This window comes from Microbacterium sp. 67-17 (genome assembly GCF_001898325.1).
Classification (GTDB): Bacteria; Actinomycetota; Actinomycetes; order Actinomycetales; family Microbacteriaceae; genus Microbacterium; species Microbacterium schleiferi.
Genome location: NZ_MKTR01000012.1, coordinates 146891 through 202627, shown reverse-complemented (window position 1 = coordinate 202627; position 55737 = coordinate 146891). Strand labels below are relative to the sequence as shown.

56 protein-coding genes, 2 tRNA genes and 1 pseudogene (2 of these 59 only partly in view) are annotated in these 55737 nt (G+C 67.1%); 31 read left to right on the top strand and 28 right to left on the bottom strand.

Features of this window, described 5'->3' with window-relative positions; translation table 11 throughout:
- The 3 genes from BGO47_RS05035 to BGO47_RS05025 all read right to left on the bottom strand — a co-directional run.
- Window positions 1–111, bottom strand: partial view of an amidohydrolase family protein gene (locus BGO47_RS05035; RefSeq protein ID WP_292709148.1) — the start only. It extends 1320 nt beyond the left edge of the window; 111 of the gene's 1431 nt are visible here — the first part of the coding sequence; its start codon is at window positions 109–111; its stop codon lies off the left edge, out of view.
- 72 nt (window positions 112–183) lie between these two features.
- On the bottom strand, window positions 184–1077 hold the full coding sequence (locus BGO47_RS05030; protein ID WP_292709146.1) for an NAD(P)-dependent oxidoreductase: 894 nt from the start codon (window positions 1075–1077) through the stop codon (window positions 184–186).
- Window positions 1074–2456 (bottom strand): Xaa-Pro peptidase family protein, encoded by a 1383-nt coding sequence (locus BGO47_RS05025; protein ID WP_292709144.1) that lies wholly within the window; start codon window positions 2454–2456, stop codon window positions 1074–1076. Before BGO47_RS05025 ends, BGO47_RS05030 begins: the two co-directional genes overlap by 4 nt.
- A gap of 126 nt (window positions 2457–2582) precedes the next feature.
- Between BGO47_RS05025 and BGO47_RS05020 the strand changes: the two genes are divergently transcribed.
- Both BGO47_RS05020 and BGO47_RS05015 read left to right on the top strand, forming a co-directional pair.
- Window positions 2583–3290 carry an SDR family NAD(P)-dependent oxidoreductase gene (locus BGO47_RS05020; RefSeq protein ID WP_292709142.1) on the top strand — a complete coding sequence of 236 codons (708 nt, stop codon included), beginning with the start codon at window positions 2583–2585 and terminating at the stop codon, window positions 3288–3290.
- Window positions 3291–3377: 87 nt separating this feature from the next.
- Complete coding sequence (locus tag BGO47_RS05015) at window positions 3378–4064, top strand: helix-turn-helix domain-containing protein (RefSeq protein WP_292709140.1); 687 nt, start codon at window positions 3378–3380, stop codon at window positions 4062–4064.
- 36 nt (window positions 4065–4100) lie between these two features.
- Here BGO47_RS05015 and BGO47_RS05010 read toward each other — a convergent pair whose 3' ends face one another.
- Both BGO47_RS05010 and BGO47_RS05005 read right to left on the bottom strand, forming a co-directional pair.
- Window positions 4101–5165 (bottom strand): alcohol dehydrogenase catalytic domain-containing protein, encoded by a 1065-nt coding sequence (locus BGO47_RS05010; protein ID WP_292709138.1) that lies wholly within the window; start codon window positions 5163–5165, stop codon window positions 4101–4103.
- Window positions 5162–5473: a Dabb family protein gene (locus BGO47_RS05005; RefSeq protein WP_292709136.1), complete on the bottom strand. Its 312-nt coding sequence runs from the start codon at window positions 5471–5473 to the stop codon at window positions 5162–5164. The genes BGO47_RS05010 and BGO47_RS05005 overlap by 4 nt, the downstream gene beginning before the upstream one ends.
- A 143-nt stretch (window positions 5474–5616) precedes the next feature.
- On the opposite strand from BGO47_RS05005, the gene BGO47_RS05000 reads away from it, so the two are divergent.
- Window positions 5617–6645 carry a 2-dehydropantoate 2-reductase gene (locus BGO47_RS05000; protein WP_292709134.1) on the top strand — a complete coding sequence of 343 codons (1029 nt, stop codon included), beginning with the start codon at window positions 5617–5619 and terminating at the stop codon, window positions 6643–6645.
- Window positions 6646–6678: 33 nt separating this feature from the next.
- On the opposite strand, the gene BGO47_RS04995 is transcribed toward BGO47_RS05000, so the two are convergent.
- Together BGO47_RS04995 and BGO47_RS04990 are read right to left on the bottom strand one after the other, a co-directional pair.
- Window positions 6679–7374 (bottom strand): GntR family transcriptional regulator, encoded by a 696-nt coding sequence (locus tag BGO47_RS04995; protein WP_292709132.1) that lies wholly within the window; start codon window positions 7372–7374, stop codon window positions 6679–6681.
- Window positions 7371–7895, bottom strand: a complete 525-nt coding sequence (locus tag BGO47_RS04990; RefSeq protein WP_292709131.1) for a VOC family protein — start codon at window positions 7893–7895, stop codon at window positions 7371–7373. Before BGO47_RS04990 ends, BGO47_RS04995 begins: the two co-directional genes overlap by 4 nt.
- 168 nt (window positions 7896–8063) lie before the next feature.
- On the opposite strand from BGO47_RS04990, the gene BGO47_RS04985 reads away from it, so the two are divergent.
- From BGO47_RS04985 to BGO47_RS04975, 3 genes and pseudogenes are all read left to right on the top strand, one after another.
- The gene (locus BGO47_RS04985) at window positions 8064–10238 is read left to right on the top strand and encodes an alpha-ketoacid dehydrogenase subunit alpha/beta (protein ID WP_292709129.1); all 2175 of its coding nucleotides are present in this window, start codon (window positions 8064–8066) and stop codon (window positions 10236–10238) included.
- Entirely contained in the window at window positions 10238–11548 is a 1311-nt protein-coding gene (locus BGO47_RS04980) for a dihydrolipoamide acetyltransferase family protein (protein ID WP_292709127.1), read from the top strand. Before BGO47_RS04985 ends, BGO47_RS04980 begins: the two co-directional genes overlap by 1 nt.
- Before the next feature lie 110 nt (window positions 11549–11658).
- A pseudogene (locus tag BGO47_RS04975) lies at window positions 11659–12298 on the top strand (NAD(P)H-binding protein).
- 11 nt (window positions 12299–12309) lie between these two features.
- On the opposite strand, the gene BGO47_RS04970 reads toward BGO47_RS04975, so the two are convergent.
- The 3 genes from BGO47_RS04970 to BGO47_RS04960 all read right to left on the bottom strand — a co-directional run bounded on the left by BGO47_RS04970 (window position 12310) and on the right by BGO47_RS04960 (window position 15797).
- Complete coding sequence (locus BGO47_RS04970; RefSeq protein WP_292709125.1) at window positions 12310–13623, bottom strand: DUF4032 domain-containing protein; 1314 nt, start codon at window positions 13621–13623, stop codon at window positions 12310–12312.
- A gap of 79 nt (window positions 13624–13702) precedes the next feature.
- On the bottom strand, window positions 13703–14806 hold the full coding sequence (gene ugpC, locus BGO47_RS04965; RefSeq protein WP_292709123.1) for a sn-glycerol-3-phosphate ABC transporter ATP-binding protein UgpC: 1104 nt from the start codon (window positions 14804–14806) through the stop codon (window positions 13703–13705).
- A 142-nt stretch (window positions 14807–14948) separates the two neighbouring features.
- The gene (locus BGO47_RS04960) at window positions 14949–15797 is read right to left on the bottom strand and encodes an NAD(P)-dependent oxidoreductase (RefSeq protein WP_292709122.1); all 849 of its coding nucleotides are present in this window, start codon (window positions 15795–15797) and stop codon (window positions 14949–14951) included.
- A 154-nt stretch (window positions 15798–15951) separates the two neighbouring features.
- Here BGO47_RS04960 and ppk2 point away from each other — a divergent pair, with 154 nt between their 5' ends.
- The 4 genes from ppk2 to BGO47_RS04940 all read left to right on the top strand — a co-directional run bounded on the left by ppk2 (window position 15952) and on the right by BGO47_RS04940 (window position 19277).
- Window positions 15952–16860: a polyphosphate kinase 2 gene (gene ppk2, locus BGO47_RS04955; protein ID WP_292709120.1), complete on the top strand. Its 909-nt coding sequence runs from the start codon at window positions 15952–15954 to the stop codon at window positions 16858–16860.
- 183 nt (window positions 16861–17043) lie between these two features.
- Entirely contained in the window at window positions 17044–17994 is a 951-nt protein-coding gene (locus BGO47_RS04950) for a thioredoxin domain-containing protein (RefSeq protein ID WP_292709118.1), read from the top strand.
- 40 nt (window positions 17995–18034) lie between these two features.
- A tRNA-Thr gene (locus tag BGO47_RS04945) sits at window positions 18035–18110 on the top strand.
- Between the two features lie 210 nt (window positions 18111–18320).
- Window positions 18321–19277 carry a DMT family transporter gene (locus BGO47_RS04940; RefSeq protein WP_292709116.1) on the top strand — a complete coding sequence of 319 codons (957 nt, stop codon included), beginning with the start codon at window positions 18321–18323 and terminating at the stop codon, window positions 19275–19277.
- A 13-nt stretch (window positions 19278–19290) separates the two neighbouring features.
- On the opposite strand, the gene msrB is transcribed toward BGO47_RS04940, so the two are convergent.
- Window positions 19291–19695, bottom strand: a complete 405-nt coding sequence (gene msrB / locus BGO47_RS04935; RefSeq protein WP_292709114.1) for a peptide-methionine (R)-S-oxide reductase MsrB — start codon at window positions 19693–19695, stop codon at window positions 19291–19293.
- A 244-nt stretch (window positions 19696–19939) separates the two neighbouring features.
- Here msrB and BGO47_RS04930 point away from each other — a divergent pair, with 244 nt between their 5' ends.
- The 5 genes from BGO47_RS04930 (at window position 19940) to groL (ending at window position 23973) form a co-directional block, all read left to right on the top strand.
- Complete coding sequence (locus BGO47_RS04930; RefSeq protein WP_292709112.1) at window positions 19940–20950, top strand: DUF2332 domain-containing protein; 1011 nt, start codon at window positions 19940–19942, stop codon at window positions 20948–20950.
- A gap of 9 nt (window positions 20951–20959) precedes the next feature.
- Complete coding sequence (locus BGO47_RS04925; RefSeq protein WP_292709110.1) at window positions 20960–21259, top strand: DUF3263 domain-containing protein; 300 nt, start codon at window positions 20960–20962, stop codon at window positions 21257–21259.
- Window positions 21259–21858 carry a LytR C-terminal domain-containing protein gene (locus tag BGO47_RS04920; protein ID WP_292709108.1) on the top strand — a complete coding sequence of 200 codons (600 nt, stop codon included), beginning with the start codon at window positions 21259–21261 and terminating at the stop codon, window positions 21856–21858. The genes BGO47_RS04925 and BGO47_RS04920 overlap by 1 nt, the downstream gene beginning before the upstream one ends.
- 129 nt (window positions 21859–21987) lie before the next feature.
- Complete coding sequence (locus BGO47_RS04915) at window positions 21988–22188, top strand: cold-shock protein (protein ID WP_228176859.1); 201 nt, start codon at window positions 21988–21990, stop codon at window positions 22186–22188.
- Window positions 22189–22353: 165 nt separating this feature from the next.
- Complete coding sequence (gene groL, locus BGO47_RS04910; RefSeq protein WP_292709105.1) at window positions 22354–23973, top strand: chaperonin GroEL; 1620 nt, start codon at window positions 22354–22356, stop codon at window positions 23971–23973.
- A gap of 66 nt (window positions 23974–24039) precedes the next feature.
- Here the strand turns inward: groL and BGO47_RS04905 are convergent, their stop codons facing one another.
- The 6 genes from BGO47_RS04905 to BGO47_RS04880 all read right to left on the bottom strand — a co-directional run bounded on the left by BGO47_RS04905 (window position 24040) and on the right by BGO47_RS04880 (window position 30698).
- Entirely contained in the window at window positions 24040–24327 is a 288-nt protein-coding gene (locus tag BGO47_RS04905) for a WXG100 family type VII secretion target (protein ID WP_292709103.1), read from the bottom strand.
- Window positions 24328–24462: 135 nt separating this feature from the next.
- On the bottom strand, window positions 24463–26223 hold the full coding sequence (locus BGO47_RS04900) for a HAMP domain-containing sensor histidine kinase (protein WP_292709101.1): 1761 nt from the start codon (window positions 26221–26223) through the stop codon (window positions 24463–24465).
- A gap of 19 nt (window positions 26224–26242) precedes the next feature.
- Window positions 26243–26935, bottom strand: a complete 693-nt coding sequence (locus BGO47_RS04895; RefSeq protein ID WP_228176863.1) for a response regulator transcription factor — start codon at window positions 26933–26935, stop codon at window positions 26243–26245.
- A gap of 65 nt (window positions 26936–27000) precedes the next feature.
- Entirely contained in the window at window positions 27001–28656 is a 1656-nt protein-coding gene (locus tag BGO47_RS04890; protein WP_292709098.1) for a DNA repair helicase XPB, read from the bottom strand.
- Between the two features lie 41 nt (window positions 28657–28697).
- The gene (locus tag BGO47_RS04885) at window positions 28698–30431 is read right to left on the bottom strand and encodes a helicase-associated domain-containing protein (RefSeq protein WP_292709096.1); all 1734 of its coding nucleotides are present in this window, start codon (window positions 30429–30431) and stop codon (window positions 28698–28700) included.
- Entirely contained in the window at window positions 30432–30698 is a 267-nt protein-coding gene (locus BGO47_RS04880; RefSeq protein WP_292709094.1) for a multidrug ABC transporter ATPase, read from the bottom strand.
- 107 nt (window positions 30699–30805) lie between these two features.
- On the opposite strand from BGO47_RS04880, the gene BGO47_RS04875 reads away from it, so the two are divergent.
- Genes BGO47_RS04875 through BGO47_RS04865 form a run of 3 tightly spaced genes read left to right on the top strand, consistent with a single transcriptional unit; the run spans window position 30806 to window position 32207 of the window.
- Window positions 30806–31186 (top strand): cold-shock protein, encoded by a 381-nt coding sequence (locus tag BGO47_RS04875; protein WP_228176867.1) that lies wholly within the window; start codon window positions 30806–30808, stop codon window positions 31184–31186.
- Window positions 31170–31790: a DUF3027 domain-containing protein gene (locus BGO47_RS04870; RefSeq protein WP_292709091.1), complete on the top strand. Its 621-nt coding sequence runs from the start codon at window positions 31170–31172 to the stop codon at window positions 31788–31790. The genes BGO47_RS04875 and BGO47_RS04870 overlap by 17 nt, the downstream gene beginning before the upstream one ends.
- A 9-nt stretch (window positions 31791–31799) precedes the next feature.
- Window positions 31800–32207, top strand: coding sequence for an NUDIX domain-containing protein (locus BGO47_RS04865; protein ID WP_292709089.1), 408 nt, complete (start codon window positions 31800–31802; stop codon window positions 32205–32207).
- Between the two features lie 78 nt (window positions 32208–32285).
- Here the strand turns inward: BGO47_RS04865 and BGO47_RS04860 are convergent, their stop codons facing one another.
- Both BGO47_RS04860 and serC read right to left on the bottom strand, forming a co-directional pair.
- A complete protein-coding gene (locus BGO47_RS04860; protein ID WP_292709087.1) occupies window positions 32286–33773 on the bottom strand; it encodes an SDR family NAD(P)-dependent oxidoreductase in 1488 nt (495 codons plus the stop codon).
- 72 nt (window positions 33774–33845) lie between these two features.
- Entirely contained in the window at window positions 33846–34952 is a 1107-nt protein-coding gene (gene serC / locus BGO47_RS04855; RefSeq protein WP_292709086.1) for a phosphoserine transaminase, read from the bottom strand.
- Between the two features lie 101 nt (window positions 34953–35053).
- On the opposite strand from serC, the gene BGO47_RS04850 reads away from it, so the two are divergent.
- From BGO47_RS04850 to BGO47_RS04840, 3 genes are all read left to right on the top strand, one after another.
- Complete coding sequence (locus BGO47_RS04850) at window positions 35054–35755, top strand: metal-dependent transcriptional regulator (protein ID WP_292709085.1); 702 nt, start codon at window positions 35054–35056, stop codon at window positions 35753–35755.
- A 254-nt stretch (window positions 35756–36009) separates the two neighbouring features.
- Window positions 36010–36909, top strand: a complete 900-nt coding sequence (locus BGO47_RS04845) for a M23 family metallopeptidase (RefSeq protein ID WP_292709084.1) — start codon at window positions 36010–36012, stop codon at window positions 36907–36909.
- A gap of 314 nt (window positions 36910–37223) precedes the next feature.
- Window positions 37224–37721 (top strand): HNH endonuclease, encoded by a 498-nt coding sequence (locus BGO47_RS04840; RefSeq protein ID WP_228176872.1) that lies wholly within the window; start codon window positions 37224–37226, stop codon window positions 37719–37721.
- 84 nt (window positions 37722–37805) lie between these two features.
- On the opposite strand, the gene BGO47_RS04835 is transcribed toward BGO47_RS04840, so the two are convergent.
- A complete protein-coding gene (locus BGO47_RS04835) occupies window positions 37806–38336 on the bottom strand; it encodes a MarR family transcriptional regulator (protein WP_292709083.1) in 531 nt (176 codons plus the stop codon).
- A gap of 50 nt (window positions 38337–38386) precedes the next feature.
- On the opposite strand from BGO47_RS04835, the gene BGO47_RS04830 reads away from it, so the two are divergent.
- The 6 genes from BGO47_RS04830 to BGO47_RS04805 all read left to right on the top strand — a co-directional run bounded on the left by BGO47_RS04830 (window position 38387) and on the right by BGO47_RS04805 (window position 47152).
- Window positions 38387–39415, top strand: coding sequence for an EamA family transporter (locus BGO47_RS04830; RefSeq protein WP_292709082.1), 1029 nt, complete (start codon window positions 38387–38389; stop codon window positions 39413–39415).
- Window positions 39412–39969, top strand: coding sequence for a cysteine hydrolase family protein (locus BGO47_RS04825; RefSeq protein WP_292709081.1), 558 nt, complete (start codon window positions 39412–39414; stop codon window positions 39967–39969). Before BGO47_RS04830 ends, BGO47_RS04825 begins: the two co-directional genes overlap by 4 nt.
- A gap of 166 nt (window positions 39970–40135) precedes the next feature.
- The gene (locus tag BGO47_RS04820) at window positions 40136–40930 is read left to right on the top strand and encodes a hypothetical protein (protein ID WP_292709214.1); all 795 of its coding nucleotides are present in this window, start codon (window positions 40136–40138) and stop codon (window positions 40928–40930) included.
- 1 nt (window position 40931) lies between these two features.
- Window positions 40932–42521 carry a DNA polymerase Y family protein gene (locus BGO47_RS04815; protein ID WP_292709080.1) on the top strand — a complete coding sequence of 530 codons (1590 nt, stop codon included), beginning with the start codon at window positions 40932–40934 and terminating at the stop codon, window positions 42519–42521.
- Entirely contained in the window at window positions 42521–46132 is a 3612-nt protein-coding gene (locus BGO47_RS04810; RefSeq protein WP_292709079.1) for an error-prone DNA polymerase, read from the top strand. The genes BGO47_RS04815 and BGO47_RS04810 overlap by 1 nt, the downstream gene beginning before the upstream one ends.
- A gap of 18 nt (window positions 46133–46150) precedes the next feature.
- Window positions 46151–47152 carry an NAD(P)-dependent alcohol dehydrogenase gene (locus tag BGO47_RS04805; RefSeq protein ID WP_292709078.1) on the top strand — a complete coding sequence of 334 codons (1002 nt, stop codon included), beginning with the start codon at window positions 46151–46153 and terminating at the stop codon, window positions 47150–47152.
- A gap of 35 nt (window positions 47153–47187) precedes the next feature.
- Here BGO47_RS04805 and BGO47_RS04800 read toward each other — a convergent pair whose 3' ends face one another.
- The gene (locus BGO47_RS04800) at window positions 47188–47325 is read right to left on the bottom strand and encodes a hypothetical protein (protein ID WP_292709076.1); all 138 of its coding nucleotides are present in this window, start codon (window positions 47323–47325) and stop codon (window positions 47188–47190) included.
- 212 nt (window positions 47326–47537) lie between these two features.
- Entirely contained in the window at window positions 47538–47819 is a 282-nt protein-coding gene (locus BGO47_RS04795) for a Fe-S cluster assembly protein HesB (protein WP_292709074.1), read from the bottom strand.
- Window positions 47820–47974: 155 nt separating this feature from the next.
- On the opposite strand from BGO47_RS04795, the gene BGO47_RS04790 reads away from it, so the two are divergent.
- Both BGO47_RS04790 and BGO47_RS04785 read left to right on the top strand, forming a co-directional pair.
- Window positions 47975–48046 (top strand) — tRNA-Arg (locus tag BGO47_RS04790).
- A gap of 37 nt (window positions 48047–48083) precedes the next feature.
- Window positions 48084–48443, top strand: coding sequence for a nuclear transport factor 2 family protein (locus BGO47_RS04785; protein WP_292709072.1), 360 nt, complete (start codon window positions 48084–48086; stop codon window positions 48441–48443).
- Here the strand turns inward: BGO47_RS04785 and BGO47_RS04780 are convergent.
- Genes BGO47_RS04780 through BGO47_RS04770 form a run of 3 tightly spaced genes read right to left on the bottom strand, consistent with a single transcriptional unit; the run spans window position 48433 to window position 49944 of the window.
- Complete coding sequence (locus BGO47_RS04780; RefSeq protein WP_292709070.1) at window positions 48433–49251, bottom strand: hypothetical protein; 819 nt, start codon at window positions 49249–49251, stop codon at window positions 48433–48435. The two genes, BGO47_RS04785 and BGO47_RS04780, sit on opposite strands and share 11 nt — an antisense overlap.
- 4 nt (window positions 49252–49255) lie before the next feature.
- Window positions 49256–49486, bottom strand: coding sequence for a helix-turn-helix transcriptional regulator (locus BGO47_RS04775; protein ID WP_292709068.1), 231 nt, complete (start codon window positions 49484–49486; stop codon window positions 49256–49258).
- Window positions 49486–49944, bottom strand: coding sequence for a DUF2975 domain-containing protein (locus BGO47_RS04770; protein ID WP_292709067.1), 459 nt, complete (start codon window positions 49942–49944; stop codon window positions 49486–49488). The genes BGO47_RS04775 and BGO47_RS04770 overlap by 1 nt, the downstream gene beginning before the upstream one ends.
- A 123-nt stretch (window positions 49945–50067) precedes the next feature.
- Between BGO47_RS04770 and BGO47_RS04765 the strand changes: the two genes are divergently transcribed.
- Window positions 50068–51192: a hypothetical protein gene (locus BGO47_RS04765; protein ID WP_292709065.1), complete on the top strand. Its 1125-nt coding sequence runs from the start codon at window positions 50068–50070 to the stop codon at window positions 51190–51192.
- Here the strand turns inward: BGO47_RS04765 and BGO47_RS04760 are convergent.
- Window positions 51179–52024 carry an LLM class F420-dependent oxidoreductase gene (locus BGO47_RS04760; protein WP_292709063.1) on the bottom strand — a complete coding sequence of 282 codons (846 nt, stop codon included), beginning with the start codon at window positions 52022–52024 and terminating at the stop codon, window positions 51179–51181. The two genes, BGO47_RS04765 and BGO47_RS04760, sit on opposite strands and share 14 nt — an antisense overlap.
- A gap of 72 nt (window positions 52025–52096) precedes the next feature.
- Between BGO47_RS04760 and BGO47_RS15105 the strand changes: the two genes are divergently transcribed.
- Entirely contained in the window at window positions 52097–53023 is a 927-nt protein-coding gene (locus BGO47_RS15105; RefSeq protein WP_366246872.1) for a DUF1990 family protein, read from the top strand.
- Between the two features lie 8 nt (window positions 53024–53031).
- Here BGO47_RS15105 and BGO47_RS04745 read toward each other — a convergent pair whose 3' ends face one another.
- Both BGO47_RS04745 and ald read right to left on the bottom strand, forming a co-directional pair.
- On the bottom strand, window positions 53032–55140 hold the full coding sequence (locus tag BGO47_RS04745; protein ID WP_292709061.1) for a heavy metal translocating P-type ATPase: 2109 nt from the start codon (window positions 55138–55140) through the stop codon (window positions 53032–53034).
- Window positions 55141–55219: 79 nt separating this feature from the next.
- Window positions 55220–55737, bottom strand: partial view of an alanine dehydrogenase gene (ald, locus tag BGO47_RS04740; protein ID WP_292709059.1) — the final stretch only. Its footprint extends 568 nt past the window's final position; 518 of the gene's 1086 nt are visible here — the last part of the coding sequence; the start codon falls outside the window, past its right edge; it ends in the stop codon at window positions 55220–55222.

The window sequence follows — 55737 nt, the reverse complement described above, 5'->3', positions numbered from 1 at the left end:
GACGAGGACGTCCCCGTTCGGCAGGACTGTATGGGCATCGTCCATCGTGACGACGATGCCCCGCCGGAACACGACAGGCTGTCCGGGTTGGGGCAGCGGGCTCTCGGGCATTGACGCTCATCCTCCTTGATTTGCGGTCGGTGCTCCCAATAAAGCACTACTGGACACGGTTGTCCAGTATCACTATTCAGTGGCTGTGCCTCCCGGGATCGGGACATCCCGACGGCTCACTTCTGCGATGGCGCTCCAGTCCAAGTCCTTCAGGTCGTCGTGAGCAAGGGCTGCTTCGAAGACGGCGGTGAGGGCGGGAAGTGTGGCGGGGCTGACGCCTACCGATCGCGCAACCTGCTCCGCGAGATCGAGGTCTTTACGCCCGAGCGCAATATGGAAACCGGGCGGGGAATACCGCTGTGCCGCGATGATGTCGCCGTAGCCGCTGTATGCTACCCCGCCGAAGAGGGTGCTTGAGAGCAGCTCCGTGAAGGTCTCTGCGGGCACTCCGAGCCGTTCGGTCATGGCAACTGACTCGCCGATTGCCTGCATCGCATGGATGATGTTGTAGTTCACGGCTGCCTTGACCGCATTGGCCACCGCCGGTCGCTCGCCCAAGATCCACACGCGCTTTCCCATGACATCCAGATAGGGCTGGATGTCGGCGACGGCGTCGGGGCTGCCGGCGACGAGGATATTGAGTTCGCCCTCCGCGGCAACCGATGGGCGTCCCAGAACGGGCGCAGCAACGTACGTCCCTCCCGCTGCGGTCACGTGGTCAGCCAGGCTCGCTGCCAGGTCGGGGCTGATCGACGCCATAGCGACATGGATCCGCCCACCCAGAACGGCGATGCGGTCCTGCGTCATCACAGCCTGCATCGCCTCGTCGTTGGCGAGCATCGAGAACGAGATCGCGCATGCGAGTGCATCCTCGGGAGCGTCGACCCCGACGGCTCCGCGAGACACCGCAGCCGCAACGGCGTCGGGCGACCGGTTCCAGACGCGAACCTCATGCCCGGCGTCGATGAGACGGCTCGCCATGGCCGATCCCATGGAGCCGAGCCCGAGGAAGCCGATGGTACTCACGCTTCGCCGCGTCCCCAGACGGTATTACGATGCGACTGCGAGTCCCGGTTGAGGTTCAGTGGCCCGTCGATCGTGTAGTAGCGGCGCCCGGCGACGATCAGTTCCTCCGCGGGGAACTTCGTAATGACCTCGCATCCGTCGGCAGTCACGACGACCTCTTCCTCGATACGCGCTGCACCCCATCCGTCGGCAGCGGGCCAGTACGTCTCCAGTGCGAAGACCATACCTTCCTCCAGGACTTCGGGGTGATCGAAGGACGTGAGTCGCGAGAAGATCGGCTTCTCCCAGATCGACAGTCCCACGCCGTGGCCATACTGCAGGGCAAATGCCGCCATCTCGTCGGGGAAGCCGAACTCCTCAGCGCGAGGCCAGACGGCGGCGATGTCGGCGGTCGTCGCGCCCGGGCGGACGAGGGCGATCGCACGGTCCATGTACTCGCGGGCGCGAGTGTACGCGTCCTTCTGGGCCTGGCTCGCCGACCCGACGGCGAACGTGCGGTAATAGCACGTGCGGTAGCCGTTGAAGCTGTGCAGGATGTCGAAGAACGCGGGATCTCCCGGGCGGATCAACCGGTCGCTGAACACATGCGGATGCGGCGAGCAGCGCTCCCCGGAGATGGCGTTGACCCCTTCGACGTACTCGGAACCGAGGTCGTAGAGCGTCTTGGCGACGACCCCGACAGCCTCGTTTTCGCGGACGCCGGGCCGGAGGAACCGGTAGAGCTCCTCGTAGGCGGCATCCACCATGCTCGCCGCCTGCGTGAGCAGTCGGATCTCGTCGGAGGTCTTGATGCGCCTGGCCTCCATGAAGACCTGCTGTCCGTCAACGACCTCGATCCCCTCTCGTTGGAGAGCGATCAGGACGGGCATCTCGATGACGTCGACTCCGAGCGGTTCCTTCGCGAGGCCGAACTTCTCGAGTTCGCGCTTTACTTTTCGCGCGACATCCCCGGCCAGGTCAGCGTCCGGGGGGAAGGCCCCGCGCAGGGTCGAGATGCCTGCCCGAGCACCGCTTTCGAGCCGGGGCCGCTTGGCGCCCTCGTGCGGTGAGTGGGGGTCGGCGTCTGCCTCTGCCGACGTGACATCAAGCCAAGGGTTGTAGAGCGCGTGGTGCTTGGCCGCCGAGCCGAAGTCCCACACGATCGGATCGGTCTTGCGCGTGAGCAAGGCGAATCGAATGAGCTTGTCCATCGCCCACGTGCCGATGTGCGTGCCGCTCATGTACCGGATGTTGGAGAAGTCGAATGCAAGCACCGCTCCGAGATCGGAGCGCTCGAGCTCCGCGTGCAAGCGCGCGAGGCGCGCATCGCGAAGCCGTTCGAAGTCGACGCGCTGCTCCCAATCGACAGCGGCGGTACCCGTCGTTCCCGTGCTCTTCATTGAGGCTCCCTCCGTCAGCGGCGTGCTTGACATCGACCCGTGGGTCGAGTTCACTCAAGTAAAGCCCTACTGGACACTGATGTCCAGTTGCACTTGGTTGGCGCGAAGAGAGCGTGAGGAAAGACCGTGAGTGAACGGACCATCGTCGTTGTCGGCGGAACATCCGGCATTGGACTCGAGATCGCCAAGGACTGTCTCGCGCGGGGAGAGAAGGTCGTCATCACGGGACGCGATCTCGGCCGCACCCAGGAGATCGCGCGCGGCCTCGGCGAGGGCGCGATCGGTGTAGCTCTGGACATCTCCGAGCCGCACAGCATCGCAGACCAGCTCGCCGGCATCGACCGGGTAGACGGGCTCGTCCTCGCGGCTATCGAACGGGATGCCAACTCGATCCGCGACTACGACATCGATCGTGCGGTCCGCCTGGTCACTCTCAAACTTGTCGGGTATTCGGCAACCGTTCGAGCGCTCCTGGACCGGATGGCGCCGACCGTCGACACGGGGATCGTGCTGTTCGGTGGACGCGCGAAGGATCTGCCGTATCCAGGGTCGACCACCGTCTCGTCCATCAACGGCGGCGTCACGGGCCTGATCAACACCCTGGCGCTCGAACTCGCCCCGATCCGTGTCAACGCGATCCATCCGGGGATCATCGGCGACAGCCCGTTCTGGGCATCCAAGCCCGAAGGTGTCTTGGAGCAGTACGAACAACACACTCCGGGGGGCAAACTCGCGACGATGGCCGATGTGGTCGATGCCACCCAATTCCTGTTGCGCAACCGAGGCGTTTCGGCGGTGAACCTGCCGGTCGACCGCGGGACGGTGCTGATGTAGGACGCGGCGGTCCACGGCTGTGCGTAGGTCCTGCCCTAGAATGAGCGGACGTTCGCGGCTGACCAGTGGCTGCGCTGGTGGGAGATCATGACCGAGGGCCTGGGAGCCAAGCTCCGCGAGGTGCGCACTGCGAAGGGCATGAGCCTTCGCTCGCTGGCGCAAGCTCTCGGCGTATCGGCGTCGCTGATCTCGCAGGTCGAGATCGGCAAGACGCAGCCGTCGGTCTCGACGCTGTTTGCCATGGCCAACCACCTCGGAGTGTCGTTGGACGAGCTGGTCGGCAACGTTCCCACTGCGGGTCCCTCACCCGTTGCGCCAGTTCCCACACCACCGGATGCGTCAACTGTCCGGCGCGCTGCCGAGTACCCGGTGATCGAGATGGAGAACGGCGTTCGCTGGGAGAAGCTCGCCAGTGTTCCCGGAGGTCCTGCCGATGCGCTGCTGGTGACATACCAGCCCGGCGCCAGCAGTTCCGTGGAGGACCGGCTCATGCGCCACGCGGGAGTCGAGTACGCGTACCTTCTCGAGGGCGAGCTCACGCTGCAGCTGGATTTCGACACCTACGTGCTGCACCCGGGCGATTCCCTGAGCTTCGACTCGATGCGGCCGCACCTGTTCGTGAACCACTCGGACAGCATTGCCCGAGGGGTCTGGTTCGTATTCGGGCGGAGGCCGCACAACGAGGCGCTGCCAGTAGCCCCCGGGGTCACATCCCAGCCCGGCGCGCCGGCATCTGCCGTTGATGTGCTGCGCGCAATGGAACGGCTGCCCTGACGTAGATGACTGCTGGGCTGGTCCCCTGCGTCAGGCCTATGAGTGGCCGTGAACGGCTGCTCTGCGACCCTCGGTCCACGGATCGATCAGTGTCTTGACTTGGCCCGGCGCGCCGCTGAGCAGCGGCTGGAGTGCTCCGTTGACGACCTCATCCAGGGGGAGGACGTCAGCGGCCACATCCGTCCAGTCGCCGCGCGCAGCAAGCAGCCGAACTGCTTCGGGGATGTCGTCCCGGTACACGTGAGCCACGGTGCCGACGATCGTGTATTCCTGCAGGGTCCACGAGCCGAGCGGCAATGCCGGCTCGCCGCGCTGGATGCCGACGGGAACGATCGTTGCGCCGGGGCTGGCAGCGTCGAGGACTGACGCGAGTCCCGGCGCAGACCCGGACACCTCGAAGAAGACGTCTGGGACAATCCCGCGTTCGCCCAGTGCTTCGCGCAGGCTCTGACCTCCCGCCTGGACGGTGTCGGCAGCGCCGAGAGCTCGCGCCAGTTCCAGTCGCGGTGCGTTGAGGTCTGTCACCAGCACCCGCGCGCCCGTCGCCGCCGCCGCGTATGTGATGAAGGCACCGATGCCACCCACGCCGACGACAACGGCATCCTGGCCCGGTTGCAGGCCGGATCGCCGGACCGCGTGTACGGCGATCGCCATCGGTTGCGCGAGGCCGAGCGTGTCGAGGGTCAGCCCGCTGGCTGAAGCATCCCAGACGATCTCGGCAGGGCAGACGACGTACCCGGCGAGGCCCCCGTTGTGGTGGAAGCCCAAGGTTGTGTACGACGTGCACAGGTTCGTGCGCCCCGAACGACACATCTTGCACTCGCCGCACGAGAGACCGGCGCCGCAGACGACGGTTGCGCCGACCGTCAGCTCGGAGACTCCGGGACCGACCTGCTCGATGGTGCCGGCGAACTCATGACCGAGGGTGACCGGCGGCCGGGCGAGCACCAGCCCGCGTCCGAACTCCGTGGCATCTGACCCGCAGACACCGCACACCCCGACCCGGATGAGCACCTCGCCGGGGCCCGGGGAGGGGATGGGAACATCGTCGATGCGAAGGTCATGCACATCGTGCAGGACTGCCGCGCGCATGGCGTTCATGCCAGGCTGCCCTCGGTCAGCGGAAGCTGCGCGGCCGCGCGGTCGGCGAGCATGCCACCCATGAGGTCGGCATAGACCTGAGCATGCGCTGGGTGGTCAAGGTACGCATGCAGGCCCGCCTCGTCATCCACGACCGCGGCGACGGCGTAGTCCATTCCGCCGGGGCGCAGATGGAGATTCGGACCTGCGACATAGGACCGCAGCTCGGGGATCTGTGCCGCCATCGCGGTCAGGGCCGCCGTCAGCCGGTCGATGTCCTCGTCGGTGACGCTGTCGACCCATCGGAAGGATGCGAGGTGGAGGATCATGCTGTCCGCTCTCTACGCTGATAGTGTCCAGTATTAGTGAACACTAGCAGTCTATGGTGACCTCTTCGAGGCCTCCAGGGCGCAAATGTACGCCGCTGCTGTATCGTGCGAGTGTTCCGGCGCAGGTGACGGGAAGGTCAGTGATGACAAGAATCGCGGTTGTAGGTGCTGGCGCCAATGGCTCATCGATCGGTGCTGACCTGATCGGCGCGGGCGAGGACGTAACGCTCATCGAACAATGGCCAGCTCATGTCGAGAAAATGCGGGTCGATGGGTTGCAGATCATCAGCCCCGAGGGTGAGATTCATGTCCAGCCCGATGTGCGTCACTTCTGCCAGGTGGCAGAGCTTCGCGATCGCTTCGATGTCGTCCTGATGCTCGTGAAGGCGTACGACGCCCCGTGGGTGAGCACACTCATTCAGCCTTACCTCGCCGACGACGGCATCCTGGTCGGTGTTCAGAACGGGATGACTGCGGGAGTCATCGCTGAAGCCGTGGGGCCCCAGCGCACGCTCGGCTGTGTTATCGAGTGCTCCGCGACGATGACTGACCCGGGCGTCGTGCATCGACACACTCCCGCCTCTCGCTCGTGGTTCGCCGTCGGCACCCTCGATGAGCGAGGGCCGGCTCACCGCATCCCGGAGCTGGCTCGGATCCTTGGGCTGTCGGGCGCCGTCGAGGTCTTCGATGACATACTCGCGGCGAAATGGATGAAGCTCGTGAGCAACAGCACCCTGCTCGTAACCTCGGCGATCCTGGGTCTCCCGATGCTCGACGCTCTGCACACGCCGGGATTTCGCGACGTGATGATCGCCGCGGGCAACGAGGCATTGACGGTGGGGGCTGCTGAGGGCCACTCGGTTCTGCCCATCTTCGGTTTGGACGCCGACGAGATCCGCGATCCGGGGCGGATCGTGGACATCATGACCGACAAGCTGTTCGCGAGCTTTGTCGTACCCGGCGCCACCACCACGGTCCTACAGGACTGGCGAAAAGGGCGCCGGAGCGAGGTCGATGACCTCAATGGGCACGTCGTGGCGCGCGGGGCTGCTCACAGCATCCGTACCCCCGTCAACGCCCGGGTCGTCGAGCTGGCCCACCGGATCGAGGCAGGAGAGATCTCGCCGGACCTGTCGCACCTGGCGACGATGCGCGAAGCGCTCGACCAGTGATGCTGCCGCTGCCTCGCCGTGTGCCGGCGAGAGTCAGCCGGCGCTGAGCGCGAAGATCTCGGGAGTCCGGGCGAGCTGGCGGCGCGTGCGGCGGATGTGTCCACCGAGAACACGTTCGGCTTCCTCGGTGTCACGATCGCGCAGGGCCGCGACGATGAGGTGATGCTCCTCGTGGGCGATCCGGCGGGCGTCGGGAGTCCACGATGAGACATAGCTGCGCCGATACGGCGCAGTGAGATTCCACAGTCGCACCACCAAGTCCGTGAGGTGAGACGTGTCGGCCGCGGAATAGCTGGCGTGATGAAACGCAGCGTCGAGCTCGAGGAAGGCGTCGGTGTCGTCGCCGGTGTCACTGATCCGGTCCGCGAGTTCGGCCAGCGCGCCGATCTCGTCGTCGGAGAGGCGCGGGGCGCTGTACGACAACAGCAACGGCTCAAGGCGCTCGCGCATCCGATAGATCTCTTCACACTCGGCAAGGGTCATCGTCGACACCCAGGCTCCCGCGTTGGGGACGACCGTCAGCAACCCTTCGTATTCGAGTTGTCGGATCGCCTCGCGCACCGGCACTCGACTCGCGCCGTATCGTGCAGCCAGATCCTCCTGAAGGATGCGGCTGCCGGGAGGTCGAGTGCCGTCGATGATCCCGCGACGGATGCCGTCGGCGATGCGCGCGTGAGCATCCCCGTCGCGGCTGCGTGGCCCGTCGATCGCCGGCGACGCGGCGGTCATCGGGCGGGATCCTTCGGGTGCCACAGGAGGGTCGCCGCCGTGGCCTCGTAGGCCTTGCCGGTCGGGAAGCTCACGAGCTCGAACTGCATCCCCCAGGGGCTGCGGAAGTAGAGCCACCGTTGACCGGCGGATGCTCCGGCGCTCGCGACCGGATCGCCCATGACCTCGACGCCGTGCTCACGCAGATAGCTCACGGCGGCATCCATATCGTCGACGTAGAGCGCGAGGTGGTGACCTCCGATGTCGCTGTTGCGTGGCTGTGGGGCCTGTCCGTCGGCGCTGTCGTACTGGAACACCTCGAGGTTGGTTCCACAGCCGACGCGATAGAAGCGGATCTCGCGAATCTCGGTACGCGGGTGCACGCCGAGGTGAACAGCCATCCAGTCGTCGTCCGACCGCTTGGCGTCCAGGGTGTACACGTGGATCGCGCCGAGGACATCCACGAGAAACGCGTGGGCCTCATCGAGGTCGGGAACGGTGAACCCGACGTGGTCGAGCCCACGAACTCCGGGGAGGGCCATGAGAACCTCCTTGCTCACAGGCGCCGCGGCCCGATTGTATCCAGATTCACAGGTGCTGCTCAATGAGGAGTCCGATTCCTGGCGCTCAAGCTTGAGATTGGATGCAATCAGCCGTACAGTCTCAGCAGACACACGGTCTGAACACGCAACGACGCGAGGATGGGCGAAATGCCGCGACGCAGACGACTGGAAACCGGCACCGACTGGATTCAGCTGACGACGACCGCCGCCGACTGGAAGGCTGCCGATCCAGCTCTGCTCGGGACGATGCTCGCCGAACTCCACCTCATCCGGGCTTTCGAAGAGACCGTGCTCGCGCTCGCCGCGGAAGGGCTTGTCCACGGACCGGCGCACTCCAGCATCGGCCAGGAAGGCGGCGCGGTCGGATCGATCGTGGGTCTTCGCTCGACGGATGCCGTGAACGGCTCACACCGCGGCCACCACCAGTTCCTCGCCAAGGCGCTCACGCACGTCTCCGGAGCCGCGATCGACCCCCGCGATCCGGTCACGCCCGAGATCCAGACGGTTCTGCAACGCACGCTCGCCGAGATTCTGGGGCTGGCACAGGGCTACTGTCGTGGGCGCGGGGGATCGATGCACCTGCAGTGGTTCGAAGCTGGAGCCCTCGGTACCAACGCGATCGTGGGCGGAGGCGCACCGATGGCCACGGGCAACGCATGGGCCCAGAAGCACGCCGGTACGACCGATCTGACCGTGAACTACTTCGGCGACGGCGCGAGCCAGATCGGCTCCGTGCTCGAATCGATGAACCTCGGCTCTGCGTGGAAGCTGCCGGTCTGCTTCTTCATCGAGAACAACATGTACGCGGTGTCGACGCACGTGGACGAGATCACCGCTGACACGCGACTCTCGGTGCGGGGGCAGGGCTTCTCCATCCCCGGTTGGCGGGTCGATGGAATGGACCCGCTCGCGGTCCACCTCGCGATGGTCGAGGCTGCCGAGACCATGCGCGCCGGCGGGGGCGCCACCATCATCGAGGCCGAGGTCTATCGCTACTTCCATCAGAACGGGCCCTACCCGGGGAGCGCGTTCGGCTACCGCACCAAGCAGGAGGAAGCGCAGTGGCGTGATCGCGATCCGCTGACCCGGGTCGCTGCCGAGATGCAGAAGCTCGGTCAGATCACCGACGACGACGTGACGCAGCTGCGCGCCCGGTCGCAGGTGGCGATGGATGCAGCGGTCGCTGTGCTCGTCGAGGCGGACCCCGAGCGGGAGGGGCGGCGCCGCATCCGCCCCGAGCTGTGGCCGGATCCGAGTTTCGTCGATGTCGGCATCCGCGGGGATGCCAGTGAGTTGGCGGATCTGCCCATCCTCGACGCGCCGGCGACACGCGAGATCACGTTCGTCGACGCCGTTGCGGAGGTCATGGCCCGGCGGATGGAAACCGATGAGCGGATCGTGGTGCTCGGTGAGGATGTCCACCGACTCAAGGGCGGGACGAACGGCGCGACGAAGGGATTGGCGGATCGATTCCCGGATCGGGTCGTGGGTACACCGATCAGTGAGAACGGCTTCTTCGGGCTCGCTGGTGGACTGGCGCTGGACGGGCGGTTCCGACCGGTCGTGGAGTTCATGTATCCCGACTTCATGTGGGTGGCGGCTGACCAGGTCTTCAATCAGGTCGGCAAGGCGCGGCACATGTTCGGCGGGGACAACCCTGTTCCGCTCGTGTTGCGAACCAAGGTCGCGATGGGGTCGGGATACGGCTCGCAACACCTGATGGATCCGGCTGGTCTGTTCGCGACCGCACCCGGATGGCGGATCGTTGCGCCCTCGACCGCGGCGGACTACGTCGGTCTCATGAACGCGGCGCTCGCGCTGGATGACCCGGTGCTCGTGATCGAACACGTCGATCTGTACAACACAGCATCCGCCGTGCCCGAGGGGGAGCTCGACGGCATTCTGCCCCCCGGTCATGCTGCGGTGCGCCGCGAAGGGTCGGACGTCACGATCCTCAGCTACCTCTCGATGGTCGGGCACACGCTCGAGGCCGTCGAGCAGACCGGCATCGACGCGGAGGTCATCGACCTACGATGGCTCGACCGAGCCTCGCTGGACTGGACGACCATCGAAGAGAGTGTGCGCAAGACGAACGCCGTCCTCATCGTCGAACAGGGCGCTCGCGGCACCTCCTACGGTGCGTGGCTTGCCGACGAGATCCAGCGCCGCTTGTTCGACTGGCTCGACCAGCCCGTCGAGCGAGTGACGGGAGGCGAAGCGAGCCCCAGCATCTCCCGGGTGCTCGAGCGCGCCGCCATCGCGCGGACCGAGGAGGTCATCGCCGGGCTCGACCGGGTCCGTGCCGCGTGGGGAGGCCGATGATGGCGACGATCATCCGCATGCCCGAGATCGCCACCGGTACAGGAGTCGCCGCCGTGCAAACGTGGCTGGTCACCGTCGGCGATGAGGTAGCCAAGGGGCAGCCCATCGCCGAGATCGAGACCGAGAAGGCCGTCGTCGAATACGAGGCCGAGGAAGCCGGCGTCGTTGCCGCTCTTCTCATCGCCGAGGGCGAGTCCACGAGTGTTGGTTCGTCGATCGCGGTTCTCGGGGCGCCCGGTGAATCGGCAGATGAGGCGATCGCTGCCGCGGGAGCCTTGAACGCGCGGTCACGGCCGGTCGACGGAGCGCAGGATGAGACGATGCCCGAGGCTACGCCGCCGCAGCAGACACGCTCCGCGGATGCTGCTCAGGCAGGTACGCAGACGGGAGTGGCCGCATCTGTCGACCTCGAGCCCGGCGATGGATCGGCCGGTGCCCGATCCTCGCAAGCGCGGATCTTCGCAACGCCCCTGGTTCGGCGCCTCGCACGCGAGCGAGAGATCGACCTCGCCACGATCGAGGGTACGGGGCCCAACGGACGCATTGTGCGGCGCGACCTCGACGGCGCCCCCGCCGTCTCCGAGGCCGCTGAACCTGCAGCGGCGCCTGTGGTGGCATCCACGGACGCGCCGTCCACCGACATCCCCCACACCGGTATGCGGCGCGCCATCGCGCGTCGACTGACCGAAAGCAAGACGACGGTGCCGCACTTCTACCTCGTCGCGCACTGCCGGGTGGACGCGCTGCTCGAGCTGCGTCGCCAGATCAACGCGGCAGACGTCGGCAAGGTGTCGGTCAACGATCTGGTCGTGAAGGCTGTCGCCGCTGCGCTGCGCGAGGTCCCCGAAGCCAACGCGATCTGGACACCCGATGCGACGCGGCGGTTCTCTTCGGTGGACATCGCGGTAGCAGTATCGGTCGACGGGGGTCTTCTCACACCCGTCGTGCGCGGAGTCGATCGGATGCCGCTGAGCGAACTGAGCGCCACGGTCCGTGACCTCGCCGACCGTGCCCGGGCCGGGCGGATCAAGCAGCACGAACTCGAGGGCGGCTCGTTCTCGGTGTCGAACCTCGGGATGTACGGGATCAGCGAGTTCTCCGCGATCCTGAACCCACCCCAGGCAGGCATCCTCGCTGTCGGTGTGGCGGAGAAACGGCCGGTCGTGGGTGCTGATGACACCATCGAGGTCGCCACGATGATGACCGTGACGCTCTCGGCCGATCACCGGGTGCTCGACGGTGCTCTGGCGGCGCAATGGCTTACCGCTTTCCAGCGCCGGATCGAGAACCCGGTCTCGATCCTCATCTGAGTGCTGCTTCGCGCGGGACTTGCATCCGCGCGAAGATGGAGTACGGCGAGCAGTGCCCGGGGTTGGTTCCCCGGGCGGCCCTCTGCCGCTCCATCGACGGAAGGATCACCATGGCCCGCATCGCAGTACTCGGAGGAACCGGCTACGCCGGATCACACATCGTGAAGGAAGCGGTTGATCGCGGTCACACTGTTGTTTCCGTCGCGCGGGTCGCGCCGGCAGAGCGGGTCCACGGTGCCACGTACATCGAGGGGACCCTGCTCGATATCCCGGGTCTTGTTGCGGAGCTCGCAGGCGTCGATGTCATCGTAGGCGCGATCCCCGGTCGCGGAGACATGCTCGGCAAGGTGCGCCCTGCGATCCAGCAGTTGCTGTCGGTGCTCCCCGGCGACGTGCGCATCGGCATCATCGGTGGCGCAGGTGGGAGCCTCGTCGCTCCCGGTGGGCCGCGTGTGATCGACAGCGGCTTCCCCCGATGAGTTCAAACCCGAAGCGCAGGAGGCCATCGACATCCTGGAGGATCTGCAGGCCGACACCTCTGGTCGTGACTGGTTCTTCATCCACCCGGCCGGTGGCTTCGGCGCGTGGAACCCGGGGGAGCGCACGGGGACCTACCGCACCGGCGGTGACGTCATCGTCACGGATGCCGACGGCGAATCCTTCATCTCGGGAGCCGACCTTGCCGTCGCGGTGCTCGATGAGATCGAGAACCCGCAGCACGTGCGCGGCCGCTTCACCGTCGGCTACTGAGCCGACGCATCTCAGACCAGGTCGCGCCAGTCGGTCGGACCGGTTGACGGGCTGGAACTGATCGGGATGGCATCCGTCACGATCGGGATGGCGAGGGTGTCGGTGGGCGGGCCCATCACCGTTGCTTCGTCGCGGCGGAATCTCAGCACATCGTCGATGTAGCTGGTGACGGCCTCGGCAACGGGGACCGACTGCCCGCGGGCCTGCGACATGTACCACCGGTGCTCGAGGAACTGGTGGTACACCTCAGCCGGTTCGAGCTTGGAGCGCAGGTCGAAGGGGATTGCCCGGATGACGGGCTCGAAGACCCGGGTGAGCCACTCGTGGGCGACCATCTCTTCGTCATCGCCCGCGCGTGAGCCGCGCGCCTGGAACTCGTCGAGGTCGTTGAGCAGTCGCCGAGCCTGGTTCTCCTCGACGTCGAGCCCGGTGAGACGGATGAGGCGACGCTGGTGGTGTCCGGCATCCACGACCTTCGGCTGGATGGACACTCGGGTACCGTCGGCTGTCGTCTGCATCGACATCTCGCCGATATCGAAGCCGAGCTCGTTGAGTCGTTCGACGCGCTCGGTGATGCGCCAGGCTTCGCGCGCTTCGAACGTCTCGATCTCGGTGAGCTCGCGCCACAGCGACCGGTAAGCGCTCATGATGCCGTCGGCGATCTCAACGGCATCCACCCCGCCCTCAAGACGCCCCCCGGCCTCCAGATCCATGATCTCGCCGGCGATGTTGGTGCGCGCCACGTCAAGGTCATGCTCGCGCTGCCCTGCCGTGAGCCCGCTCTCGTGCAGCTCACCGGTCTCGGCATCAACGAGGTACGCCGCGAAGGCTCCAGCATCGCGGCGGAAGAGTGTGTTCGACAGCGACACGTCGCCCCAGAAGAATCCGACGTTGTGGAGGCGGACCAGGAGCACCGCGAGGGCGTCGACGAGGCGGGTTGCCGTTGTCGGTCGCAGGACCTGCGTGAACAGCGCCCGGTAGGGGAGGGAGAACTTCAGATGAGAGGTCACCAGGGCAGCCGGCAACGGTTCGCCGTTCTCGTCACGGCGCCCGGCGATCACGGCAACACGGTCGACGCACGGCGCATCCAGCCGGTCGAGGTTGCCGAGCATGTCATATTCACGCCGCGCCATCTCCTCGGTGGTCTCCTTGATGGCCACCACACGGCCCGACAGACTCGCAAACCGCACGGTGTGTCGTGAGATGCCCTTCGGGAGCGACACGATCGTCTCGGACGGCCACTCCACGAGCGGCACCGACCACGGCAGGGTCAGAAGGCCAGGGTCGACGGTGCTCGCGGTGATCGAGAGCTGCGTGGACGACATCCGTTTCTCCGCATCCGGGGCTTACGTGCGTGACGGCGCGGACGTCTGAGACATCCGCGCCGTCACGAGGTAGTGGTGATCAGGCCGAGGCGACGGCCTTCTCGGACAAGCGCTCGCCCGACTCGATGTCGAACAGGTGAACGTGGTCGAGAATCGGCGCCAACACGACGGTCTCGCCCGCGTTCGGGTGGTTACGGCCGTCGACGCGAGCGACGATGTCCGTCCGCTTGCCGTCGATCTCCGAGTGGCCATACAGGTAGCCGTCGGCGCCGAGCTCTTCCACGAGGTCCACGACCACCGAGAGGCCCTTGCCATCGGCAGGGGACACGTCGATGTCCTCGGGGCGGACGCCGATCGTCAGCTCCTTACCGGTGGCCTTGGCGAGCACATCGCGCTCGACAGGGACCAGGTGTGTGCCGAAGTTGACACCGCCCTCGACGACGTCGACCGGGAAGAGGTTCATGGCGGGGGAGCCGATGAAGCCGGCGACGAACACGTTCTTCGGGGCCTCGTACAGGTCACGCGGGCTGCCGACCTGCTGCAGGATGCCGTCCTTGAGGACCGCGATCCGGTCACCCATCGTGAGGGCTTCGGTCTGGTCGTGGGTCACGTAGACGGTCGTGACGCCGAGGCGTCGCTGCAGCGACGCGATCTGCGTACGGGTCTGCACACGCAGCTTCGCGTCGAGGTTCGACAGCGGCTCGTCCATGAGGAATACCTGGGGCTGACGCACGATGGCGCGGCCCATGGCGACACGCTGACGCTGACCACCCGAGAGGGCCTTGGGCTTGCGGTCGAGGTACTGCTCGAGGTCGAGGAGCTTGGCTGCCTCGAGAACGCGCGAGGCGCGCTCATCCTTGTTGACGCCGGCGATCTTCAGGGCGAAGCCCATGTTCTCGGCGACCGTCATGTGGGGGTACAGCGCGTAGTTCTGGAACACCATCGCGATGTCGCGGTCCTTCGGCGGAACGTCGGTGACGTCGCGCTCGCCGATGCGGATGTGGCCCGAGTTGACCTCTTCGAGGCCGGCGAGCATGCGCAGCGAGGTGGACTTACCGCAACCCGAGGGGCCGACCAGAACGAGGAACTCGCCGTCGCCCACTTCGAGGTTGAGTTTGTCGACTGCCGGGCGGGTTCCGCCAGGGTAGAGGCGGGTTGCGTTGTCAAAGGTGACTGACGCCATTTCTTCTTCTCCTTCACCGGCAGGTACGTGCCGGACGATCCGTTGTGAGGATGAGCGGGGGCTTGGCCCGCACGCCCGTCATCGGGCGCATCGCTCAGTATGCCACTCCCACCTGGGAGCGGCCACCGAGCGGGCCCCGCCGTCAGTGACCGTCGCGCCAGGAATGTTGCGGCGCGTACCCCAGCATCCTTCTCGCCTTCTCGATCGACAGCAGCGTCTCGTTCGGGCCGACCTCGCGAGCGACCGGTACGTCGGGGAAGACCTCGGCCAGCAGCTCGGCGTTCGGACGCGACATCACGGTGTCGGCGGCGGCGATGATGTACTGCTCGAATCCGATGGGCGCGACCTCGAGCGCACGCTCGATGGCCTGCGAGCCGTCGCGCGCGTCGATGTAGCCCCACAGATTCCACTTGCGCGCCCGTGCATCATCATCGAAGCCGGGGAAAGCCGCGTAATCCTCCCGAACCATGACGTTCGAGAACCGAAGCGCCGTGATCGACAGATCGGGATGCCACCGCACCAGTTCCCGCGCCATCCGCTCTTCGAGGGTCTTCACGAGCGAATACACGCTCTCGGGGCGCGGCTCGTACTCCTCGTCGACCGGAACGTACGGCGGCGGCACGTCGAAGGGCAGGCCCAGAACGGTCTCGCTGGAGGCGTACACGAGGCGTCGGATGCCGAGCCTGACGCTCGCCCAGAAGACGTTGAAGGTCGCCGCCATGTTGTTGTGGAAGACCGCCACCTCGGAGCGGATGCCGGGTGCCGGGATGGCGGCGAGATGAACGACAGCATCCAGTGCGCGCTCATCCCGGTCGCCCAGGCCCGCGAGCGCATCGACCACCTGCCCGTAGTCAGTGAGGTCGACCTGCAGGAAGCGTGGCTGAGGGCGGCCCGCGATATCGAAACCGATCACCTCGTGCCCCGCTGCGCTCAGCTCCCGAACGACAACGCTTCCGAGCTTTCCGGTCGAGCCGGTCACCACGATTCTCATGACCCCAGCCTTACACGGCCGATCGCGGGGGCGGCGGGTGCGATCGTCACCTGATGTTCACCCCGACGTGGCGCCACGGCTCGTGCTTCGCCCTCTCGTGGGTGAGAATGCGAACACGGCGCGGACGATGCGAACCGCGCCGTCGGAGGCTGCCATGTTCGAGAACGTCCCCGCCGGCGATATGCGGGCCTACATCGAGTACCTGCGCGAGAACGGCTACACCGTGCGCGACGGGCACACCCCAGACCCCGACCTGATCGACCCCCAGGGCAATCCCGTCTACACGTGGCAGGAGGGGTATCCGTACGCCGACCGCATGACCCGCGACGAGTACGAGCTCGAGAAGTATCGCCTGCAGGTCGAGCTGCTGAAGTTCCAGTACTGGCTCGACGACACCGGTGGCCGGGCCATCATCCTGTTCGAGGGGCGGGATGCCGCCGGGAAGGGCGGCACGATCAAACGGTTCACCGAGCACCTCAACCCCCGATCTGCGCGGGTCGTGGCGCTGGCCAAGCCCAGCGATCGCGAGCAGGGACAGTGGTACTACCAGCGCTACATCCAGCACTTCCCGACATCCGGCGAGATCGTCATGTTCGACAGGTCTTGGTACAACCGAGCCGGTGTCGAGCGGGTCATGGGGTTCTGCTCGGATGCCGAGTACGAGACGTTCATGGAGCAGACTCCCTCCTTCGAACGGATGCTAGTGGAATCCGGCATCCATCTGACGAAGTTCTGGTTCTCGGTCTCGCGCACCGAGCAGCGCACGCGGTTCGCGCTGCGTCAACTCGACCCGGTGCGCCGCTGGAAGTTATCGCCCATGGACATCGCCTCGCTGGACAAGTGGACCGAGTACACGGTCGCGAAGGAGGAGATGTTCCGCCGTACTGACAAGAAGTACGCGCCCTGGACGATCATCCGCTCCAACGACAAGAAGCGCGCTCGGGTCAACGCGATGAAGTTCTTCCTCGGGCAGTTCGACTACGACGACAAGGATCTCGAGGTCGTGGGAACGCCCGACCCGTTGCTGGTGATGCGCGGTAAACAGGAAGATGCCGACGAGTAGTCGCTGCGTCCGAACCGCGCAGCTTCCCGGGAAAATCACACCGGAACGGGCGTCATGTCTGGGCTTTTCCCAGGCTCTCTGGCTAGCATCGTGGGCGGTGGTCGTCACCTGAGCGGCACCCCCCGGCCGTCAGCACGGCCCCCTGTCGGGTACGGCCCGACCCCTGTTGTGTGAAGAGGTTTCATGTCGAGCGATCAGACGCCCAGCGGCGAGCAGCCTACGGCGCCCGAGGCTCGCGACCGTCGCGAGGCGGTCCGCGAGAAAGCGCAGCTGGTTCACGCGAAGCAGACGCGAGCGCGCCGCATCCGTGCCGGGATCATCGGCGTGGGAATCGTCGCTGTCGTCGCTGTCATCGCCGTCTCAGTTACCTGGGCGGTGACATCGACCACATCGACGAGCGCGCTCAGCCCCGCCGCCGCCAAGGCCGACGGATTCGCCGTGACCGACGTCGGTGGCCTGGTCGTCGCGCAGGAGGGCGTCAATGACAGCACCTCCACTGAGGCCGGCGCGACAACCACTGCGACGCCCGAGCCGACCCCAGTCGCCACCGAGGCTCCCGAGATCGAGATCCGGGTTTACGTCGACTACCTCTCGACCGGCTCAGCCGAGTTCCAGCTTGCCAACGCGGCGCAGCTGTCGACGTGGGTCAACGAGGGCGCGGTCAGTCTGACCTACTACCCGGTGGCGATGCTCACAGCGAAGTCCAACGGCACGAAGTACTCACTGCGCGCCGCGGCGGCGTCCGCATGCGTTGCCACCCACGCCCCCGAAGCGTTCTTCAAGTTCAACAATGCGTTGCTCGAGCAGCAGCCGGATGTCGACGCGGACGGATACTCCGACACCGAACTTGCCGACATTGCGCAGGCATCCGGTGTTTCAAGCCCCAAGGTCGTGCGGGCGTGCATCGAAAACGGCGACTTCCTTTCGTGGGCCAAGAAGGCAACGGAACGAGCGGTCGAGGCGATCCCCGACACCGACGGCGTGCAGCTCACCGGCACACCGCTCGTGCTCGTCAACGGATCCGTCTACGTGGGTGCGCTCGACAACCCGAAAGAGTTTGCCCAGTTCGTGCTGACGATCGATTCCGACGCGTACTACCAGACCCCGTCGCCGACACCGACGCCCACCCCCTGAGACGGGGAGCACCTCGGCGCCCCGATAGACTGGGCGCTCTGCCGACGTGGCGCAATTGGTAGCGCACCCGACTTGTAATCGGGCGGTTACGGGTTCAAGTCCCGTCGTCGGCTCCAAACTCTTCTCCGTCTAGCGGGCGCCGTATTCGGATGCCGACCGGACGTTGTCATCGGGCGGTTACGGGTTCACGTCCCGTCGTCGGCTCCAAACTCTTCTCCGTCTAGCGGGCGCCGTATTCGGATGCCGACCGGACGTTGTCATCGGGCGGTTACGGGTTCACGTCCCGTCGTCGGCTCCACACGCGCCCCGTCCGGCAGAATGAACCGGTGACGTCCGGCAGAGCAGCGACGGCCCTCGGGCTCCTCGGTACTGCCCTCGTCGGTGCGCTCACGGCGCTCCAGGTTCGGGCGAACGGGCAACTCGGTCACCGCATTGACGACAGCACTCTCGCAGCGGCGTTCTCGTTCGGTTCCGGCCTCGTGCTCATCGCCGTCATCGCCGCACTCACGCCCGCGGGCCGCCGCGGGCTCGGCGCGCTGCGTGATGGCATCCGCGGTGGCGGCATCCGATGGTGGATGCTGGCGGGCGGCCTTGCGGGAGCCTTCACAGTGTCCAGCCAGAGCATCACCGCGGGCATCATCGGTGTGTCCCTGTTCACGGTCGGATTCGTGGCAGGTCAGATCGTCTTCGGCGTCGTGATCGACCGCATCGGTTACGGTCCGTCCGGCGTGGTGCCGGTCACGATTCGGCGCGTCGTCGGCGGCGCCGTCGCCCTTCTCGCCGTGGCGATATCGGTGACCGGCGGAAACCTCACTGGCGTTCCCTGGTGGATGCTGCTCTTGCCGTTCCTCGCCGGGGGCGGCGTTGCCTGGCAGCAGGCCACGAACGGTCGGCTTCGCGGCGCGACCGGCTCAGCGATAGCTGCGACGGCGGTCAACTTCGTCGGCGGAACGATCGCACTCGTGCTGATCGCTGCCGTTCACGTTGCGGTCGTCGGGTTGCCTGAGCGGTGGCCGAGCGATCCGTGGCCCTACACGGGCGGAGCGCTGGGAGTCGGCTACATCCTGCTATCTGCTGCTCTTGTGCGCCGGACGGGCGTCCTGTTGCTCGTGCTCGGCTCGGTGGTCGGGCAGCTCGCGACGGCTCTTGTTCTGGATGCGATCTGGCCGGCGCCGGCGAGCCCCGGCCTGGGACACGAGGTGTTGGTGGCTCTCGTCGCCGTCGTATCGGTTGCCATCGTGGTCGTGCCGTGGCCTCACGCGCGGCCCGGGGCGCGAGCGTGAGGCCGGCGGGCCGTCAGGACTCTTCGGGTGTGAAGGTCAGCGCAATCGAGTTCATGCAGTAGCGGTCGCCCGTGGGCGTGCCGAACCCGTCGGGGAAGACGTGCCCGAGGTGGGAGCCGCACTGCGCACACCGCACCTCGGTGCGCACCATGCCGTGGGTGCGGTCTTCGATGAGTTCGACAGCTTCGGGGCGAACCGACTCGTAGAAGCTCGGCCACCCGCAGTGCGAGTCGAACTTCGTGCCACTCTTGAACAGCTCGTTTCCGCAGGCGGCGCAGGCGTACAGGCCGGCGCGACTCTCGTCGAGCAGCTCACCGGTCCAGGGACGCTCGGTTGCTGCTTCGCGCAACACCGCGTACTGATCGGCGCTGAGCTCTGCGCGCCACTCGGACTCGGACTTCTCGGTGCGATAGGACATTGTTCCTCCTTACCCAAGTCAACACGAAGTCGTGACGGACTGTTCCGCTCGACGTCGCAGATTGGCCGTGAATCCGGCGCGCCAGCCTCGGTCGCAACGGCGCAGCATCCGTGCGACACCCCGGCTCGTGGCATCCGCTGCCGGCGTGTCGTGCGTGTCGTTCGCCGTTGCGACGAGGGATAGGACGAGGGAGGTGACCCGGGATGCGGCACCGACCGGATGCGGCCTGTTCCAGAATGGGGGCATGGTGTCATCCCCGGATGCCGAGGCCGGCCGCGTCGCTGAGCGATACCGCCGTTTCGCGGCCGAGGAAGCGCCGGGCCGCTCTGATCTGTATGAGGAATGGGCCTCAGGTGTGGCGGCCGATACTGACACGCAGCTGCTGCTCGCGCGTATCCCCGCCGATCGGCGACAGCCTCCGCTCGTGTTCGCGGTGACCAGGATGCTGGGAGCGGCGGAGGGCGGCTACGCGGCGTGGGCGCAGTGGCTGGCGGCCAACATCGACGAGGTCGCGGCCGAGTGCGTCGCGCGCGGGCTGCAGACCAACGAGCCGCTGCGATGCGCGGCTCTCCTGCCGGCGCTGAGCCTCATCGACGGCCCGATCGCGCTCCTCGAGGTCGGCGCGAGCGCGGGACTGTGTCTCTACCCCGATCGATACTCCTACCGGTACGAGAACGGACAGGACCTCGACCCGGCCGGTGGCCCATCGCCCGTTGTGCTTCGTAGCGGCGCCCGGGGCCTGCCACGTCTGCGTCTGCCGGAGGTCGTGTGGCGTGCCGGTATCGACCTTGCGCCACTGGACGCGGCATCCGACATCGACCGACGGTTTCTGACCTCGCTCGTCTGGCCGGGGGAGGAGGGGAGACGCGAGCGGATCGTCGCGGCGCTCGACGTCGTGCGTGGGGAACCCCCGACGCTCATGTCAGGAGACGCCATCGCCGACGGCATCCTCGCGGAGCTTGCAGCCGAAGCACCCGGCGACGCCACGCTGGTCGTGACCACGCCCGGGGTGCTGCCCCACATCGCCCGGGCCGGACGCATGCAGCTCTGCAACCACATAGACGCAGTTCGCTCCGCCCGCCCCGGCACGCACTGGCTCTCGATCGATCCGCCTGGGCTTCACGACCGCTGGGGTGCGGATGCCGCGAGTTGGCCCGGCTTCGTCTTGGGTATGGACGAGCGCGCGCTCGCCGTCGTTGACCCACTCGGCGCGTGGGTGGAGTGGCGCGCACCGGATGTCGGCGCTCGCCGATAACCTCTCACCGTGCCCCTGAACGAGCGTGAGCGCGCGATCCTCGACTTCGAGTCGTCGTGTCGGCTTCGCGGCTGGGCAAAAGAAGAGCAGATCCGCCAGACGTTAGGTATGTCGCCGGCCCGCTACTACCAGTTGCTGGTGCGGATGCTGGATTCGGTCGATGCGCAGGCATACGACCCGCTGCTCATGGGACGACTGCGCAGGCTCCGGGAGAACGCCCGGGGAAGCAAGCGCTCCGGTCCAGCGAGCGGGGACTCTGCCGGGCGGACACGCACGGTTTCGGTAGGCGGCATCGGTACGATCGTCTGATGCCGACCTCCGAGTTCCCGCGCGATCGATTCGACGACCTGCCCGAGGACGTCGGTCGGGTCGGTGCGCACCGCGCGGAGCAGCCACACATGCGCGGCGGAGTCGTCTTCTTCTGGGCGGCGCTGGCCACCGTCATCCTGATCGCTGTCGGTATCTTCGCAATGTTCGTGGTTTCGGGGCGCATCGTGCTGTTTCCTGAACCCGCTCCCGAACCCACCCCGACGGTCACGGTGGACCCCGTCGTCGACACGTCCTATTCGATCCTGATCCTCAACGCGACGCCCGAGACCGGGCTTGCCACGCAGCTGAAAGACCAGCTCATCGCAGCCGGGTGGGTCCCCGAGACCGTTCTGGCCGGGCAGGCCGGAACCGACGACTTCCCCGAGACGACGGTCTACTACGCGACGGACGCCGACTACGCGGCCGCCTTGGGGCTCGCGAACGTCATCGGCGGGGCCGCGGTTGCGCAAAGCACCATTTATCAGCCGACCGACGACCCCGCGACCGAGGCCGACGAAGGCGCCACGAAGCAACTCACGATCGTCATCGGCCTCGACCGAACCGCGGCCGGTGTCCCCACTGCCGAGCCGACGAACTGACCGGCGCGGCCCGCGTGTTTCCGGGCCGTAACAAGGTGAAGACGCGCGTGTCAATACTTCGCCCGGCGATCGTTTCGGGTCGATTCCGGTGCATACGATGACGGTGTCCTACCAGCATCAGGAGTACCCATGGCCCAAGGCACCGTGAAGTGGTTCAACGCCGAGAAGGGATACGGCTTCATCACCGTCGATGACGGTCAAGACGTGTTCGTCCATTACTCGAACATCGACATGACCGGTTTCCGTGTTCTCGAAGAGGGACAGAAGGTCGAATTCACCGTCGGGACGGGCCAGAAGGGCCCGCAGGCGGAGTCGGTCCGCGTGGTCTAGAGACCGCGTCGACTGAGTTTCCGAAGAGACGGATGCCGCGGCATCCGTCTCTTCGTCGTCTTCGTCGCGCGCGGCTTGCACTCCCCATGGGCGAGTGCCAGAATGGGTTAGCACTCCAGATCGGTGAGTGCTAAGACCTAGCCCCGTCCGGGAGGGACGACACACATGGCAAAGATGATCGCTTTCGACGAGGAGGCCCGTCGCGGCCTCGAGCGCGGCCTGAACACCCTCGCCGACGCCGTCAAGGTGACGCTCGGCCCCCGCGGCCGCAACGTCGTGCTCGAGAAGAAGTGGGGAGCCCCCACCATCACGAACGACGGCGTTTCGATCGCCAAGGAGATCGAGCTCGACGACCCGTACGAGAAGATCGGAGCGGAACTCGTCAAGGAAGTCGCCAAGAAGACCGACGACGTCGCCGGTGACGGCACCACGACCGCAACCGTGCTCGCTCAGGCGCTCGTGCGCGAGGGCCTGCGCAACGTCGCGGCCGGCGCCGACCCGATTTCGCTCAAGAAGGGCATCGAGAAGGCCGTCAAGGCCGTCACCGATGAGCTGCTCGCTGGTGCTAAGGAAGTCGAGTCCAAGGAGCAGATCGCCGCTACCGCGTCGATCTCTGCAGCTGACCCCGAGATCGGCGCCCTGATCGCCGAGGCCATCGACAAGGTGGGCAAGGAAGGCGTTGTCACGGTCGAGGAGTCGAACACGTTCGGCACCGAGCTCGAGCTGACCGAGGGTATGCGCTTCGACAAGGGCTACCTGAACCCCTACTTCGTGACCGACCCCGAGCGTCAGGAAGCGGTCTTCGAGGACCCCTACATCCTGATCGCCAACCAGAAGATCTCGAGCATCAAGGACCTGCTGCCGATCGTCGACAAGGTGATCCAGGACGGCAAGGAACTCCTGATCATCGCTGAGGATGTCGAGGGTGAGGCTCTCGCTACCCTCGTGCTCAACAAGATCCGTGGCATCTTCAAGTCGGCTGCCGTCAAGGCTCCCGGCTTCGGCGACCGCCGCAAGGCTCAGCTGCAGGACATCGCGATCCTCACGGGTGGCCAGGTCATCACCGAAGAGGTGGGCCTCAAGCTCGAGAACGCGACGCTGGACCTCCTCGGCCGCGCCCGCAAGGTCATCATCACGAAGGATGAGACCACGATCGTCGAGGGTGCCGGCGACGCCGCGCTCATCGAGGGTCGCGTGACTCAGATCCGTCGCGAGATCGACAACACCGACAGCGACTACGACCGCGAGAAGCTGCAGGAGCGTCTGGCCAAGCTCGCCGGTGGCGTTGCCGTCATCAAGGCCGGAGCTGCGACCGAGGTCGAGCTCAAGGAGCGAAAGCACCGCATCGAGGACGCCGTTCGCAACGCGAAGGCAGCCGTCGAGGAGGGCATTGTCCCCGGTGGTGGCGTCGCTCTCATCCAGGCAGGCAAGAAGGCGTTCGAGACTCTCGAGCTGACCGGTGACGAGGCAACGGGCGCGAACATCGTGCGCGTTGCCATCGAGGCGCCGCTGAAGCAGATCGCCCTCAACGCGGGCATGGAGCCCGGTGTCGTGGCCAACAAGGTCTCCGAGCTCGAGCCCGGATTCGGCCTCAACGCCGCGACCGGTGAGTACGGTGACCTGTTCGCGCAGGGCATCATCGACCCGGCCAAGGTGACCCGCTCGGCTCTGCAGAACGCCGCGTCGATCGCCGCGCTGTTCCTCACAACCGAGGCCGTTGTCGCCGACAAGCCCGAGAAGGCTCCGGCCATGCCCGCCGACCCGTCGGGTGGCATGGACTTCTGAGTCTGGCTGCATTTCACGCCGAAGGCCCCTCCCGTGTGGAGGGGCCTTCGGTCGTTTCTGGTGCGATCAGCGGAACAGGCCGAGGGTCATCTGCTCGGCATCCGCGTACTGGTGGCCCGCGGCCTCGAGGGCGACCCCGATCGCGCCCAGGGCCTCTTCGACCTGAGCGTTGGCTGCTCGCCACTGGTCGATGACGCCGGCAAAGGCAAGGGATGCTGCGCCGGTCCAGTGCGATTGCAGGCCGGTGAGCTGGGCGAGCATGGTGTGCGTCTCGGCGCGAACGCGGTCTGCGGTGGCCCGCACACCAGCCGTTGCGGCAAGCACTGCATCGCTGTCGACGGAATATATGGCCACAGGAACCTCCCGGTGTCGTGAGTGTTGACGACACGGTACGGTCGCGGCTCTAGCCGAATCGCCGGCCGACTATCACGCTCGCACAGGCCACCGGTTTGAGCATCCTGGGGAGGAGCCCCTCGAGGTCGACGCGGCTCAGGCCGGTGGTTCGCTCCGTAGATCAGCGGGTAGTCGGTCCAGGGGCTGCGTTTCGAGGAACGCGTGCTCGGCTGGATCGATGTGCCTCGCGAGGGGGAACCCGACGCGGAACGTTGCGCCGCCGCCGGGGGTGTCCATCACCCGGACCGAGCCGTGCAGCGATTCCACGATGGAGGCGACGATCGACAACCCGAGACCAGATCCGCCGGTCTCTCGCGTGCGCGAGGTGTCGGCGCGCCAGAACCGCTGGAAGATCTTGTCTTTGATCTGGTCAGGCACCCCTTCACCGTGGTCGACGATCTCGATCCAGCCGGACTGCGCCGCGGCATCCACCCCGATGCGAAGCTCGATGGGGGAGTCCTCAGCGGTAAACCGGCGAGCGTTTCCGATGAGGTTCGTGATCACCTGTCGGATGCGGTTCTCTTCGCCGAGCACGATCGGGGGGAGCGCAACCGGCGCCGACGACGACGGCCCGAGGTCCAGGGGCCCGATGACGATCTGCTCGGTGGTCGGTGCCGTGCCGCGCGCGTCTCTCGGGCGGCGACGCAGCAGGATGGAGCCGGCGCGGCTGAAGGCCGACCGTGGGCGTTTGGGCGTCTCGAGGGTGTTGGTTTCGGTTTGCGGAGCCGGCCTTTCAGTCGGTTCGACGATGGTCGTGTCGATGACCGCAACCGGCCGCTGGGGGGAGGCGGCGCGAACATCGAGGGCTGCGTCCCGCGCGAGCGGTCGCAGGTCGACCGGGGCGAACTCGATGTCTCGGCGCTCGTCGAGCCGGGCAAGGGCCAGCAGATCCTCCACGAGCAGGCCCATGCGCATGGCCTCTTTCTCGATCCGTTCCATCGACTGCGCGACGTCTTGGTCGGTGCGGATGGCCCCCATCCGGTACAACTCGGCGTAACCGCGGACGGTGACCAGGGGCGTCCGCAACTCGTGCGACGCGTCGCCGACGAACCGGCGCATCTGGCGCACCGTGGCATCTCGCTGGGCCAGCGCTGCGTCGATGCGCCCGAGCATGGCGTTGATCGCGGTCTTGAGTCTGCCGACCTCGGTGCCGGGGGCGATGTCTGTCATGCGCTGACCGAAATCGCCGGCCGCGATCTCCATCGCCGTGTTCTCGACCTGGGTGAGGCTCCGGAACGCGAGCGTGACGAGCAGCCGGATGGCGATGGCGCCGAGCACGACGGTGATGACGGAGAGGATGCTGTAGATGCCGAGATAGGTCGCGAGGGTCTGAGTCACCGTTGTGAGCGGAACCGCGATCATCTGCGTGTAGAAGACCGTGGTGCCCTTGACCTCGATGAGAGCGGATGCCGCGCGGAATTCCGTGCCCGGGATCGTTCCGGGGATCGTGAACGGTTCCTGCTGCTGGGCTACCGAGGTCTCGGTCGGCAGGTATTCGCTGGGAAAGTCGGGCTCATTGATCTGTCGTCCGCCGCCGGCGCTCGCAATGAAGTCCCCATCCTGGTTGTAGATGGCGACGAAGTAATCGGTCGGAACCGACTCGGCCTTCGGAACGAAGGCGGGATCAGCGAGAAGGTCGATGTCGAATAGTGCGCTCACGCCCGCGCCCGCGAGCTGCGACACCTGCGTGTCGACGCTCGCCAGAAGTTGGCTGCGCAGGAACACCGTCGTGCCGATGCCGGTCGCGATCAGCCCGAGAGCCAGGATCGACACGGCAACGCCTGTCACCTTGGCGCGCAGGCTGAGGCTGCGCCACCACCCGGTGACGGCGTCGGTCTTGTCTGACGTTGTGCTCACGCCGACTCCGACGGATGCCTCACGCCGACTTGCCCGCCTTCAGCATGTAGCCGAATCCACGCTTGGTCTGGATGAGCGGCTCGGATGAGTACGGGTCGATCTTGCGCCGCAGGTACGAGATGTAGCTCTCGACGATGCCGGCATCCCCGTTGAAGTCGTACTCCCAGACGTGGTCGAGGATCTGCGACTTCGAGAGCACACGGTTCGGGTTGAGCATCAGGTAGCGCAGCAGCTTGAACTCTGTCGGACTCAGGTCGATCGAGACATCCCCGACCGAGACATCGTGCGTGTCCTGATCCATCGTCAGCTCTCCGGCGCGGATGACGGACTCTTCGTCGGTCTGCATCGTGCGACGCAGGATGGCCTGGATGCGTGCGACGATTTCATCGAGACTGAAGGGCTTGGTGACGTAGTCGTCTCCGCCGGCGTTCAGACCCGTGATCTTGTCTTCGGTCTCGTCCTTGGCTGTCAGGAAGAGGATCGGGGCGGTGTACCCGGCGCCGCGCAGGCGCTTGGTGACGCTGAAGCCGTTCATGTCGGGGAGCATGACGTCGAGCAGGATGAGATCGGGTTCCTCTTCGAGGACTGCCGAGATCGTCGAGGCGCCGTTGGCGACTGCCTTGACCTGATAGCCGGCGAACTTCAGGCTCGTCATCAGCAGGTCTCGGATGTTCGGCTCGTCGTCGACGACGAGGATGCGGGGTGCGCTCATGCCCCCATTATCGTGATTCCGCTGGTGTGGATGCTGGATATCGCGCGGATCGGCGGTTTCCCTTGTCACGCAGCGAGCTTGTCGGCATCCAGGATCGTGTAGCTGTAGCCCTGCTCGGCGAGGAACCGCTGCCGGTTCTGAGCGAAGTCCTGGTCGACCGTGTCGCGGGCGATGAGGGTGTAGAAGCTGGCAGTGTTGCCCGACTGCTTGGGGCGCAGAAGCCGGCCGAGGCGCTGCGCCTCCTCCTGCCGGGACCCGAACGACCCCGACACCTGAATGGCGACGGATGCCTCGGGCAGGTCCACCGAGAAGTTCGCGACCTTCGACACCACCAGCACGGGGATCTTTCCCTCGCGGAAGCCGCGGTAGAGCTCCTCGCGCTCATCGACCGGGGTGGCGCCCGTGATCTGTGGGGCATCCAGCGCCCGCGCGATCTCGTCGATCTGGTCGAGGTACTGTCCGATCACGAGGGTCTGTTCGCCGGCGTGCCGGGCTACGAGATCCTTCACCACGCCGATCTTCGCGGGGGCGGTGGCTGCGAGCCGGTAGCGTTCGTCATCCGCCGCCGCCGCGTACTCGAGCCGCTCGCCGGCCGGCAGGTCGACGCGCACTTCGTAGCAGGCGGCGGGGGAGATGAAGCCCTGCGACTCGATCTCCTTCCACGGGGCGTCGAACCGCTTGGGGCCGATGAGGCTGAACACATCGCCCTCGCGGCCGTCTTCGCGCACGAGCGTCGCCGTGAGCCCCAGTCGTCGACGAGCCTGCAGGTCGGCGGTCAGCTTGAACACGGGGGCGGGCAGCAGATGCACCTCGTCGTAGACGATGAGACCCCAGTCCAGGGCATCGAGCAGCGCCAGATGCGCGTACTGTCCCTTCCGCTTGGCCGTGAGGATCTGGTAGGTCGCGATCGTGACGGGCTTGACCTCTTTGGCCTGCCCCGAGTACTCGCCGATCTCTTCGGGAGTGAGGCTCGTGCGCTTGAGCAGCTCGTCGCGCCACTGCCGTGCGCTGACCGTGTTGGTGACCAGGATCAGCGTCGTCGTCTTCGTGTCGGCCATCGCCCCGGCTCCCACGAGCGTCTTTCCGGCCCCACAGGGGAGCACGACCACTCCCGAGCCGCCGTCGGTGAACGCGTCGACGGCCTGCCGTTGGTACGGGCGCAGGTGCCAGTCCTGCTCGGCGAGGTCGATCGGATGCGGCGTGCCGGGTGTGTAGCCCGCGAAGTCTTCGGCGGGCCAGCCGATCTTCAGCAGCTCCTGCTTGATCTGCCCGCGCGCCCAGGCATCGATGACGTACGTGTCGGGGGAGGGATGGCCCACGAGAAGGGGGTGGATGCGTTTGTTCTTCGTGACCTCGGCCAGCACCGCGGCATCCGTCGACCGGAGCACAAGCGCGGGCTCGTCGGATCCCGCGACCGTGTCACGCTCGATCACGAGGCGTCCGTAGCGCCCGACGGTCTCGCGGATGTCGATCGCGACCGACGGTGGCACCGGGAAGCGTGTCCACCGGTCCAGGGTTCCCAGCATGTCTTCGGCGGTGTGTCCGGCCGCCCGCGCGTTCCACAGGCCGAGCCGTGTGATGCGGTACGTGTGGATGTGCTCCGGAGCGCGCTCGAGTTCGGCGAAGATCGCGAGTTCGTGGCGTGCGGATTCGGCATCCGGATGTGCCACTTCCAGCAGCACTGTCCGGTCGCTTTGCACGATGAGAGGGCCGTCAGCCATAGCGATCCAGTCTACCCGCGAGGTGACGGTGCGGACGGTTCTCAGGCCGGCGAGACGTTCACGATGGTCGAGATCGGGAGGGTGCGCTCCACGTCGGCCCCTCGGTCTCTACCGCGGAGGCGACCACCGCCGAGCCCCGTGGCCTCCAGCGTGAAGGTGCGCGTCTCGGCGGCGCTGATCTGTGCCGTGACCACGATGATCGACTTCGTGCGCACCGCCTGCTCGAGCTCGCGCTCAAGCCAGGCGGCGTCGCCGTCGCCGCCCGAGGCGCGCAGCGAACCGATCAGGCGCGCGTAGACGTCGACCGCCGGTGCCGCGGATGCTGTCTGCGCGGCGGTTCGGCGCCGTAGCGACTCGGGTGCTCCGTGCTCGTCGAGCGCGACAACAGGGTAGCGCGCATCGGCCAGCGCCCAGAACAGGTGATCACGACCGACCCGGCTCACGAGCACATCGCCGTGGCGCACCAGGCCGACGGGGCGCAGGGCCTGGTCGATGACGACGAGATCGAGCAGGTGCGCATCGCTGCTCTCGACGATCGTGTTGGGGCTCGCGGCATCCGAGCGGACTGTGATCGAACCGTGCCGGGAGGCTGTCGTTTCGATGACGTAGTCCAGCGGCTGGGGAATCCCCGTGAGCGACAGCTCGCGCAGAAAGGCGCGGATGGACTGGGCGCTCTCTCCGTCGGTGAGGCCCGCCCCGATCGACTCAGCCGTGAAGCGGTACGTCGAGGCCTGCGCGCGGGATTCGCGCCGCGCGATCCTGCGCAGGCGCAGGTCAAGCCGCGGGGCAAGGGGGCCGGGAGCGACAGCGGTCAGGTCAGCCTGGAGGTAGATCCGGTCGATCTCTGCGGGGAGGGCATCGCGCAGCGCATCAGTGTCGATGGCTGTGCCCTCGACGAGTCCGCGCGACCAGGGCGGAACCGTTCCGTCTGCCGCGAGGATGCCCCAGCGCTGCGCCGTCTGCCGCAGCGCTGCCGCCCGTGCCGGCCACTCCGGGCTCAGCGGATACGTGCTCGCCCAGTCGGCAGGGTCGATGATTCCACCCTGCGGGGCGCGCAGGCCCGCCGGCAGATGGCGGCGATAGCCATCGGCGATTGCAGTCCACCGGGCGACGGTGCCGCCATCCAGCCACTGTTCGCCCGCGGCGGTAACCACGAGTTCCCGCCCGATCGGTGTGAGCAGCTCGGCTGCCAGACCTGCGGCGATCAGATCGTCGAGGTCTTCGGGCGCGCCGATCGCACCCGACTCGGTGAGGCGCTTGCGGTCTGCGGCGCTGACGGCGCCTGCGCCGGTGAGAGTCAGCGGAACATGCAGGGCGGCCAACAGCACGTCGGCCAGCGACGCGGATGCCGTGAAGATCCGCTCTGCGGCGCTCGCCGTCTCGGCTGCCGAAGCGGGGGCGGTCCCGGGCGACCCGCTCGCGGTCGCGGCAACGTCGGCGGGCGGATCCGCGAGACCGGAGGTGCTCGAGAGCGCAGCGATTCGCTCCTGTACCGGGGCATACACCTCGCCGCCCGGGCGGGCCAATCCCCAGGCCACGATCGTCCCAGGAGCGACATCGCCGGCGCCCGCGGCGACAAGGGCGGCCAGTTCGCGACGATCGAGCCGTGCCAGCGCCCGGTCTATCGACGCCGAGTCGAGCAGCGCCTCGGCGGCATCGAAGAAGTCGCGCCAGGATGCCGCGGGCGAGACGCCACGCCGAGTGAACAGATCAGCGAGGGCGTTGTCATCGAGCGATGCCAGCCAGGTGGCGAGGGTTCGCTCGTCGCCCGCCATCTACTCGCTCCGGTTCGCCCGCGCCCTTCGCACGAACGTCATGATCAGCACCGTCAGCAGCATCGCGAACGCGAGGATCGGGGCGACGTAGACGATGATCCCGACAGCGGGCCACAGGCCAGTGCTGAAATCGGCGTGCGACGCGGAGCCGATGAGAATCGCGAAGAACGACAGAACCGAGAGCGCGAGCAGTCCGAGAGACATCGACGCGAGCACGCGATCGATTGTGCGAACCGGAAGGTCGCTGCCAGGGCTGCGCGTGCTCATCCGCCCCAGACTACTCCGTCGCGGTGCTCTAGGCTTAACCGGGGATCGATCGGTCCCTGCGTCACTCCTGCCGCCCAACTGCGGCGCCGTTCAGAACGAGGTTTCCCATGCCCACCGGCAAGGTCAGGTTCTACGACGAAGAGAAGGGCTTCGGCTTCATCTCCTCCGACGAAGGACAGGATGTCTTCCTTCATGCCACCGCGCTGCCCGCTGGGGCGACGGTGAAGGCCGGCACGCGCCTCGAGTTCGGTATCGCCGACGGAAAGCGCGGTCCGCAGGCGCTGTCGGTGCGGGTGCTTGAGGCGCCCGCCAGCCTCGCCAAGCGTTCCCGCAAGCCGGCCGACGACATGGCGATCATCATCGAGGATCTCGTGAAGCTGCTCGATGGTGTCGGCGGGGACCTGCGACGCGGTCGCTATCCGAGCAGCGCACACGGTGCGAAGGTCGCCGCCGTGCTGCGCAAGGTGGCCGATGAGCTCGACGCCTGATCCGGCGCTGCTTGCCGCACACGACCTCGCCCTGGCGGCGTTGCACGAGATCACTCCGGCGGCGACGGTCGGCCCCGCGGCCGGGTACACGGTTGAGGCCGATGGCGTCGTCTCCCTCCGCTTCGAGACGACGCTGCCGGGCTACCCGGGGTGGTTCTGGACGGTGAGTGTCGCGCGGGTCGACGACGAAGAGCCGACAGTTCTCGAGGCTGAGCTGTTGCCCGGCGACGAGGCGCTGCTCGCACCGGAATGGGTGCCGTGGGCGGTGCGTCTGGCTGATTACCAGGCCGCTCAGGCGGCGCTGGCTGCCGAAACGGCATCCGGTGACGAGGATCACGACTCCGACGAGGTTGACCAGGGCGAGGACGCCGACGACGAGGACGACGACCTCGATGATGTCGATGATCTTGATGCCGACGACTTCGACGAGGACGGGTCGCGGCTCCTGCACAGCGGCGACGTCGACGGTGTCGACATCGATGAGCTCGACGACGACTCGAACGACGATCTCGACAGCGACCTCGACGACGACGCTGACGACGATCTCGACAGCGGCGACGAGGACCTCGACAACGCCGACCTCGACAACGGTGACGAGGACTAACCTGCGGGGATGACTTCGGATGCCATTGCCCCGCGCCGCATTCACGTCTCGGCCGCGGTGATCACCGACGCTGAGGGGCGGCTGCTGCTCGTGCGCAAGGCCGGGACCACGGCGTTCATGCAGCCCGGCGGTAAGCCAGAGCCGAATGAGACCCCCGCCCAGACGCTCGTGCGCGAGCTCGCCGAGGAGGTCGGCCTCCGGGTCGGCTCCGACGCACTGGAGGCGCTTGGCAGCTTCGCGGCGAGTGCGGCCAACGAACCGGGCTTCGAGGTGGTCGCCGACGTTTTCCGCGTCGACATCGGCAACCAACGGCCCGAACCGGCTGCCGAGATCGCCGAGCTGCGATGGGTCACCGCCGGCACGGCATCCGGGATCGAGATCGCCCCGCTCGCCCGCGAGTACTTTCTGCCCGACTGACCACGCCGCTCCCTGCGCCCCAGGACTTCGCGCCTTCTCGGTGTCCCGGACACACCGGACGGCGTCTGCTGCCGCGGACTACCAGGAGCCCTTGCGGTAGTCCTTCAGGAAGACGCCGAACAGGTCTTCACCGGCCTCGCCGCGCACGATCGGGTCGTACACCCGCGCCGCCCCGTCAACGAGGTCGAGGGGAGCGTGGAAACCCTCCTCCGCAAGGCGCACCTTTGTGAAGTGCGGCCGCTCGTCAGTGATCCAGCCGGTGTCGACCGCGGTCATCAGGATGCCGTCGGTCTCGAACATCTCGCGAGCGCTCGTGCGGGTGAGCATGTTCAGCGCGGCCTTGGCCATGTTGGTGTGCGGGTGGCCGGGGCCCTTGTAGCCGCGGCCGAATACGCCCTCCATCGCCGATACGTTGACGATGTACTTCCGTTTCGCGCTCGATGCAGCCATCGCCGAGCGCAGGCGGCTCACGAGCAGGAACGGCGCGGTCATGTTGGCCAGCTGCACCTCAAGCATCTCGAGGGGCTCGACTTGGTCGACGTGCTGGGTCCAACTGTTGATGCGGTCCTCGTCGGGGATGAGTCCGCCTGCGTCGATCGCGGTGCCGGTTTTCAGGCGTTCGATCGACGCGGAGCCGGCCGCCATCGCCTCCGCGGTGAGTTCATCGGCCGTGCGCGCGGCTGGAGCGAGGATCGGGTGTGAGGATACCGACTGCGCGAGCGCGAGGGGATGGGCGTCGTTGGTGCGCCCGAAGGTGACGAGCTCAGGCAGAGGTCCATCGGGGAGCGGGGCAAGCTCGGCCTCCACCAGGGGCCCGTAGGCCCCCGGCGAGCGACGCACGGTTTGGGCTGCGTTGTTGATGAGGATCTCGAGTGGGCCCTCGGATGCCACCGAGTCGGCAAGGCCGATCACCTGGGCGGGGTCGCGCAGGTCGATGCCGACGATCTTGAGGCGGTGGATCCAGTCGGCGCTGTCGGGCAGCGACGAGAAGCGGCGCACGGCATCGCGCGGGAAGCGCGTCGTGATCGTGGTGTGGGCGCCATCGCGCAGCAACCGCAGCGCGATGTACATCCCGATCTTGGCGCGGCCGCCGGTGAGCAGTGCTCGTTTGCCGGTGAGGTCGGTGCGTGCATCGCGCTTCTGGTGGCTCATCGAGGCGCAGTCTGGGCACAGCTGGTGATAGAAGGCGTCGACGAGCGTGTAGTCCTGCTTGCAGATGTAGCAGGCGCGTGCCTTGATCAGCTCGCCGGCGAAGGGCATCGAGGTGCGGGCAGCGAGCGGGATGCCGCGCGTCTCGTCGTCGATGCGGTCGGGTGCGCCGGTCGCGGTGGCGGCGACGACCGCGCGGTCGGCCTCGGCGATGCGCTTGCGCTTCTCCTTGCGCGATTGCCGCTTAACGTCCTTGTAGAGCTTGCCGGTCTGGCGACGCAGGGCAATGTAGGCCGGGTCTTCGGGGTCGAGCGAGGAGGCGGCGTCGATGACGCGTAGTGCGATCTCGAGTTCAACCGGATCGATGGATGCCGACTGCTCGGCATCGCGGCCTGGGTTCAGCAGAGTTTCGGGCACGAGGCAGTGTATCGGAGCGCTGCTGGACGCCCGGTGGGGCAGCGCGCGTCGCGAGTCCGCGCGAGGGGCGGCCTAGAGCCGCTCGGCGGTGTACTCGATCGCCCCGATGAGCCGGCGCACGTCATCCTCGTCGATCGAGACGAACGTCGCGATGCGCAACTGATTGCGCCCGAGCTTGCGGTAGGGCTCGGTATCGACGATGCCGTTCTCGCGCAGGCTCTTGGCGATGGCCGCGGCATCCACGCTCTCGTCGAAGTCGATCGTGACCACGACAGGTGAGCGGTCGGCGGGGTTGGTGACGAACGGCGTCGTGTACGCCGCCACCTCGGCCCACGCATACAGCGTCGCCGAGGTGGCTGCAGTCTTCGCGCCGGCCCAGGCGAGCCCCCCGTTGTCGAGAATCCACCGCACCTGCTCGTCGAGCATGAGGAGCGTTGCGACCGCCGGGGTGTTGAGCGTCTGGTTCAGCCGCGAGTTGTCGACCGCGTTCTTCAGGCTCAAGAACTCGGGGATGTACCGATCGGATGCCGCGATCCGCTCGATCCGTTCGATGGCCGCCGGGGAGACAAGGGCATACCAGAGCCCACCGTCGGAGCCGAGGTTCTTCTGCGGCGCAAAGTAGTAGACGTCGGCCTGGGCGGCGTCGAAGTCGATGCCACCCGCGGCGCTCGTGGCGTCGATGACCGTCAGCGCACCAGGGTCCGCGGTGACGCGGGCGATGGGAGCAGAAACGCCCGTCGACGTCTCGTTGTGTGGCCACGCATAGACATCCACACCCTCGACCGGTTCGCAGACGCCGCCGGTGCCCGGCTCGGTCTTGCGGACATCCGGTGCATCGAGCCACGGCGCTTTCGCGGCCGAGGCGAACTTCGAACCGAACTCCCCGAATGCCAGGTGCTGACTGCGACGCTCGATGAGGCCGAACGCCGCGGCATCCCAGAATGCCGTCGATCCGCCGTTGCCGAGGATGATCTCGTAACCCTCGGGCGCGCGCAGCAGTTCGGCAAGCCCCTCGCGGGTACTCCCGACGAGGTTCTTGATCGGGGCCTGGCGGTGCGACGTTCCCAGCAGAGAGGCCCCCCGCGTGGCGAGCGCCTCGAGCTGGGCGCCACGGACCTTCGAGGGTCCGCAGCCGAATCGGCCGTCAGTGGGAAGCAGTTCTCGGGGCAACTCGACCATGTCCCGATTCTAGGGTTGCGTCGGGGAAGGCCCGGACCGGGGGCCGGGGAAAAGGCTAGGCTCGTCTTACCCCCACGAGGATGCCGACCCGAGGATTGCGCATGACTGATCTCATCGACACGACGGAGATGTATCTCCGTACGATCCTCGAACTCGAAGAAGAGAACATCACTCCGCTTCGGGCGCGGATCTCGGAGAGGCTGGGGCACTCGGGCCCGACGGTTTCGCAGACGGTGGGACGCATGGAGCGGGACGGCCTGGTCGTCGTCACCGAGGATCGGAGCCTGGAGCTCACCGATCTCGGGCGCCAGAAGGCCATTGATGTCATGCGAAAGCACCGCCTCGCCGAGCGGCTGCTTTCCGACGTCATCGGACTTGACTGGGCCTACGTGCACGATGAGGCATGCCGGTGGGAGCACGTGATGAGCGAACAGGTCGAGCGTCGGCTTGTTGAGCTGCTGGATCACCCCACCGAATCGCCCTACGGGAACCCGATCCCCGGACTCGACCAGCTCGGTGACGTCCCGGCACTGACGTTCGAATCCGGCGTCGTGGGGCTCGTTCGCAAGCTCGACGCTGCCGGGGAGCCGATCACCGGAACGATCCGTCGGCTTGCCGAACCCGCCCAGGTCGATCCCGAGTTGCTGCAGCAACTCAAGGGAGCCGGGGTGCTTCCTGGGGCACACGGGAGCTATCGCTACAACGAGGGATACGTCCTTGTTGAGATGGATGGTTCCGACGAGGGTCTTGAGCTGCCCGTCGAGGTGGCCGGTCACATCTTCCTCGTCGACGACCAGGTGTGATGAGGGAGCGGGAGGGGCGGCATCCGTTCCTCCACACCGCGCGATGAGGGGTTATCTCCGGCCGTCAGCGTGACATGTTCGTTACCTTCGGGTAGCCTCGTACAGTCCGAGCGAGTCCAGCACGACCTCGGACCCCGATCGAATTGCCTCGCGGCTCGTCATTCGAACGGTGAACCCGTGATCGAGCGGAGCGCAGCTTCCGCACCGAAACGTGACGAGCCGGCGCTCCGGCGCAGAGGCGCCGGAGGACTTAGTTGGCTGAAGAGAACGATTCGACCCCGGTGGATGCCGCGGGCCCGTCGACCAGAAAAACCTCGCGTCTCGCTCGGATCCGTCGCGGCGCGGTGGACAAGCCCGCAGCCAAGCCCGCACCCGCAGCATCCGTTGCCCGCCCCGCCGTTCGAAAGGGCACCAAGGCCAGCCCGCGTGGTCCGGTGCGTAACATCGCCACCCTTGCGATCGTCGGTGGTCTCGTGGCGACTGTCGCCCTGCCGGCCTATGGCGCCTTTCAACAGACCGACGAGTCGGTCACGCTGCAGCAGGTTGCCGAAGGCGACGCGCAGTCGATCGTGATCGCATCCGACGCTGCGACGACCGACCTCAACCGGGAGAGCTACTCGGCGACGACTCCCGAAGAGATCGAGAAGAAGAAGGCCGAAGAGGCTGCGGCCGCCGCAGCTCGTTCCGCAGCGTCGCTTGCTTCCAGCTCGGCATCCGTCAACATCAACATGGTGGCCCCGGGCTCGGGTGCCGTGCGCTGGCCGGTCGCGAGCTTCCACAGTGACTGGGCGATCAACGGTTTCCGCACCCCGACGCGTCCGAACCACAACGGCCTCGACATGCTCAACTCGGGCGGAACGCCGATCTTCGCGGCGGCGGACGGTGTCGTGCGCGCCGCGCAGGATGGCCTCGGCGGCTACGGAAACGCCGTCGTGATCGACTCGGTCATCGGTGGCCAGGTCGTCACGACGCTCTACGCGCACATGATGTGGGGAAGCCGCACCGTCGAGGCTGGCCAGACCGTATCTGCCGGACAGATGATCGGACTCATGGGTCAGACGGGCTCGGCCACGACCACCCACCTCCACTTCGAGGTGCGCGTCGGTGGTGCTCTCGTCGACCCCATGGCATGGCTGCAGGCCAACGCCGGCTGAGCCCGGTTTCGTTCCTCGACACGCCACGTTTCGTTCACCCTCGTTGACCTTCGGGTGTCGTGAGGTGCATTAGCCTGGTCGCGACGTGTAAGAGAACGGGAGAGAGTCCGATGGGCAGCACACCGCGCAGCCGAACCACGGTTGCACTGGGGCGCCTCGTCCTTCGGCATCATGTTCTCGGACACCGCAGCTTCGCTGTGGTTCCAGGGCGCTGTCTGTAGAGACAGCGCCTTTTTTCATGCCTTGCGCGCTCTGACCACGTCGAACGTCGAAGAATCCCGGGAAGCCGTCTCGGGCCGTTCGAGAGGACAGCAATGCGCACTCTGGTGTTGAATGCGGGCTACGAACCGCTGGCCGTCGTGTCGTTCAAGCGGGCGCTCGTGCTCGTCATGAATGACAAAGCCACCGTCATCGAGCACATCCCCGAGGATCCTGTCTGGGGTACGGATGGCGCGCACGATCGGCCCGCGGTCATCCTGCTCAGCCGCTACGTTCGGGTTCCCGGCGGACGCACGATCCCGGTGACTCGTCGCGGCGTGCTTCGCCGTGATGCGCATCGCTGCGGATACTGCGGCAGGTCGGCATCCACGATCGACCACATCTTGCCGCGCTCTCGGGGTGGCGCTGACTCGTGGGAGAACCTCGTGGCGTGCTGTCTGAAGTGCAACAACCTCAAGAGTGACCGCACGCCGCAGGAAATGGGTTGGGAACTACGCCTGACGCCGGGAGCACCGCGCGGAGCGCAGTGGACGGTGCGGGGGACTGATCGCACCGACCCGTCGTGGGAGCCCTATCTCGCGCTCGCTGCCTGACTCTTACGCGGGCGGCTCGAGGATATTCGGGAGGCTCCGGTCGTTCGGGAGGGCTGCGGTTGCTGCATCCTCCCTCCCGAAGGGTCAGCTCCTCCCGGGCGTCCTGTGGGTCGGGTTCACGGGCGGCTCGAGGATGCCGAGCCAGCGGCGCAGGATCGGCTCGAGTGTTTCGGCATCCGTCCCCAGTTCCTCGATGATCCGGTGCTCGCCGGCCATGTGTGCGGTGAATGCCTCGTCGATGAGGGAGAGCCCGGCATCCGTCAACCCAATGAGCCTGCCACGCGCGTCGGATGCCTCGGGTCGGCGCTCGACGAGTCCGCGCACGATCAGGCGATCGACGCGTTTGGTGAGGCCGCCGCTGGTGACCATCGTGTGGTCGGCAAGCTCGCCCGCGCGGCGCTGGTAGGGGGCGCCGGCGCGGCGCAGGGTCGCGAGGATGTCGAACTCGGCGTAGCTCAGGTCGAAGTTCGCGTAGACCTCGGCAAGGCGTTGGTCCAGAAGCAGCCCGATGCGATGCAGGCGCCCGATGATGCCCTGGGGGAAGGTGTCGATGTCGGGGCGCTCGCGATGCCATTCGGCCTGGATGTGTGCGACGCGGTCGGAGGCGGCATCCATGGATTCACGGTATCGGAATAAATCTTCCACGGAAGGCATTGTTAGTTTCCATGGAAGATAAGTCCCTGAGGTGGCTCCTCCTGACCGCGATCGCTCCGATCGCCTGGGGGAGCACGTACTTCGTGACGCGGCAGTTCCTGCCCGCCGACGCTCCGCTGTGGGGTGCGCTGTTTCGCGCACTGCCGGCGGGACTCATCCTGCTGCTGATCTCGCGCCGCCTCCCGCACGGGGTGTGGTGGTGGCGCGCCGCCGTGCTCGGCATCCTGAACGTCGGCGGCTTTTTCGTGCTGGTCTACGTCGCCGGACAGCGCCTGCCCTCGAGCGTTGCGGCGACAGTGATGTCGGCATCGGCCGCCGCCATGATGCTGCTGGCTTGGATGCTACGCCGTCAGCGCCCGCGCGTGCTCGCGGCCATCGGCGCGGGGATCGGGCTCGTCGGGGTCGCGCTGCTGGTCGGTGTAGGCGGCGAGCCTGTCGATGGCTGGGGAATCGGCGCCGCGTTCGCGGGGATGCTCTCGTCCTCGCTCGGATTCGTGCTGACGGGCCGGTGGGGCAACGAGATTCCGGGGCTCACGATGGCCTCGTGGCAGTTGACGATGGGTGGCCTCATGCTGCTGCCCGTCGCCCTCGTCGTGGACGGTCCGCCGCCGGCACTGACGCCGACCTCGGCCCTCGGGTTCGCCTACCTCTCCCTCGTGTCGACGGCGCTCGCGTTCACCGTCTGGTTCGCGGGGCTGCGGCGCCTGCCCGCTGCGACGGTCGGGCTTATCGGACTGCTGAACCCCGTGACCGGCGTGGTGCTGGGTGTCTTCCTCGCGGGGGAACCCTTTGGCATCGTGCAGGTTGTGGGGCTCGGCCTCGTGCTCACCGGGATCGTGCTGGGTGCAGTCGTGCCGCGGCGGGCTGCGTCCCCTCGGGAGGGGATGGATGCTCGGGAGGGTGTGGATGCGGCATCCCCCCTCCCGAGTGACCAGACCCTCCCGAATGCGCAGACGGGGGTGTCGGTTGTCGACGGATTCCTGCCAGTCCAGGATGTGCCGCCTCCCGTGTCGGCGCGGCGTGGTGGGATGGAGGCATGACGCGCGCGCTCGTGGTGATCGATATGCAGCGGGGGTTTGATGACCTGGACTTCTGGGGACCCACGGCCAATCCCGACTGCGAGGCGAATGTCGCCCGGTTGATCGAGGCGTTCGCGGGGGAGCCGGTGGTGGTTGTGCGGCACGACTCTCGGCATCCTGATTCGCCGCTGCATCCGTCCAACCCCGGCAACGCGCTCGTCGATGCCGTGGCGACCGTGGATGCCGCGGTGCTGGTGACCAAGGACGTGAACTCCGCGTTCTATGGCGACCCTGACCTCCACGCCTGGCTGCAGGAGCGGGGGATCGGCGAGCTGGTGCTGTGCGGCATCCAGACCAACATGTGCGTCGAGACCACCGCGCGGATGGCGGGGAACCTCGGCTATGACGTGACCGTTGTGCTGGATGCGACGCGTACCTTCGACCTGGAAGAAGAGATCCCGGGGCTCGGTGTCGTGCGCCGGTCGGCGGCTGAACTCATGGCCGGCACCGCACTGGTGCTGCAGGGTGGCGGCTTTGCGCGCATCGCCACGACCGATGAGATCGTCCCGGCCTGAGCCCTAACCCTCAACTCCGGCTCGAAGTTTAGAACAAAGTATCTATTCTTTCGGGTTCTGTCGGACGACATGGCGGAGCTTTCCGTGTCGGATGCCCCGCGTATGGTGCTCTCATCGCATTGACGCATTAGAACATGCGTTCTAACCTGTGGGAGTGAGGGCGATCATGGGAGCACAGCGCGCGGAGGCCATCGCCGACGTCCGTGACCGGCTGGCCGAGGTGCATCGCCTCCGCGCGAAGGTCGAGCAGGTGCAGGGTCGATCCCTGGATGCCCCAGCCTTGCCGGCGTATCCCGCGCTGTCCCGGTTGCTCCCTGGTGGCGGCTTGCGACCCGGGTCGGTGTACACGCTTGCTCCGGGTTCGGCATCCGTCTCGCTCCTGCTCGCCCTGCTCGCGCCGCCTTCGCAGGCGGGCTCCTGGTGCGGGGTCGTCGGGATGCCGCACCTGGGAGCCGAGGCCGCCGAGCGGCTCGGGGTGGATCTGTCGCGGCTCGTGATGATTCCCGACCCGGGCTCGCGGTGGCTCGCGGTGGCGGCGACGGTCGCCGAGGTTCTGCCCGTGGTTGCGGTGCGCCCGCCGGGGCGGGTGTCGGATGCCGATGCCGCCCGATTCGCGGCACGCCTGCGCGATCGCGATGGTGTGCTGCTCGTGCAGGGCCCGTGGCCGCAGGCCGAAGCGTCGCTGTCGGTGAGCGACCCGGGCTGGAGCGGGCTCGGTCGCGGGCACGGATATCTGGATGCGCGAGAGGTCACCGTCACAGTGGCAAGTCGGCGGCTGTCGACCCCCCGACGAGGACCCGTGCTGCTCCCGGCTCCTGGAGGGGTGGTCGACACTGCCCGAGGGACTTCTCCCGCAGTGCGCGGCGCAAGTGAGTGGGAGGCGTTGTCGGGTCGGGAAGTCTTGTCAGTTCGGGAAGTCTTGTCAGTTCGGGAAGCCCTATCTGTCCGGGAAGCCGGGTGACATGCCTGCCGACTCATCCCTGCGGGCTCCGACGCGAAGCCTCGTGATCTGGATGCCGGACTGGCCGGTCGTCGCCCTGACCCGAGACGGGCCGCATCCGCTCGACCCTGCCGACCCGATCGCCGTGATCGAGAAGAATCTCGTTGTCGCCTGTTCTGCCGCGGCACGGCGTGACGGGGTACGCCGGGGATTGCGTCGGCGTGATGCGCAGGCGCGCTGCCCGGCCCTTGCGATCGTGTCGTCCGACCCGGTACGCGATCATCGCGCCTTCTCGCCCGTCGTCGCTCAGCTCGAAGAACGCGCGCCGGGGGTACAGATCATTCGCCCGGGACTGTGCGCGATCCGCGCTCGCGGCCCCGCCCGCTACTACGGTGGGGAGCCTGCCGCGGCGCGGGTCCTCCTCGAACGGATGCGGGAACTCAGCCTCGTCGATGTACGCATCGGGGTTGCCGACGGTCCGTTCACCGCCGAGCAGGCTGCACGCAGTGCGACCACGGCAGCTGATCCCATCCGCGTCGTGCCGGAGGGAGCGGCATCCGCGTTTCTCGCCCCGCTGTCGGTCGCCGCGCTCGCTGATGCAGACCCGGGATCCGGCATCGTCGACCTGCTCGCACGCCTCGGCATCCAGACCCTGGGTGCGTTCGCCGCGATGCCCGAAGAGCGTGTGCATGAGCGGCTGGGTGAGCGAGGAGTCAGACTCCGGGCGCTGGCCGCAGGCAGCGACTCGCGGCAGATCGAGCCCCGTGTGCCGCCGCCCGAGCTCGCGCGTGAGATCGCTTTCGAACCGCCGCTCGAGCTTGCCGAGCAGGTCGCGTTCGGGGTGCGCCAGAGCGCGGATGCCTTCATCGCGGGTCTCGGGGCGATCGACCTGGTGTGCACCGAGGTGCGCATCGAGCTGGTCGGCGACCGCGGCGAGCGCAGCGAGCGGGTGTGGCTGCATCCGGGGTCGTTCGATGCTGCAGCGATCGTGGACCGGGTGCGCTGGCAACTCGCCGAAGACGCAACCGACCTTCTGACCGGTGTCGGACTCGTGCGGATCTCGCCCGAGGCGGTGGATGCGGCATCCCACCACACCCCAGCGATTTTCGGCTCCGGTCCCGAAGAGCGGGTGCACCACGCTCTCTCGCGGGTGCAGGCGATGCTCGGTCATCGGGCGGTTGTGACTCCCGCTATCGGTGGTGGGCGCTGGCTCGCCGAGCGGCAGGTGTGGGTGCCATGGGGTGATCGGCTGCCTCGCGACCACCGCACGCTCGCCGCCGAACGCGCCCGTCCTTGGCCCGGGAGCCTGCCCGATCCGCTCCCGGCCACGGTGTTCGCTGATCCGGTCGCGGTCGAGGTGGTGTCGGCATCCGGGGTCACCGTCTCGGTCGATGAACGCGGGCAGCTCACCGGCACGCCGACGCTCATGATCGAGACCGGGCGTCGGCGGGCGGTGGCGGCGTGGGCGGGGCCGTGGCCGGTGATCGAACGCGCCTGGGATGCGAAACGGGCGCGGCGGGCTCACCGGTTCCAGGTCGTGGATGCCGACCAGACAGCCTGGCTGCTGGTGTGCGAGCAGGGCGCGTGGCATGCCGAAGGACGGTACGACTGATGGGATTCAACAACCCGTCGGTGTCGTGGTCAGAGATGGAACGGCTGCTCAGCGACCGCCGCCGGCCGAAGCCGCCGCCCGGGGACGGGGGCGACAGCCCTGCGTGGTCGCACAAGCGTGGGCCATACGTCGCTCCGCCGATCGAGCGACCCGCCCAGACCGTGCCGTACGCCGAGCTCCACGCGCACTCCTCGTTCTCGTTCCTCGACGGAGCATCCTCACCCGAGGACCTCGCCGAAGAGGCCGAGCGGCTGGGGCTTCACGCCCTAGCGATCACCGATCACGACGGGTTCTACGGCATCGTGAGGTTTGCCGAAGCCGCCGAACAGCTGAGCCTGCAGACCGTGTTCGGCGCCGAGCTCTCCCTCGAGCTTCCGAAGCGGCAGAACGGCGAACCCGACCCGGTCGGCGCCCATCTGCTCGTGCTCGCCCGGGGAGAGGAGGGATATCACCGTCTCGCCTCCGCGCTCACGCGCGCCCAGCTGCAGGGCGCCGAGAAGGGGCGTCCGCACTACGATCTCGAGCAGCTCGCGGCCTTCGCTCGCGGCGAGGAGCGCCTCGACGGGCTCACCGGAACCCGCGGCCGCTCGGAATGGGCGGTGCTCACCGGATGCCGCAAGGGCGCTGTCCGTCGTGCGCTCGCCGATGGAGGGCCGGATGCCGCAGCTGCCGCCCTTGACGCGCTCGTCGCTCTGTTTGGCCCCGGCGCCGTGCACGTCGAGCTCATCGACCATGGCAATCCGTCGGACACGCGCGAGAACGACATCCTTGCCGCGCTCGCCGCCGACCGCGGGCTGCCGCTGCTGGCGACCAACAACGTGCACTACGCCGCGCCGCAGCGCGCGCAACTTGCCGCGGCGGTCGCGGCGGTTCGGGCAGGTCGCGGGCTCGACAAGCTCGACGGCTGGCTCCCCGCCCACGCCGGCGCGCACCTGCGCTCGGGAGCCGAGATGGCCGAGAGGTTCGCCCGATATCCGGGAGCGGTGGCCAACACCGTGACCCTCGCCGACGAGCTGGCCTTTCCGCTGCGCCGGGCCAAGCCCGCCCTGCCGAAGCTGCCGGTTCCGGAGGGACACACGCCGATGACGTGGCTGCGACACCTCGTCTGGGAGGCGGTGCCCCGCAAGTATCCCGATCTGTCGCCGAAGGACCGTGACCGCATCGAACGGGAACTCGGCGTCATCGAGATGAAGGACTTCCCCGGCTACTTCCTCATCGTGCACGGCATCGTGCAAGAGGCGCGGCGGCGCGGCATCCTGTGTCAGGGGCGGGGGTCGGCGGCCAACAGCGCCATCTGCTACCTACTCGACATCACCGCCGTCGACGCAATCGCCTACGACCTGCCCTTCGAGCGGTTCCTCTCGAGCCTGCGCGATGAGGAGCCCGACATCGACGTCGACTTCGACTCCGACCGGCGCGAAGAGATCATCCAGTGGGTCTATGCCACCTACGGGCGCGACCGGGCGGCGCAGGTGGCGAACGTCATCCAATACCGGCCCAAGAATGCGGTGCGCGACATGGCCAAGGCGCTCGGCTATTCGCCGGGGCAGCAGGATGCCTGGTCCAAGCAGGTGGAGAGGTGGGCCCACGCGCCCGGAGGCTCGCCGCAGCGCCCCAGCGATGCGGCGAGTGGGCGTGGGGAGGGGAGTTCCTTGGAGAGCGGTCCCGAGCACGACATCCCGAGTCAGGTCATCGCCTACGCGGGGGAGCTGATGAAGGCGCCTCGGCATCTCGGCATCCATTCGGGAGGGATGGTGCTCACCGAGCGGCCCGTCGGCGAGGTCGTGCCGATCGAGCACGCGCGCATGGAGAACCGCACCGTCATCCAGTGGGACAAAGACGACGCAGCCTGGATGGGTCTCGTGAAATTCGACCTGCTGGGCCTCGGGATGCTGGCGGCGCTGCAGTACTGCTTCGACATGATCCGCGAGGCGACGGGGGAGGACTGGGAGCTGTCGACCCTGCCGAAGGAGGAAGCCGCGGTCTACGACATGCTGTGCCGGGCCGATTCGATCGGGGTGTTCCAGGTCGAATCGCGCGCGCAGATGGGACTTCTTCCGCGCCTGCAGCCGCGGCGGTTCTACGACCTGGTGATCGAGATCGCCCTCATCCGTCCCGGTCCGATTCAGGGCGGCGCGGTGCATCCGTTCGTGCGGCGCAAGCTCGGGCAGGAGCCGGTGACCTACGCTCACCCGAAGCTCAAGCCGGTGCTCGAGCGTACCCTCGGGGTGCCGGTGTTCCAGGAGCAGCTCATGCAGATGGCCGTCGCGATCGGCGAGTGCACCCCCGAGGATGCCGACCTGCTGCGCCGGGCGATGGGATCCAAGCGCGGGCTCGAGCGTATCGAGTCGCTGCGCGAGAAACTCTACGAGGGGATGGCGCGCAACGGCCTTGTCGGTGAGGAAGCCGATGCGATCTACGCCAAGATCCAGGCCTTCGCGAACTTCGGGTTCGCCGAATCCCATTCCCTGTCGTTCGGGCTGCTGGTCTACGCCAGCTCGTGGATCAAGCTGCACTATCCGGCAGCGTTTCTTGCGGGGTTGCTGCGCGCGCAGCCGATGGGCTTCTACTCCCCGGCGACTCTGGTGGCCGATGCCCGCCGCCATGGCGTGGAGGTGCGCCGCCCCGATCTACACGCCTCGGGAGTGTGGGCCGGGGTCGAGCCGTTGATGCCAGATCCGGCATCCGTCCCTCCGCTCATCCGGGAGGGGCAGGACGCTCGGGAGGATGTTGCGGGGAATATTGAACCTCCCGAACGGTCACAACCTCCCGAAACGCCATGCCCTCTCGTACGGATGCCGACGCCCACGGGCATGGATGCCTGCACGCACCGCACCCAGCCGCCGGTGGGTCCGTTCGATCGTGATGCGCCGGATGAGTCGGCAGCCCACCGCCGCGATGGGAACTTCGCGGTGCGGTTGGGGCTCGCGGGCGTCAAGGGCGTTGGGCAGCCGACCGCCGTGCGCATCGTCGCCGAGCGGGATGCGCACGGGCCGTTCCGCGATCTGCGTGATCTCGTGCGCCGAACGGGGGTGACCGAGGTGCAGCTCGAGGCACTGTCGACCGCTGGCGCGTTCGAGTCACTGGGCATCTCGCGCCGCGAGGGAGTGTGGCTCGCAGGGGCCGCAGCTCAGGATCGCGCCGAGTACCTGCCCGACTCGCTGGTGTCGGTGCAGCCGCCCCTCTTCACCGATCCGACGAGTTACGACATTCTCGCCGCCGACCTGTGGGCGACCGGCATCTCGACAGACGATCACCCGCTCACCCACTATCGCGCGCCTCTCGACGCACGCGGAGTGCTCACTTCCCGGGAGATCCGCAGCCACGAAACCGGGCGCCGCATCGAGGTCGCGGGACTCGTCACCCACCGGCAGCGGCCGGCGACGGCATCCGGAATCACCTTCCTGAATCTCGAGGACGAGCACGGTGTCGTCAACGTCATCTGCTCGGTCGGGGTCTGGAACCGCTATCGGCGGGTTGCGCGGGACGCTCCGGCGCTCATCGTGCGGGGGATGCTGGAACGCTCGCCCGAGGGGGTGACGAACGTGCTCGCCGACCGCTTCGAGGACCTGCGTGTCGGGGTGCAGCACCGCTCGCGAGACTTCCACTGACATCCCTAAGCTGGCGTCGTGAGCGATCCCGAGCGCGCTGTCACGCCGCCTGCCACCATGCGCGCCGTGGTCTACGACACCTACGGGCCGCCCTCGAACCTCCGGATCGAGCAGGTCCCCGTCCCGCGGCCTGCCGCGGGAGAGGTGCTGATACAGCTCGTGGCGACCTCCGTCAACCTGAGCGACTGGGAGACGCTGCACGGCGATCCCTTTTACGCGCGCATCGGGGGGCTCACCAGGCCAGCGCGACACATTCTCGGTTCGGACATTGCAGGAACGGTCGTCGCCATCGGTCCGGGCGCCTCCCGGTTCGCGGTCGGCGACGAGGTCTACGGTGACATCCTCGAACGCAAGGGAGGCTTTGCCGAGTACGCGGTTGCTCCGGAGTCAGCCCTTGCTCGCAAGCCGTCGCAACTGAGCTTTGCCCAAGCTGCGGCGATCCCGCAGTCCGGGGAGATCGCTGTTGCGGCGATGACCAAGGCTCGCCCGGGTTCCCGCCTGCTCGTCAATGGAGCAGGTGGCGGGTCGGGGGCGTTCCTGCTTCAGCTCGCGAAAGCCGCCGGGATGCACGTCACCGGGGTGGACAATGCCGGGAAGCTCGAAATCATGAGGCGAATGGGCGCCGACGAGACCATCGACTACCGTGAGCAGGACTTCACCCGCACCGGGTCCTATGACCTTGTTATCGATCTCGTCGCTTACCGATCGGTGTTCGCCTACCGGCGGGCGCTCGCCCCGGGCGGACGGTGCTTTGTCGTCGGCGGCACGACTCGTGTCCTGATACGGATGCTGACCGTCGGCGCGCTCGTCGGTCTTGTCAGTGGGACTCGGCTGGGCGCGCTCGCCGTACCGACAGGGCCTGCGCGGTTCGAGCCGCTCGCGGCCCGGTGCGCTGCCGGCGAGATCCAGGTGCCGATCGACGCCGAGTACAACCTCGTCCACACGCGGGAAGCGCTCGAGCATCATGGCACCGGTCGCGCGCTTGGCAAGGTGGTGGTCCGGATCCGCGACGACCCGTGATGCATCGGTCGTGCGCGAAGTTGGTCTCTGTGTGATCACAGAGTCGGGCGTCGCGAGTCGTAGGAACCGACCTCGGGGCGCCGTCCGTGGCCGTCGCGAATGACCGAGCGCGCGAGAGCGATCACGCTCGTGATGATCGCCGCGATGAACAGAACAAGGATGATGACGGACACGGTGGCTCCCTTCCGCCTCCATGTCACCCCGTCACGGATGCCGCACCCCACGGCCACCCTGCCGCGCGTGGCCCGGTCGTGCACGCGATCCGCGAAAACACAAGGTCTCGTGGTCGCGCCGCGAGCCAGCATCCGCCGATTGGACCGCTTGCCACCCGCCAAAACGGCCCCCGACGACCTAAGTCATCGGGGGCCGCTATATCGCTGGGGGATCAGCCCTGTGCGGCGAGCGCGAAGCGGACGGTGCCGTCCTGCTCGAGCTGCGCGTCCAGGACGCGATCATTGAGCGCAAGCGACGCTGCGGTGTCGAGGAACACGCGGGCGCCCTCGGTCACGACGACCGTGTCGTCGGGCTCGGGAGCGGGTGCGACGCTGAGCTCGAAGCCGGTCTCGGCGCCAGCATCCCGGATGCGAAGACCGCGGTCAGCTGCCTGCGGCACGCGGGCGACGATCGTCTTGACGGCCTCAGCCGCGGTGTCGGTCATGGTGAGCATTGGTGCTCTCCTTCCGTTGCGGTCTCTGGGTCAGCCACGATTCCGAGAGTTGGCGACACATGCAACCTCACAAGCGCCATACCCAGGGGATTCCCACGTTCGGCCGCTGATCGGCTCGGCCGGGTCGGCGCATCCGCCTAGACTGGATGCTGCCAGCCTCTGTAGCTCAATGGAAGAGCAGTTCCGTCCTAAGGAAACGGTTGGGAGTTCGAGTCTCTCCAGGGGCACTTTCCGTAACGATGACCGTGTGCGAAGGTGGCAGCCATGGATACGGATGCCGTCGGGCGCTGGGTTAAGGAGTATGAGAGAGCCTGGCGTGAGTGCGATGCGCCAGCGGTGCGCGATCTTTTCACCGAGGACGCGCATTACCTCACGTCACCATACGAAAAACCGCTCGTCGGGCACGAAGCGATCGAGGATTTCTGGAACGATCCGCAACCGTTCGAGATGGAGATCCAGTCGGTGACGGTTGATGGCTCTCACGCTGTCGTGCGCGTGCGGGTCACGTATCGCGACCCTGAGCAGGAGTACCTCGACCTCTGGGAGCTCGACTTCACGCCCGACGGGCGAGTCGAGCATTTCGTCGAGTGGGCCTACTGGCCCGGCAAGAGCTTCACCGCGTAGCTTCGACGGCGCACGCGGTCTCGAGCCTGAGGTGAAGCATCCCGTCGACCGACGTGCTGTCACGGATGCTCATCCGCTCGATGGGCAGCTCAGTGCTGTAGCGAATGTCCTGCTGCATCGCACGGTCGGGCAGATAGCCAGCGCGGTCCCAGGCTGCCAGGATGCGGGTCGCCGAGGCGGCATTGTCACCCGTGCGGAACGCCAGGTCAACGGTCAGTCGAGATCCGACCTCGCCGCAGGGAACTGCCGAGACAGGCGTTTGGTGGACTGTAACGGGGACGTCCTCCGGTGTCCGAAGGGGCGGCGTGCTCGCCTCGATCGTGGCGTGAAGCATCCGCGTGATCTCGTCTCGCGCCTGCGTGACAGTCAGGGGATCCGGTGCTGGCGTCGTGCCTCCCGGCGGCAGGATCGCGGCAGTGTTGCCGATCGCGGATGCGGCCATCTCGGTGAGCCTGTCGACATTGTCGTCTCCCCACGCGACGAGCACGAGCGAGCCCGAGAGGAGCACACCGCACACCAGGCCGGCTGCCAACCAGTCAACGGATCGTCTCCACGCGGCGATGGCGATGATGGCGCACACCACGATCAGGGTGACGCTGAGGATCGCTGACGCTGAGCTCCTGGCTGACGCGGCTTCGGCGATCTCTTCCAGCCAACCGGCCGCTGTCACCGGTTTGTCGTAGCCGACGTCGCCGCTGAGCATCACGAACAGAACGGTGGCTCCGCACAGCACGATTGTGCCGACGACGAGAGTAAGGATCGCGAGCGCTTTGATCGCCCGCGTAGCGACGCCCGAGGTGGTGCTCACCCGCTCACTCGCCGCCGCTGACGCCGGCCTCGTCGGGTTCCCACCGCAGGACGTCGCCGGGTTGGCACTCCAGCACGCGGCAAATGGCATCGAGTGTGGAAAAGCGCACGGCCTTGGCTCGACCGTTCTTGAGGACCGACACGTTGACGGGGGTGATGTCGATGGCGGCTGCGAGCTCCGAAACGCTCATCTTCTTCTTCGCGAGTTGGACGTCGAGATCGATCACGATGGCCATCAGACGACCTCAGACAGGTCCTGGCGCAGTTGCGTGGCCTGGCGAAGTAGACCGCGCATAACGACAACCACGAGGGCAAGACCCGCGGCACAGATGAGTGAGATCAGTCCAACGAGCGCCGTGAAAGGCCCACCAGCGCTCGCTGCATCGAGCACAACGAGGCCGGCGACGATCAGCAAGCCGGCGACGACAATACTGCCGATGATGATGTCGACCCACCGAAACGCGGCGTTGTCGAAGATACGGTCCTCCGCAGCGAGCGACAGAAGCGCCCACACGCAGACCAGCACGACCTGACCGCACAGCAGGAGCGCGTCAACCAAGAGGATGCCGGGAAGCTCGAGGGCTGCAAACTCGGGCGCGGCCTGTGCGAAGCTCCTGGCGTTGGCGGGAACGTAAGCCACCTGCACGAACACGATCGCGGCGAACAACACCACGATCAGGGCTTTGGTCGCCACAATCACCACGTTCCGCATCCGCGTTGTCCTATCGTTTATCGGTTGCAATCTATCGAAAAACGATAGTAGCTTAGCTGCTCGACCGAGGTCCACGGAACTCGGTGTGGGAGAAGGCGGGATGCTATGGCTACGAATGCCGAGAGGCTGCGGTCGGCGTACTCGCGCGCAACAGGGCCAGCACTCATCGTCGGCACTGTCGTGGGTGCGGTGCTCGGCCTGCTGGTCGTTCAGATCGTGGGGTCAGCCGCACCGTGGGGTGTTGCACTGACCTTCGGCGTCGCTGGCGTCGTGACGGCCGCGATCGCCGCCGGCCTCAGCTTGGCGGTCTTGGCCGGGATGAACACCTACGTGTCACCGTCGCCCCACGTTCGCGTCGCCGCCGCGACGCTGACCGCATCCGTCGCCACGGCGATGGTGTCGCTGGCGCTGCTGTGGATGCTGTTTCTTCGGGGGGTGCTGTGGATCGCCGCGATCGCGGGGGTCGTCGCGGCGATCGTCGCACTCGGTCTGGCGCTCGCCGCCGAACGGCGGGCTCCGACCCTGCCTCAGCCGGCGCGGCGCGATCACATTCCCAGCGGTATCGCGCTGTGGCCGCTGGGAGCAGCCATGCTCCTTCCCATCGGCGGCGCGAGCTCGATATTCCTGCTCCGAGCCCAGCTGCATGTGCAGTGCGGCATCTACGTCGAGTCTGGCGTTTCTCAGGTCGAGGCGAACGGGTCGTGGGTGTGCGCGGACGGCATCAGCTACCTGATTCCCGGAATCATCCTGATCTGCGGTCCCCTTGTGTTCGCCGTCGTCGGCGCCGTGATCGCACACCTGGTCGTTCGAGACGTTCTGGCTCGGCTCGTGCTCGCTCTTCTCGCCGTGGCGAGCGTCGCGTGGGTGCTCGGATGGACGTGGTACGCCTCGGGTGCGCTTGTGTCGTCAACGCCGCCCGGCATCGACTCGCTCCACTACTGGTATCTCGCCGTGGGACCCGCCGCAGCCGTGGCGGCGGCAGGACTGGTCGTCGGGCTAGTCGCTCTGCTCGCCCGCCTCTCGGGTACCGGGTGGATGTTGGGTCTCGCGATCGGCGCGATGATCTTCGCCAGCCTGTTAAGCCTCGGGGTCTCCGCCGGCACGTTCGTCGCCGCGGGCCTGCTGGGCGCGGCCTACGGTCGCGGGTTGAGGCGCGAGCACCCCTGTGAGCCGCGCCGGAATGTAGCTGGAGCCAGCGACGATGCTGCCAGCCCGCTCAGGGGCGCGTGACCGCCCCCCGGTTCGGTGCCACAGCGCGATACACCTCGAGCGCTGAGTCGCTCGGCACACCCTGGACGCAGACGTGGTCGGCACCGGCATCCAGATGAGCGCGGAGCCCATCGAGAAGGGTCGCGGCGTCTCCATGGACCACGATGCGATCTACCAGGTCGTCGGATCCCGATCCCTGAACGTCATCATCGCTGAACCCGCCTCGCTTCATGGTGTTGGTGTAGTTGTTCAGGCCGAGATACGGCGTGAGGAACGCGCGTGCGGCCTTGCGTGCGGACACCGGGTCGGTATCGAGTACGACGGTTTGCTCCGGCGCGACAAGGACCCCGTTCCCCAGTGTCTCGCGGGCTTCGGCGGTCTGCGCGGGCAGGGTGAGGTAGGGATGCGTCCCCGCACTGCGGGTGCGGGCGAGCTCGAGCATCCGCGGGCCGAGCGCGGAGAGCAGTCGGTCTTCCTGCGGCACGCCCGCCGCATCCAGCACGTCGAGATAGCTGCTCATCGCTTCCAGCGGCCTGGCACGTTCGTGCTGGCGCTCCCGGTGACCTGAGCCGATACCGAGCAGGAGCCGGCCAGGATGCCGCGCGACGATGCGATGGTACGACTCGGCGAGTTCGGTGGCGTCCGACATCCAGATGTTCACGATGCCGGTGGCCAGCACGATCGACTCGGTGGTGTCGAGCAGCCGCTCCGCTTCCACGAGATCGGCAGCGGGAGATCCGCCGAGCCAGATCGTGCCGTACCCGAGCCGCTCGACCTCCACGGCCATCGTTTCTTCGATGTCGGTGCTGCGTCGCCAGACCCCGAATTCACCTAGCCGATCCGTCCACGTCATTCCCCCATCCTCGCAGGCGTGTGGATGTCCAGCCCGGGGCTGCGCGGCACGTCCCTCAGGCATGATCGAACCGTGACCAGTCGATTCGTCGTGCGCACCCGCGCTGCGGTGGCCGCCGACGAGCTTTTCGATGTCTCGCTCGACATCGACGCTCACGTCGCCTCGATGGAGCAATCCGGCGAGCGGGCGATCTCGGGCGTCGTCTCGGGCCGCATCGACCTCGGTCAGGAGGTCACGTGGCGAGCCCGCCACTTCGGCATCTGGTTCACGATGACCTCGCGGATCACGGCGCTCGACCGACCAACGCGGTTCGTCGATGAGCAGGTGCGTGGGCCGTTCCGGTGGTTTCGTCACGAGCATCGCTTCGATGACGTCACCGGCGTGACGACCATGACCGACACGATCGATCTCGCTTCGCCGATTTTCGGCATCCTCGCCGAACGTGCTGTGCTTGTGCCCTACCTGCGGCGACTCATCCGTGTGCGCAACGCACATCTGCTCGACCGGCTCGGCCTGGGCCCGACGACCGATCCCGGTGCTGCCGCCTGGGAGCCGGGCGAGTCTTCGCCGTACCGCGCTGTCGAGAGCGCAACCTACCTCGGTCGAGGCGAGGCGGTGTGGGAGTTCGCGAGCCGCGAGGTGCTCCGCTGGGGCGTGAAGACGCGGAGCGGATTCCGAATCTTTGATGCGCACGAGGTGATCCCCGGGGAGCGGCTGCAGATCACCGCAGCGATCGGTCCCCTGTCGATCCGAGAGCCGGTCGAAGTCCGCAGCGTCATCCGTGAACCCGATCGGGTCGGCTTCTCATATGTGGCTCTGCCGGGTCATCCCGTTCGCGGCGAGGAGGCGTTCATCGTCCACCGCGAGGGTGAGGATGTCTTCCTCAGCATCCGGTCACTCACGGCGCCCGCGAGCCGCGGCGTCTGGCGTTTCGCGTACCCCGTCCTGCGGGTGGCGCAGATGATTGTCCGGAGGCGGTATCAGAGCGCGCTGCGCTGAGCCCGCGCCTACCGACGCAGCGCAGCTCGAACCGCGGAAGCGGGGTCCAGATCGATGCGTCGCAGCAGCTGGGCATTGAGAGCGACGACGACGGTGGACAGCGACATCAGGATCGCACCGACCGACATCGGCAGCACGAAGCCGATCGGGGCCAGGATGCCGGCGGCCAGCGGCACCGAGATGAGGTTGTACCCGCCCGCCCACCACAGGTTCTGCGTCATCTTCCGATACGTCCGGCGCGACAGCTCGATCACCGAGAGTACTGAGCGTGGGTCGGATGTCGCGAGGATCACTCCGGCCGAGGCGATCGCGACATCCGTGCCCGCACCGATCGCGATGCCGACGTCGGCCTGTGCGAGGGCCGGAGCGTCGTTGACGCCGTCGCCGACCATCGCGACCCGTTTGCCCTCCCGCTGAAGTTCACGCACCTTCGCAGCCTTGTCTTCGGGGCGCACGCCGGCGAACACCCGGTCGATGCCGAGGTCGTCGGCAACGGATGCGGCGACGCTCTCGGCATCCCCGGTGATCATGACGACCCTGATGCCCAACCTGTGCAGCGCATCGACGGCCTCGCGGGACTCCGGCCGCACCCGATCGGACAGTGCCAGCCCGCCGATCACCTGCCCGTCGCGCGCGACGTGCAGGATGATGGCTCCCTTGTCGTGCCAGGATGCGGCGGCTTCGACCTCATGGGCGCCCAGCTGCTCCAGCATCCGGGGCCCGCCGACGCGGATCTCGTGTCCGTCGACCGTTGCAGTGACGCCGACGGCGGGGGAGGACGAGAAGTCGGTCGCCTGGGGGACATGGATGCCCCGCTCGGCCGCCGCGCGCACGATGGCCGCTGCCAGCGGGTGCTCGCTCACGTTTTCGGCGGCGGCAGCGAGGGCGAGCACGTCGTTGTCGTGCCACGCGCTCGCGGTCTCAATCGCCGTCACCGCAGGGGCGCCTTCGGTGAGCGTGCCGGTCTTGTCGAACATCACGGTGTCGACGGTACGCATGCTCTCCAGCGCCAGCCGATCCTTCACCAGGACGCCGGCCCGCGCGGCCCGCTCGGTGGCGATCGAGACGACGAGTGGGATCGCGAGGCCCAGCGCGTGTGGGCAGGCGATCACGAGCACGGTGATCGATCTGATCACCGCTGAGTCGGCGTCGCCGATGAGTGTCCAGACCACGGCGGTGATGACCGCAGAGCCGAGCGCGAACCAGAACAGCAGGGCCGCGGCGCGATCGGCGAGCCGCTGTGCGCGGGATGTCGAGTTTTGCGCATCCGCAACAAGGCGCTGGATGCCGGCCAATGCCGTGTCGTCGCCTGTCGCGGTGACCTCGATGCGAAGACCGGAGTCGACGGCCACGGTACCGGCGGTGACGGTGTCGCCGACGCCGCGAGGGACAGGACGGGACTCTCCGGTGACCATCGACTCGTCCATGTCGGCATGGCCATCGATGACCACTCCATCTGCCGGAACGTTCGAGCCGGGTCGCACCACGACGACATCACCCACGCGCAGATCGGCGGGGGAGACGGTGACGATCTGGTCTCCCTCCACGCGTTCTGCTTCGTCGGGCAGGAGCGCGGCGAGTGAGTCGAGTGCTGACGTGGTCTGCGCAAGCGAGCGCATCTCGATCCAGTGGCCGAGCAGCATGATCACGATGAGGAGCGCCAGCTCCCACCAGAACTCGAGGGCATGGTCCAGGATGCCGAGAGTCGCCCCCCAGGAGGCGAAGAAGGCGACCGTGATGGCCAGTCCGATCAGGAGCATCATCCCGGGCGTGCGCGAGCGCAGTTCCGAGATCGCTCCGCTGAGGAACGGCCAGCCGCCCCAGGCGTACATGACGGTACCCAGGACGGGCGCGACGACCAGCGCCCAGTCCGGCACCGCGTAGCCGAGGATCATCGCGAACATGGGTGATGAGGCGACGACCGGAATCGCTATGACGAGGTTGATCCAGAAGAGTCGACGAAACTGCGCGACGTGATCCCCGTGGCCAGTGTGTCCGCTGTGAGCATCGTGCGATCCATGGCTCGCGCGGTTCTCGTGGCTCGCGTGCTGCGCGTGCTCATCGTGCTCGACGCGCCCTGTCGCTGCCGTGTGGTGGTGCTCGTGCGAACCGCTCATGGCCGTCACTCCTTGGGTCGTCGGCGTACTCTCGACCACAACGAGGATACCCCCGGAGGGTATTCCGGCCCAGGAGGGATCACATACCGAAGGCGGCGCGCACTCCCTCGTTTACCACGACGCCACCCCGCACGTTGAGTCCACGCGCGAGTGCCGGGTCAGCCTCGGATGCCGCATCCCAGCCGTGGTCAGCGATCGTCGCGATGTAGGGGAGGGTCGCGTTGCCGAGCGCGCGTGTGGAGGTGTGGGGTGCAGCCCCCGGCATGTTCGCCACGCAGTAGTACAGCGACTGGTGTACGGCAAAAGTGGGGTTGTCGTGGGTCGTCGGGTGTGAGCCTTCGAAGCATCCGCCCTGGTCGATCGCGATGTCCACGAGCACGGAGCCGGGCTTCATGGCGGCGACCATCTCGTCGGTGACGAGCTTGGGGGCTGCGGCTCCGGGAATCAGCACCGAGCCGATGACGAGGTCGGCATCGGCCAGCTGTTCGGCGATCTCATACCGTGTCGAGGCGCGGGTCTCGACGGCGCCGCCGAAGCGCGCTTCGAGGGCGCGGAGCTTGGGCAGCGAGATGTCGATGACAGTGACGTTCGCACCGA

Bases quoted from the DNA above. Each gene is read 5' to 3' on its own strand.
- BGO47_RS05025 (WP_292709144.1), bottom strand. From the start codon at position 2,456: ATGAAGAGCACGGGAACGACGGGTACCGCCGCTGTCGATTGGGAGCAG.
- BGO47_RS05015 (WP_292709140.1), top strand. From the start codon at position 3,378: ATGACCGAGGGCCTGGGAGCCAAGCTCCGCGAGGTGCGCACTGCGAAG.
- BGO47_RS05010 (WP_292709138.1), bottom strand. From the start codon at position 5,165: ATGAACGCCATGCGCGCGGCAGTCCTGCACGATGTGCATGACCTTCGC.
- BGO47_RS05005 (WP_292709136.1), bottom strand. From the start codon at position 5,473: ATGATCCTCCACCTCGCATCCTTCCGATGGGTCGACAGCGTCACCGAC.
- BGO47_RS05000 (WP_292709134.1), top strand. From the start codon at position 5,617: ATGACAAGAATCGCGGTTGTAGGTGCTGGCGCCAATGGCTCATCGATC.
- BGO47_RS04995 (WP_292709132.1), bottom strand. From the start codon at position 7,374: ATGACCGCCGCGTCGCCGGCGATCGACGGGCCACGCAGCCGCGACGGG.
- BGO47_RS04990 (WP_292709131.1), bottom strand. From the start codon at position 7,895: ATGGCCCTCCCCGGAGTTCGTGGGCTCGACCACGTCGGGTTCACCGTT.
- BGO47_RS04985 (WP_292709129.1), top strand. From the start codon at position 8,064: ATGCCGCGACGCAGACGACTGGAAACCGGCACCGACTGGATTCAGCTG.
- BGO47_RS04980 (WP_292709127.1), top strand. From the start codon at position 10,238: ATGGCGACGATCATCCGCATGCCCGAGATCGCCACCGGTACAGGAGTC.
- BGO47_RS04970 (WP_292709125.1), bottom strand. From the start codon at position 13,623: ATGTCGTCCACGCAGCTCTCGATCACCGCGAGCACCGTCGACCCTGGC.
- ugpC (WP_292709123.1), bottom strand. From the start codon at position 14,806: ATGGCGTCAGTCACCTTTGACAACGCAACCCGCCTCTACCCTGGCGGA.
- BGO47_RS04960 (WP_292709122.1), bottom strand. From the start codon at position 15,797: ATGAGAATCGTGGTGACCGGCTCGACCGGAAAGCTCGGAAGCGTTGTC.
- ppk2 (WP_292709120.1), top strand. From the start codon at position 15,952: ATGTTCGAGAACGTCCCCGCCGGCGATATGCGGGCCTACATCGAGTAC.
- BGO47_RS04950 (WP_292709118.1), top strand. From the start codon at position 17,044: ATGTCGAGCGATCAGACGCCCAGCGGCGAGCAGCCTACGGCGCCCGAG.
- msrB (WP_292709114.1), bottom strand. From the start codon at position 19,695: ATGTCCTATCGCACCGAGAAGTCCGAGTCCGAGTGGCGCGCAGAGCTC.
- BGO47_RS04930 (WP_292709112.1), top strand. From the start codon at position 19,940: ATGGTGTCATCCCCGGATGCCGAGGCCGGCCGCGTCGCTGAGCGATAC.
- BGO47_RS04920 (WP_292709108.1), top strand. From the start codon at position 21,259: ATGCCGACCTCCGAGTTCCCGCGCGATCGATTCGACGACCTGCCCGAG.
- BGO47_RS04915 (WP_228176859.1), top strand. From the start codon at position 21,988: ATGGCCCAAGGCACCGTGAAGTGGTTCAACGCCGAGAAGGGATACGGC.
- groL (WP_292709105.1), top strand. From the start codon at position 22,354: ATGGCAAAGATGATCGCTTTCGACGAGGAGGCCCGTCGCGGCCTCGAG.
- BGO47_RS04895 (WP_228176863.1), bottom strand. From the start codon at position 26,935: ATGAGCGCACCCCGCATCCTCGTCGTCGACGACGAGCCGAACATCCGA.
- BGO47_RS04890 (WP_292709098.1), bottom strand. From the start codon at position 28,656: ATGGCTGACGGCCCTCTCATCGTGCAAAGCGACCGGACAGTGCTGCTG.
- BGO47_RS04885 (WP_292709096.1), bottom strand. From the start codon at position 30,431: ATGGCGGGCGACGAGCGAACCCTCGCCACCTGGCTGGCATCGCTCGAT.
- BGO47_RS04880 (WP_292709094.1), bottom strand. From the start codon at position 30,698: ATGAGCACGCGCAGCCCTGGCAGCGACCTTCCGGTTCGCACAATCGAT.
- BGO47_RS04875 (WP_228176867.1), top strand. From the start codon at position 30,806: ATGCCCACCGGCAAGGTCAGGTTCTACGACGAAGAGAAGGGCTTCGGC.
- BGO47_RS04870 (WP_292709091.1), top strand. From the start codon at position 31,170: ATGAGCTCGACGCCTGATCCGGCGCTGCTTGCCGCACACGACCTCGCC.
- BGO47_RS04865 (WP_292709089.1), top strand. From the start codon at position 31,800: ATGACTTCGGATGCCATTGCCCCGCGCCGCATTCACGTCTCGGCCGCG.
- serC (WP_292709086.1), bottom strand. From the start codon at position 34,952: ATGGTCGAGTTGCCCCGAGAACTGCTTCCCACTGACGGCCGATTCGGC.
- BGO47_RS04850 (WP_292709085.1), top strand. From the start codon at position 35,054: ATGACTGATCTCATCGACACGACGGAGATGTATCTCCGTACGATCCTC.
- BGO47_RS04840 (WP_228176872.1), top strand. From the start codon at position 37,224: ATGCGCACTCTGGTGTTGAATGCGGGCTACGAACCGCTGGCCGTCGTG.
- BGO47_RS04835 (WP_292709083.1), bottom strand. From the start codon at position 38,336: ATGGATGCCGCCTCCGACCGCGTCGCACACATCCAGGCCGAATGGCAT.
- BGO47_RS04830 (WP_292709082.1), top strand. From the start codon at position 38,387: ATGGAAGATAAGTCCCTGAGGTGGCTCCTCCTGACCGCGATCGCTCCG.
- BGO47_RS04825 (WP_292709081.1), top strand. From the start codon at position 39,412: ATGACGCGCGCGCTCGTGGTGATCGATATGCAGCGGGGGTTTGATGAC.
- BGO47_RS04820 (WP_292709214.1), top strand. From the start codon at position 40,136: ATGGGAGCACAGCGCGCGGAGGCCATCGCCGACGTCCGTGACCGGCTG.
- BGO47_RS04815 (WP_292709080.1), top strand. From the start codon at position 40,932: ATGCCTGCCGACTCATCCCTGCGGGCTCCGACGCGAAGCCTCGTGATC.
- BGO47_RS04810 (WP_292709079.1), top strand. From the start codon at position 42,521: ATGGGATTCAACAACCCGTCGGTGTCGTGGTCAGAGATGGAACGGCTG.
- BGO47_RS04795 (WP_292709074.1), bottom strand. From the start codon at position 47,819: ATGCTCACCATGACCGACACCGCGGCTGAGGCCGTCAAGACGATCGTC.
- BGO47_RS04785 (WP_292709072.1), top strand. From the start codon at position 48,084: ATGGATACGGATGCCGTCGGGCGCTGGGTTAAGGAGTATGAGAGAGCC.
- BGO47_RS04775 (WP_292709068.1), bottom strand. From the start codon at position 49,486: ATGGCCATCGTGATCGATCTCGACGTCCAACTCGCGAAGAAGAAGATG.
- BGO47_RS04765 (WP_292709065.1), top strand. From the start codon at position 50,068: ATGGCTACGAATGCCGAGAGGCTGCGGTCGGCGTACTCGCGCGCAACA.
- BGO47_RS04760 (WP_292709063.1), bottom strand. From the start codon at position 52,024: ATGACGTGGACGGATCGGCTAGGTGAATTCGGGGTCTGGCGACGCAGC.
- BGO47_RS04745 (WP_292709061.1), bottom strand. From the start codon at position 55,140: ATGAGCGGTTCGCACGAGCACCACCACACGGCAGCGACAGGGCGCGTC.